Genomic DNA, 56728 nt, shown 5'->3' with positions numbered 1-56728 from the left:
GCACCGTGATGGCGAATCCCTTCTGGAAGGCGGTGCGCGCGGTGGAGTCCACGCAGACGTCGGCGAACAGGCCGGCGAGGACGAGCCGTTGGACGCCGCGTTCCCGCAGATGCGGCTCGAAGCCCTCGCTGAGGAAGGCGTCGAAGCAGGCCAACTTGGTGAAGACCCGTTCCCCCGGCGCCGGCGCCACCCGGTGGAACGTGGCTCCCCAGGTGCCGTCGAGACATTTCGGGCGCTTGCCCAGCTCCCGGTCCCGGCGGCGCCAGGCGGCGCCCTGGTGGACCGGGTCGCCCAGGAAGCGGACGAAGACCACCTCGATCCCGGCGGCCCTGGCCTGCTCGACCGCCACCGCCGCGTTGTCGACCACCGCCGTCAGCGTGGCGGCGTCATGCCCGTAGCGGGCGGTGGCCGACGGGCCGGCGCAGAAGTCGTTCTGGAGGTCCACCACCACCAGCGCCGTCCCGCCGCCCATCCGCTCAGGCCCCCACCCTCGGCGCGGTCGCCGTGCGGAGCGGGAGCGCGGCGAGCAGGGCGGCGACCACCTCGCCTGTGGTGTGGTGCCCGCCCAGGTCGGGGGTGGCCACCCCCTGGGCGGTCACCTCGTCCAGGGCCCGTTCCACCGCGCCCACCGCACCCGCGCAGCCGGCGTGCCGTTCGGCGATCGCGGCGGCGGCCCTGATCGTCGCGATCGGATTGACGGTGTCGGTGCCCTCGATGTCGTCGGCGGAGCCGTGCACGGTCTGGTACTCGACCAACCCCGCGACATCCGGGTGGAGATGGACGTTCTCCGTGCAGCGGTTCTCCTGCCGCTCGGCGCCGAACCGGTCCAGCAGCACCACATGCATGATGTCGGCCCACTCGTTGCCCGCGATGACCACCGTGCGTCCCGAGAGGCCGTGCGCGATCAGGTTGCGGTTGACCGTGTCCGGCTGGAACAGGTCGATGGCCACCCCGTGCCGCGCCGAGGCCTCGGCCACCCAGCGGTCCAGGGCCCCGTCCAGGAGGTGGAACTTGTAGGCCATGGTGAGGCGTTCCACCGGCGTGTCCGGCCACTCCTGGCCGGCCCGCCGCAGGGCGAAGGCGATGATCGCGTCGGTGGTCTCGTGCCGGAACGTGGTGGTCCGGTGCAACACCCCGGGCGCGTGCTGGTTCTCGCCGGTGTAGAAGCCCTGGGCCTCGTCCCTGACCAGCAGCAGCGAGGCGCCCCGCCAGGTGAGGGTGTCCACCTTGACCGCGCACAGCCGCTGGCGGACGAGGTACAGCGACTGGGCGTTGATGGCCGTTCGGAAGACGACCCCGTCGCCCCGGGCCGCCAGATCCCGGCAGAACCGCTCGTAGTGCGCGGCGTCCTCCCGGCTGAGGTCCCTGATCCGCTCGATGCCGCCCTCCCGCAGGAGGGAGGCATAGGAGTGGTAGGTCCTGGGCGAGCGCTCGATCCGCACCTCTCTCGCATGGAGGCGGGCGAGGTGTCCCAGCACCTGCTCGAAGACGGCGGCTACCTCCTGGCCGGTGCCTCGACCGACTGCGAGCCCGACGACCGTGGTCCCGGAATCCATCCTGTTGTTCCCCTGTTCTGCCTGTCGCTGTCCGGGTCGGGACCGCACGGGTGCCACGGTCGTCCGATGTTCAGGCCTTCGCGCCGACCACCAGGAGGTCGCCCGGGATGCCCGCCTGGTCCGGGGCGTAGTAGTCCCGGATGGCGGTCTCCCAGGTGGCGACGGGGATCCGGTCGTCGGCCGAGGGGTCGAACGCTTCGAAGAGCGCGTCGATCCCGCTCCGCTCGAAGCCGATCGCGGTCATCAGCGCCACGAACTCGCCGCGCCCGACCAGCCCTTGGCCCTCCGGATCGCCCAGCACGCTCAGCGCCCTGGCGAACTCGCCGACCGTCTCGTCGAACCGCTCGGGGGAGAGCACACAGGCGGTGTACTCGTCGAAGTCGATCCGCCCGTCGCCGTCGGCGTCCAGGGCGTCGACCAGCGTCGTCCAGTACTGCCCGAACGCGGAGCGGATCGCGTCCCGGTCGGCCTCGGGGGAACGCGGCGCCGCCGCCGCCACCCGGTCCGCCATCAGCGTGAAGTCCACCTGCTCCAGGACTCCGTTGCCGTCCGCGTCGAGCAGGGAGAAGACCGTCCTGACCCGGCTGACCGCCTCTTCGCGCATAACACCGTCACCCTTCTGTGGGCCATGCGGGAGGGCATGGCGGGAACGAACGAGGGAACGCGTCGCCCCGTGCCCGAAAGCCCGGTACCGCCGCCCGACAACTATCGGGCGGGGCGGGGGTGTTGGGCGCGGCAAAGCGGGAGCACTCATCCGAACGAGGGATGTCGAGCCGAACAGACCCGGGCAGGAGCGGCAGCCGGGAACATCTCGTCCCGCGGTGGATCAGCGACGGGGCGCTCAAGGCCGGTCCCCGTCCACCCCGGAAGCGTGTCCGCCGCCGGTCCGCCTCAGTCCGCCGCGCGTAGTTCCTCCGGGGGCGTCCGCTGGGCGTTGATGTGCTCGGTGCGCTCCAACTCGCCCCAGACGATGTAGCGGTGGCGTGAGGTGTACACCGGGGTACAGGTGGTCAACGTGATGTAACGGCCGGCCTCGGTGGCGCCGGACTCCTCCGGGATGGGGTCGAGCACCTCGATGTTGTACTTGGAGGTCTCCGGCAGCACGGCGTACACGCGGTACACGTACCAGGTGTTCTTGGTCTCGAAGACGATCGGGTCGCCCTCTTCCATCCGTTGGATGTTGTGGAACTTCGCGCCATGGCCGTCGCGGTGGGCGGCGATGGAGAAGTTGCCCTCCTCGTCCCAGGGCATCGCCGACTCGACCGGGTCGTTGTAGTAGCCGGCCACGCCGCCGTTGAGGGTGTCGGGCTGGGTGCCCTCCTTGACCAGGATCTCGCTGCCGGTCATGGTCGGCGCGTGCAGGAAGCCGACGCCGTCCTCCGGGTCGAACTCAGCGGGCGGGGTGGTGTCGTCCCCCTCCTCGTCCTCGGGCTGGGCGGCCCAGCTCTCCCGGACGGCGTCGCTGTCCCTGGCGGCCTCCTGGTTGGCTATGACGTTGGTCCACCACAGCGAGTAGGCGACGAAGAGTCCGAGCACCACGCCCGCGGTGATCAGCAGCTCCCCGAAGAGGGAGACGGCGAACGCGATCCGCCGCCTGGCCCGACTCACCGGCACCGGCGCCGCGGCCTTCACGTCGGGCTCCTCGGGCTCCTCGGGCTCGACGGGCTCCTCTGATCCACCCGCCTCGTCCGGCTCGTGGGCCTCGTCCGGCTTGCCCGGCTCCTCGGATGGGTCCGGCTCCTCGGATGGGCGGGCCTCCTCGGCGGTCGGGGGCGAAGGCGGGTCCTGGTCCTGGGAGTCGGGGCGGTCGTCCTGGGGGTCCTGGCTGTCGCGCGGGGTGGGGTCGGCGTCGGGGGCCGGCTGGGGCTCGCCCTTGGGCGTTGGGTTCTCGTTCTCCTCCGGCACCGCCGGTGTCCTCCGCTGTCGTTCCGTCATGGGTCAGTTGACGAGGGCGTCCGGCTTTCCCTCGGCGCGCGGCCGTTCCTCAGCCAGTTCTCCCCAGACGATCAAACGGTAGGTGGAGGTGAATTCCGGCGTGCACGTGGTGAGGGTGATGTAGCGGCCGGACTCGGTGAATCCGCCCTGCTCGGGGATGGGATCGAGCACCTCGATGTTGGACGGCGAGGTGGAGTCCAACCGGCTGCGCATCTCGTAGGTGTAGTAGGTGCTTTCGGTTTCGATCACGATCGGATCGCCCGGGTCCAGGTTATTGATGTAACGGAACGGTTCGCCATGGGTGTTGCGGTGCCCGGCCAGGCCGAAGTTCCCCTCCTCGTCCCAGGGCATCGCGGTGGGCAGCCCGTCCCCCTCCGTGTAGTGGCCCACCATCCCGTTGTCGAGCACGCTGCCGGGGTCGACGCTCTCGGCGACGGGCACGCGGACGTCCAGGGTGGGCAGATAGAGGATGGCGAACCCCTCGCCCGCGGAGAAGACGCCCGGGTCGCGGTTCTCCTCGTCCTCCTCGGCGCCCCCTTCCCCCGACTGGTCCCAGCGCTCCTGGAGCTCGTTCGCCTTGCCGTTGGCGTGGGCCCTGGCCTCGACGTTGGTCCACCACAGCTGGTAGACCACGAAGAGCAGGAGCACGACGCCGGTCGTGATGAACAGCTCTCCTATGACATTGCTTATGGCGGTGCCGGTCTGCTTGGCGGCCTTCGCCGCCGCCTTGGCCGCCTTTCGGCGGGCCGCCCGGCCGCCGCTGACCTCCGGCTCGTCCGCCTCATCGGGGGCGGCGGTGTCGCCCGCCTCCGCCATGGCGGCCGAACCCGCCCTGCGGCCACCGCCCTTGGCCGCCCTGCGGCGCGCCGCGCGCCCGCCGGGCGCGGGCGCCGGCGCGGCCTCGCGGCCCTCGGCGCGCTGCGCCGCGCGCCGGCGCGCGGCCCGGCCGCCCGCCGGCGGCGCGTCCTCGGCGGCCGGCCCGCGCCCCCCCGCCGGCCTGAGGTCGTCCGGGCGGCGCAGCCCGACCGTCTCCGGATCGTGCTCGCGCGAGCCGCGCCCGCCGCCCTGGCCGTGCCGGGAGGAGCGGAGGTCCAGCCCGACCGTCTCCGGGTCCCTGGCGGGTGCCGGCTCCCGGTATCCGCCGCCGTAGCCGTCGAAGTCGGCCGGGGGCGGGTACCCGTAGTCGGTGCCGCCGGACCGCTGGTCGGGCAGTGGGTCGTGGAGGGGGTCGTGCGGCGCGTCCATGGCGGAGTCGAGGCCGCCGTGGGCGGCCCGCTCGGGGTAGGGGGCGTGGTTCGCGTAGGGATCCTGGTCCGGATCCCAGGCCGCGCCCTCCCCCGGGCGCGACGCGTTCACGCCGCCGGCTCCTGCTGGCCGGCCCGGCCCACGATCGGGGCGAGGCCGTGGGAGCGCTCGACCGCCTCGGTGTCGCCACAGCGCGCCAGCCAGTTGGCGAGCATCCGGTGGCCGCCCTGGGTGAGCACCGACTCCGGGTGGAACTGCACGCCCTCGACGGGGAGTTCGCGGTGGCGCAGGCCCATGATCACCTGGCCGGCGCGCGCGGTGACCAGCAGTTCGGGCGGCAGCGTGGGCTCCTCGGCCGCCAGCGAGTGGTAGCGGGTGACCGTCAGCGGCGACGGCAGTCCGGCGAAGACCCCCGCGCCGTCGTGGCCGACCTCCGAGGTCTTGCCGTGCAGCAGCTCGGGAGCGCGGCCGACCACGCCGCCGTAGACCGCCGCCATCGCCTGCATCCCCAGGCAGACCCCGAAGACCGGGACGCCGGTGGCGGCGCAGTGCCGCACCATCTCCATGCTGACGCCGGCGCGTTCGGGGGTTCCGGGGCCGGGGGAGATCAGCACGCCGGAGAAGCCGCCCTCGGCCACCCGATCGGTACCGACCGCGTCGTTCCGCACCACTTCGCACTCGGCGCCGAGTTGGTAGAGGTACTGAACGAGGTTGTAGACAAAGCTGTCGTAGTTATCCACCACGAGGATGCGGGTGCCGCTCACCGGCCGGTCCCCCCTTGGGCGTCGTCCACGGTCACGTTGTTGAAGGGCAGCAACGGCTCGGCCCACGGGAAGACGTACTGGAACAACAGGTAGACCACGCCCAGCGCCAGGATCAGCGAGAGCACCGAACGCGCCAGTGTGTTACCCGGCAGGTGTCGCCAGATCCACCCGTACATGGCTTCCCGTCCCCATTTCGTGCGACGCCGCGTGCCCCAAGCGTACGACGCGGACGGACGGGGCGGCTGCGGTCGCGGTCATTCCCCGGGCTCGACGGGCCTGGCGTGCCGCAGGGCGACGCTGCCGTCGAAGCCGGGAAGGGTCACCGACGGGTGTTCCGCCACGTTCCAGCCGAGCCCGTAGGCGGCCACGTACTGCTGGTAGTTGGCCAGCGTGGGCGACTCGTCGAGGGCGGTGCGCAGGGCGTCCCGGTCACCGACCGCGGTGATCGTGTAGGGCGGGGAGTAGAGCTGGCCCTGGAGGATCAGGGTGTTGCCGACGCAGCGCACGGCGCTGGTGGAGATCAGCCGCTGGTCCATGATCCGCAGCCCCTCGGCGCCGCCGGCCCAGAGGGCGTTCACCACGGCCTGGAGGTCCTGCTGGTGGATCACCAGATCGTTGGGGGTCGGCTCCGGCACCCCGGGGAGCAGCGGTTCGGCGTCCGGCGGGGCGTCGGTGAGCGTGACGGTGAGCCCCGGCCCGGTCAGCTCGTCGAGGCCGGCGGCGGCCTCGGTCGCGTCCAGCCGCCTGGCCTGGTCGGGATCGTCCGGATGGTCGCGTTCGGTGAGGGCCTCCACATCGGCGCGCAACCGGGCGGCCGAGGACTCCAGGGTGTCGTTCTGCCGCTCCCGCTCGCGGATGAGATCGGACATTTGGAGCAAGGAGTCATCGGTGCGAATGTTGTTGCCACGGGAGACCGTGAAGCTGAGCCAGAAGAGCAGGCCGGCCAGGGCGAAGACGGCGACCGTACCGAGGCGGGCCGGGCGGAAGCGGAAATTCCTCACCGTACCCTGGTCTCCTTAAACAGCCGTGGAAGCACTACGCTAACGGACGATCCCCTAGCTACGCGCTCCGCAGCGCGATCAGGTAGCGCCACCGCAGCGCGATCGACAGGAGTCACTCTCGTGCCGAAGTCCCGGGTCCGGAAGAAGAAGGACGACAACTACGCGCCGTCGGAGAAGCGGTCGACGACGAAGCTCGACATGAGCTCGGGCCGCAGCTGGGTGGCGCCCCTGATGCTGGCGCTGTTCGTGATCGGCCTCGCCTGGATCGTCGTCTACTACGTCACGCAGGCGGATATGCCCATCGGGGCCTTGGGCGACTGGAACATCGTGGTCGGCTTCGGTTTCATCGCGCTGGGGTTCGTCGTCTCCACGCAGTGGAAGTGAGCCGACCGGCCCAGCGGCCGGCCGGGGAAGCCCGTGACGGGGTTATCCACAGGCTGCTCGAACATCACAAGATCTGTGGATAACTTCCTGGCCTCCGCCGCGTCCGCCCCCTGAGGGCGGACGGCTCGCACCCCTGTTCGCCTGCGGAAACGTGGGTTGCGACGGGATGGTCGCAGGTCGTCCACAGTGTGCACAAGATCCCGCACCTGCTGTGGATAAGTCCGACCGTCGGGTCAGCCCACCAGCTGGGCGGTGCGAATCAGGCAGGCCGTGACGATGACCAGCGCGACCGCCGCGCAGACCGCGATCTGCACCGCCGTCCGCCGCTCGCGCGGCGCGTGCACCATGCCGAAGGCGACCACCGCGCCCGCCACCAGGCCGCCTATGTGGGCCTGCCAGGCGATGCCGGACCAGGTGAAGGTGATCACCAGGTTGATCGCCAGCAGCACCAGGATCGGCCGCATGTCGTAGCGCAGCCGCCGGGCCAGCACCGCCGTCGCGCCGAACAGGCCGAAGATCGCGCCTGAGGCGCCGAGCGAGAGCTGGGTCTGGTCGGCGAGCACATAGGAGAGCGTGCTGCCGGCGAACGCGGAGAGCAGATAGAGCGCGATGAACCTGGACCGCCCGAGCGCGCTCTCCAGCGAAGGACCCAGGAACCAGAGCCCCAGCATGTTGAAGCCGATATGCCAGATCTCCTGGTGCAGGAACGCGGCGGTGAGCAGCCGGTAGACCTCGCCGTCGGCGACCCCGATCCAGTTGGGCACGAGCTGGAGCCCGTCCAGCGTGGCGCCGTCCGTGGCGTAGCCGAGCATGCCGAGATCGACCACCCACTGGTCGCCCCCGGCGAGCACCGCGATGAAGACCGCCACGTTGATGGCCAGCAGGATCTTCGTTATCAGGGCCGGATCGCCGGCGACCGTGCCGCCGGCCAGCGTCCTCGGCCTGGCCGCGCGGCTGGCCGCCGCGGAGCCGTGGACGCACTGCGGGCACTGGTAGCCGACGGAGGCGGACACCATGCAGTCCGGGCAGATGGGGCGGTCGCAGCGGGTGCAGCGGACGCCCGTCTCGCGCTCCTGATGGCGGTAGCAACGGGCGAGCCCTGGCGGTGGCTGCGGATGCTGCTGGGCCATGGCGTCCCTTCGCGAAGTGCGGTGCCCGGGGCAGGAAACCGGCCCCCTGATCCTACGGACAGGGGGCCGGAATCGTTCCCGGTTCGGGTCATCGGCCCGGTACCGGCCGACTGGGAGCCGTCAGCGGCTCTCGATGACGACCGACTCGATCACCACGTCCTGCACCGGCCGGTCGGTGCGGCCGTCGGTCGCGGTGGTGGCGATGGCGTCCACCACCTGCTGGCCGGCGGCGGAGGTGACCTCGCCGAAGATGGTGTGCTTGCCGGTCAGCCAGGTGGTCGGGGCCACCGTGACGAAGAACTGCGAACCGTTCGTCCCGGGACCGGCGTTGGCCATGGCCAGCAGGTAGGGGCGGTCGAACGAGAGATCCGGGTGGATCTCGTCCCCGAACTTGTACCCGGGGCCGCCGGTGCCGTTGCCCAGGGGGTCCCCGCCCTGGATCATGAAGCCGCTGATCACCCGGTGGAAGACCGTCCCGTCGTACAGCTTCTCGGTGGACTTCTGTCCGGTGGCCGGGTGGGTCCACTCGCGTTTGCCCTCGGCCAACTCGACAAAGTTCTTGACCGTCTTCGGCGCGTGGTTCGGGAAGAGCCGCACCTCGATGTCGCCGCGATTGGTCTTCAGGGTGGCGTAGAGCTGCTCAGCCACGATCTACCTTCCGTCTACGTTCAATGACGGTCACCGATCCTGCCACGGCCGCGCGACACGCCATGCCCCCGGATGGCCGTTTCGCGTGCTGGATCGCCAAGCACCCGGCATGATTTGCGCACGAGTGGACAAGAGGAAAAGTCAGTGAGAAAACATCCTCAAAGATCACAAGGAGGAGAAAACAGTGCCCCAGAACGGGAAGTCCGGTGTCCGGCAGGCAGGGGACGTGGTGCTCCCCTATGCGCTGAGCGCCAAGGAGAGCGCCACGCGGTGCGCCCAACAGGCCAGCACCTACCTCGGTCCGAAGGCTCGACTGGCCGCTACCCAGGCGCGGCTGCGGTATGACGCGGAACTGGTGCCGCGTCTGGAGCGGGCCAAGGTCGCCGCCGGTCCTGCCAAGGAACACGCGGCCAGGCGCTCGGCCGCCGCGATGGCCGCGCTGCGCGGCGACATCACCCCGAGCGAGATCCAGGCGGTGGTGCGGCGCAGGGAGCGCAGGGCCAGGGCCGGCCGGCTGGCCAGGCGTCTTGGGATGCTGGGGCTGCTCGCCGGCGGGGCGGTCGCGGCGTGGAAGTGGTGGAGCGCCCAGACCGACCCCGACTGGCTGGTCGAGCCCTCCCCCGCCACCGAGGTGCCGACCGAGCCGGAGGAGCAGGCGCTGGGCTGACCGGGCCGCCCCCGCGGCCCCTGGACGCGGCGGGGGCGGGGCCGCACCCGCCGCGAGGCCCTCAGGGCCCCACCACGGCGCGCCCCGCCCCTGGGCGGGCTGCCGGGTCGGTCAGCCGCCCATGCCGAGGATGGGGTTGTTGTCGCCGCCCCCCGGGTCACCGCCGCCAGGACCGCCAGGATCGCCACCCGGGCCGCCCGGGTCACCGCCGGGATCGACGGTGCGCAGCGTGATCGGGGTGTCGGGCGCGACCCGCGAGCCGGCGATCGGCTCGCTCAGCAGCACCAGGGCCGACGGCGTGTCAGGACCGTCGACGCTGACCTGGTTGAAGCCGGCCCCCGACAGCGTGGCCATCGCCTCCTCCACGGTCTGGCCGCTGACGTTGGGGACCTCGACATCCTCGGGCGGCGGGGGAGCCACGGCGACCGTCAGCGTCACCAGACCACCGGGCGCGTGCTGGACGGCGGCTCCCGGGTCCTGGGCGATGACCTGGTTCTCCGGCCTGCTGTCGTCCTGCTGCTCCTGCCGGGACACCTGGAACCCGGCGCCCGAGAGTATCGCCGAGGCCTCGTCGAACTGGCGGCCCACCACATCGGGCACGGCCTCCGTGTCCGGAGCGGTGGCGACGATCAGCGTGACCTCGCTCCCCGCCTCCACCTCCTCGCCGGCGCCCGGGTTCTGTTCGAGGACGGTGCCAGGCTCGGCCTCCGCGTCCTCCCGGGGCTCCTGCCGCACCGAGAGGCCCAGCTCGTCGAGCTCGGCCTCGGCGTCCTCGTAGCTGCTGCCGACGACATCGGGCAGCTCGACGGCCTCGGGGCCCTCGGAGATGATCAGGGTGACGCTGTCGCCCTCCTCCACCTCGCTGCCGGCGGCCGGGTCCGTCTCGCAGACCAGGCCCTCCTCCTGGTCACAGGCCTGGCTGTCGCCGGTGGACACCCGTAGACCGAGGTCGTCGAGCCGCTGCTCCGCCGTCTCGACGGTCTCACCCGCCATGTCGGGCACTTGCAGCGTGCTGGGCGGCGGATCGTTGTCGAACATCACCCGGCCGATCAGGACGGCGCCGACCAGCACCAGGATGCCGGCCAGCACCAGGAGGATGGTCGAGGTGTGCTTGTTGCCCTGCCGCCGGTCGCCCCTGCCGTGGTAGTCGTCGTAGTCGTCCGGATCGTTGGTCGGCGGCAGCATGGTGGTCGCCGGATCGGTCGGACGCAGCATGGTGGTGGGGCGGTCGTCGTAGCCGTAGGCCCCGGCGCCCATCGCCGCGAGGGCGCCCACCGGGCGGCCGTCCAGCGCGGCCTCGATGTCCGCCCGCATCTCGTCGGCCGACTGATAGCGGTAGTCCGGGTCCTTGACCAGCGCCTTGAGGACGATGGCGTCCGTCTCCTGGCTGATCTCCGGGTCGAAGACGCTGGGGTGCTGTGGCTCCTCCCGCACATGCTGGTAGGCCACGGCGACCGGCGAGTCCCCGATGAACGGGGGGCGCACGGTGAGCAGTTCGTAGAGCAGACAGCCGGTGGAGTAGAGGTCGGAGCGGGCGTCGACCGTCTCGCCCTTGGCCTGCTCGGGCGAGAGGTACTGCGCGGTGCCGATCACGGCGGACGTCTGCGTCATCGTCATGCCGGAGTCGCCCATGGCGCGGGCGATGCCGAAGTCCATCACCTTCACCTGGCCGTTGCGGGTGAGCATGATGTTCGCCGGCTTGATGTCCCGGTGCACGATGCCGTTGCGGTGCGAGTACTCCAGCGCCTGGAGGATGCCGATGCACATCTCCAGCGCCCGCTCGGGCAGCAGCTTGCGCCCGGAGTGCAACAGCTCGCGGAGGGTGGAACCCTCCACGTACTCCATGACGATGTACGGGATGGAGATGCCGTCCACGTAGTCTTCGCCGGTGTCGTAGACCGCGACGATGGCCGGGTGGTTCAGCGACGCGGCCGACTGTGCCTCGCGGCGGAACCTGGCCTGGAACGTGGGGTCGCGGGCGAGGTCGGCACGGAGCGTCTTGACGGCCACGGTGCGGCCCAGGCGGGTGTCGTGAGCCAGGTAGACCTCGGCCATCCCGCCACGGCCCAACACCTGGCCCAGCTCGTACCGCCCGCCGAGGCGACGCGGCTCATCCATGTTTCCAGCCCTCTCCGTGTGATCCCGGGCCGCGCCCCCCTCGGCACCCGTGGGCGGAAGGGGAGTCAGACCCTGGCTTACGGTACCCGGCGAGCGTGAACCCTCCGGGTGGCGGTGTGCGGCCGATATCCAACCGGTATGGCCGTGCACCACAACCGGTCACCGACGGCCGGTCCCAGATATGACGTGTGCGGGGTGGTCCGCGGTTGCCCGCCGGGCGGGGGACGGCCGCCGCCCGGCGGGCCCACCGGTCAGTTCTGCTCGTCCGCGAGCACGGCCGCCATCACGTCCATCGCGATCGGGGCGGCCAGACCGCTGCCGGAGATCTCGTTCCGGTCGACGCCGCCGTCCTCGATCACGACGGCCACCGCGACCGGGGAGCCCTCGTCGGTGATCGCGTAGGAGATGAACCAGGCATAGGGCGGCTCGGAGTTGTTCTCGCCGCGCTGCGCGGTGCCGGTCTTGCCGCCGATCCGGATGTCGTCGCTGATCTGGCTGCGGTCGATGCCGCTGTTCTCCTCGACCACGGTCTCCATGGTCTCCTGGACCTGCCGGGCGGTGTCGGCCGAGACCGCCTCGTTCAGCTCGCTGGGATCGTGCTGCTCGATCACGTTGAGGTTCGGCGTCACCAGCTGGTCCACCATGTACGGCTCCATCAGCGAGCCGTTGTTGGCGATGGCGGCGGCCACCATCGCCATCTGGAGCGGGGTGGCGCGGTTGGACGCCTGGCCGATGCCGGCCATCGCGTTCTGCGGCCGGTTGTCCTCGGGGTAGACGCTGGCGTCGGCCCGGACCGGGACGAAGTGCTCCTCGTTGAAGCCGAACGCCTCGGCCGTCTCGATCATGCCCTCGTTGCCGACGTCGTTGCTGAGCCCGGCGAAGACGCTGTTGCAGGAGTACCGCATGGCGTCCCTGACGGTGGCTTCCTCGCAGACGCCAGGCACCTGGTTGGTCAGCGGGACGTCCTGGGTGTCCGGGAGGATGTACGGGTCCTCGTACTCGGTGGGGTCGTCGACATTGTCGATCTCCCCGTGTTCGAGCGCGGCGGCGGCGGTGAGCACCTTGAACGTGGACCCGGGCGGGTAGGTCTCGCGCAGCGCGCGGTTGAGCATCGGCTTGTCCTCGTGGCCCTCCAGGGCGGTCCACGCCTCGGCGTCGCTGTCGGCGTAGCCGGCGAAGCTGGACGGGTCGTAGGAGGGTGTGGAGGCCAGCGCGAGAATGGCGCCCCGGCGCGGATCGAGGGCGACCACGGCGCCCTTGCGGTCCCCGAGGCCCTCGAAGGCGGCGAGCTGCGCGTCGCCGTTGAGGGTGGTGATGACATCGCCACCGCGCTGGTCCTTGCCGGTGATCATGTCGATGGTGTTGTTGAAGAACATCCGGTCGTCGTCGCCGGTGAGGATGGAGTCGTTGACGTACTCCAGCTGGGTGGTGCCGAACGCCTGCGAGGAGTAGCCGGTGACGGGGGCCCACATCTCGCCGTCGACCCAGGTGCGCTTGTACGTGAAGTCGTCGTCGTTGGTCTCCTCGGAGCCGGTGATCGGCTGCCCGTCGACGATGATGTCGCCCCGCGGGTTGGCGTACCGCTCGATCCGGACCCGACGGTTGTCCTCATGGCTCTGCAACTCGTCGGCCTGGACGAACTGCACGTAGTTGACCCGCACCAACAGGGCCAGGATCAGCACGCCGCAGAAGACCGCGACCCGGCGCATCGGCTTGTTCATGGACGGACCACCTGCGTCTGTTCGGCGTCGAGGGAGGGGGCGGGGGCGGGAGCCGGCCGTCTGGCAGTGTCGCTGATGCGCAGTAGGAGGGCGATAAGCGCCCAGTTGGCGATGACGGACGAGCCGCCCTGGGCCAGGAAGGGCATCGTCATGCCGGTCAGCGGGATCAGCCCGGTGACGCCGCCGGCGACCACGAACACCTGGATCGCGAAGACCCCGGCGAGGCCGATGGCCAGCAGCTTGCCGAACGGGTCCCTGGCGGCCAGCGCGGTCCGCATCCCGCGCTCGATCAGCAGGGCGTAGAGCATGATGATGGCCATCAGCCCCGCCAGGCCGAGCTCCTCGCCCACCGTGGCGAGGATGTAGTCGCTCTTGGCCGCGATGCCGCCGATCAGCCGGGAGTAGCCCTGGCCGAGCCCCGAGCCGAAGAGGCCGCCCGAGCCGAACGAGAACATCGCCTGGGCGGTCTCCGTGACCCCGTCGTTGACGCGGTCCAGCGGGTTGAGCCAGTTGTTCACCCGCTCACCGACGTGGCTGTTGACGCTGGCGACGAAGACCGCGCCGCTGGCCGACAGCAGCAGACCGAAGATGATCCAACTCGTCCGCTCCGTCGCCACATAGAGCATGACCACGAAGATCCCGAAGAAGAGCAGCGAGGTACCGAGGTCGGTCTCGAAGATCAGGATCATCAGGCTGATCGCCCAGATCACCAGGATCGGCCCCAGGTCCCGGCCGCGCGGCAGATAGATGCCCATCACCCGGCGGCTGGCCAGCGCCAGCGCGTCCCGTTTGACCATCAGGTAGCCGGCGAAGAACACGGCGATGATGATCTTGGCGAACTCGCCCGGCTGGAGGCTGCCGACGCCGGGGATCTGCACCCAGATCCTGGCGCCGTTGACCTCCTGGCCGACGAAGATCGGCGAGACCAGCAGCAGCAGCGCCACCACCATGGAGATATAGGTGTAGCGCTGGAGCAGCCGGTGGTCCTTGAGGAAGACCAGCACGCCGATGAAGAGCGCGATGCCCGTCGTGGACCACATCAGCTGCCCTGGCGCCAACGCGCCGCCGAGCGACGGGGTGGTGATCTTGGGCTCCTGGTCGAGACGCCAGATCAGCACCAGGCCCAGGCCGTTCAACAGGGTCGCGATCGGCAGCATCAGCGGGTCCGCGTAGGGCGCCCAGCGGCGCACCACCAGATGCGCGATGCCGGCCAGCAGACCGAGGCCGAGCCCGTAGCCGAGCATTCCGGCGGGCAGCGACTCCTCCTTGGCCAGGCCCACGTTGGCGTAGGCGAAGACCGGGATCACCACCGCGAAGACGAGCATCAACAGCTCGGTGTTCCGGCGACTCGGCAGACCGCCGGTGGAGACGGTGGTGTTGTTGCTGCTACTGCTCATGCCTTCAGGTCTCTCGGTCCCGCTATGTCCCGCACTGCTTGGCCAGTTCCTGTTGTTCCTCGGACAGTGACGGGCCCTGCTGGCCGCCCCCGGGCTGCTCGGGCTCCTTGCCGTTCTCCTCGGCCTGCTCGCCGCCCTCGGGCTCCTCGGTGCCCTCGTCGGACTCGCGCTGCTCCGCGATGGACTCGCAGACCGCGGCCTGCTCGCCGAGCGCGGTCAGCTGTTGCCTGGCGTCGTCGAGACCCTTGGCGGAGATGACGTTCTCCTCCAGGCTGCGCTGGTAGGTCGGCGGCAGATGCTCCAGCTTGATCTCCGGGTGGTCCTCCTTGACGCTGCTCAGGTCGAGCGGGCCGAGGCTCTGGTTCAGGCCCTGGTAGAGCGCGAGGTGGTCCCCGTTGACCCCCACGTAGTACTGCGTCTGGGTCCAGCGGTAGCCGGTGTAGAGGCCACCGCCCACCACGGCGAGCGCCAGCCCCGCCAGCAGCCAGTTGCGCAGCGGGCGGCGGCGCGGCGACTGCCGCACGTACTCGTCGTCGGTGAACGAGCCGAAGACGCCCGTCGCCGGGCCTTGGGCGCCCGGCGCCTGCGGCGGGGCGGCGGGGCGGCCCAGCTCGGCGGCCCTGGCCGCCGGCGTCCTCGGATCGCCGGCGGAGCGCTGCGCCTGTGTCTCGGCCACCGCGCCCACGATCTGGGGGGCGTCGTAGAGCTGCCTGGCGAGTGTGTCGCTCTCCTGGGTGTCGACATCCACCACGTCGGCGATGATGCAGGTGATGTTGTCCGGGCCGCCGCCGCGCAGCGCCAGCTCGATCAGCTCGCTCACCGTGTCCTGCGGCGCCGACTGGGTGTTGAGCGTGTCCCGCAGCGTCTCGGCGCTGACCACCCCGGAGAGCCCGTCCGAGCAGAGCAGGTAGCGGTCGCCCGGGCGGACCTCGCGGATGGAGAGATCGGCCTCGACCCGGTCCGCGCTGCCCAACGCGCGCATCAGCAGGGAGCGTTGCGGGTGGGTGGTGGCCTCCTCCTCGGTGATCCGGCCCTCGTCCACCAGCCGCTGCACCCAGGTGTGGTCCTGGGTGATCTGGGTCAGCTGGCCGTCGCGCAGCAGATAGGCGCGGGAGTCGCCCACGTGCACCACGCCAAGCCGCTGGCCCGTCCACAGCAGGGCGGTGAGCGTGGTGCCCATCCCGTCCAGCCTGGCGTCGTCGGCCACCATGCCGCGCAGTTGTTCGTTGGCGCGCTGCACGGAGGCGTCCAACGAGGTCAGCAGGTCGGAACCGGGGATGTCGTCGTCCAGCGGCACAAGCGTGGAGATGACCTCGGAGCTGGCGACCTCGCCCGCCGCCTGACCGCCCATGCCGTCGGCGATGGCCAGCAGGCGGGGCCCGGCGTAGCCCGAGTCCTCGTTGTGCCCCCGGATCATCCCGACATGGGAGCCGGCGGCGAATCTCAGTGACAAACTCATGCGCGCCTCGCCCACCCTCCGGTCGTCATTGTGGTCGGACCTACTTCCGAAGCTCGATGACCGTCTTGCCGATGCGGATCGGCGCGCCGGGCGGAATGGGGACCGGGGTGGTCAGTCGGCCTCGGTCGAGGTAGGTCCCGTTCGTCGAACCGAGGTCCTCGACGATCCACTGGCCGTTCTGGTCCGGGTAGATCCGGGCGTGCCGGCCGGAGGCGTAGTCGTCGTCGAGCACGATGGTCGAGTCGTGTGCCCGGCCGAGCGTAATGGTCTGCCCCTGGAGGGCGACAGTGGTTCCGGCGAGGGAACCTTCGGTGATGACGAGTTTGGTGGGGGCGCCCCGCCGCTGCCGGCCCTTGCCGGCCGCCTTCGGCGGGGGCTGCTGCTGCCGCCGCTGCCCGCCGGCCTGGTCGGGGCGGCGGACCGCGGCGCGCTGGGTGACCCGGGTGCCGAACAGATCGCTGCGGATCACCTGGACCGCCACGATGACAAACAGCCACAGGACGGCCAGGAAACCCAACCTCATGACCGTCAGGGTCAGCTCTGACATTGCCCCCCGCTTACCCTTCGGCTTGCCGGTAGATGACTGTGGTGCTGCCCACGACGATCCGTGAGCCGTCGCGGAGCGTAGCGCGTTTGGTGTGCTGCCCGTCCACCACGATGCCGTTGGTGGACCCCAGATCGCGCACCGTGGGGGGCTGGGTGGCCTGGATCTCGCAGTGCCGGCGGGAGACACCGGGGTCGTCGATGCGCACATCGGCCTCGGTGCTGCGGCCGAGGACCAGCGAGCCCCGGGAGATCTGGTGCCGGGCGCCGTTGATCTCGACCCAGCGGCGGACCCGGCTGGGCGCCGGCTGGCTGAAGGGCGCCGCCGACGGGCGTGGGGGGGAGCCGGGGGGAGCGGCCGGCGGCCGGGACGGCGGGCTGTGCGGCGGCTGGGGCGGCGGGTACCCGGGGGTGCCGGGGAACGGCTGCTGCCCCGCTCCGCCGTGCGGCGGCGAGGCGGGTGCGGTGGTGGGCGCCCCGGCGCCATGGCCGGAGGCCGAGGCGGCGAGAGTGCGGCTGCGCACCCGGTAGAGGCCCGTGTCCAGCGACTCCACCTGCTCCAGGTTCACCCGGATCTCGCCCATGAACGTGTACCGCTGCTGCTTGGCGTACTCCTTGACCATGCTGGCCAGTTCGTCGCCGAGCTGGCCGGCGTACGGGCTCAGCCGCTGGTAGTCGCCCGAGCTCAGCTCGACGATGAAGTCGTTGGGGACGACGGTGCGTTCGCGGTTCCAGATGGTGGCGTTGTTGTCACACTCACGCTGGAGCGCGCCGGCGATCTCCACCGGCTGCACCTCGGACTTGAAGACCTTGGCGAAGGTGCCGTTGACGAGCCCTTCAAGCCGCTGCTCAAAGCGCTTCAGTACTCCCATGTGCACCTCCTTCTCCGTTGTCCCGACACGCGGCTGAAGTGGTAGGGCTTACTGATCGTATCCACGCGCGAGACGGCCAGGTGGTTCCCACCTGGCCACCGGACTCCCCCCGGATCGTAGGGGGGAGCTTGCAACAGTGTCGCGCATGTCTGGAGGGAATGCGGAAGGACCCGTGAGCGGTCGGCCGGCCGGGGGTCACCGCGGCGGTGGCCGGGGGCCGGAAGGCGGGTGAGGGCACCCCGTTGGGCGTGTTAGCCTTTTTGACGTCAGCGGCGCTCCGGCCGGTGGATTCGCGGAGTGCGGTGGACAGAGTTCTAGACAGAGTTCTAGGCAGTACAACGCAGTGCAAGGTGCTCGCGCGGGTGGCGGAATAGGCAGACGCGCTGGATTCAGGTTCCAGTGCCCGAAAGGGCGTGGGGGTTCAACTCCCCCCTCGCGCACCAGAGGTACATCAGGAAGGCCCCAGTTGATCTGGGGCTTTTCGCGTTTTGGGCGCTGTCCTCGGGTGCCGCGGCGCGTCCGCCGGCGTGCGATCGGGCCGCCGCGCGCCCCCTGTCCCGGGTGCCGTATCCGCTCCGCCTGTTTGTCTGGTTATCGCAGAGTGGCCTTTTGTGTTTGTTTTCTGCGCGTTCTCATGATTTCTCCTGAGCTTTCTGCGAGGGTGCTCTCCGCCCTGCCGGTAACTGGGCGTGGAGGAAGCGTCATGGAGTGTGCAGCCCCGACCGTGCTGAGGGTGGTGCATCTCGTGCAGCCCGTGGACGGTTCGATCGCCTCGGCCGTGGCCGATCTGGTGCGCGCGCAGACCGAGGCCGGGCTACGGGTGGTCGTGCTCTGCCCGTCGGGCGGGCGGCTGGAACGGGAGGCGGCCAGGGCCGGCGCCCGGGTTCGGCTCTGGCTGGCCGAACGTGCCGCCGGCGGCAACCTGCCCTGGGAGGTGCTCTGCGCCACCCGCGCCATCCGGAGGGCGGACCCGGATGTGGTCCATCTCCACGGCGACAAGGCCGGGTTGGCCGGCCGACTGGCGCTGCGGGGCCGACTGCCCACCGTCTTCCAGCCACACCTCTGGTCGTTCCAGGCGGCGCGCGGGCCGTCGGCCCGGCTGGCCCGCCACTGGGAGCGGCGGGCGACGGCCTGGACCGACCAGGTGCTCTGCGTCGGCGAGGACCAGCGCGGGGCCGCCGCCCTGGCCGGACTCGACGTGCCGACGACCGTGCTGCGCGCGGCGGTCGACCTCGCCAGGCTGCCGCCCGCGGGGCAGGTGGCGCGGCGCCAGGCGCGGGCGGCGCTGGCCTCGGTGCACGGGCTGCCGCAGCGGGCGCCGCTGGTGGTGTGCGTGGGCCGGCTGGACGAGCGGCACGGCCAGGACGTGCTGCTGCGGGCCTGGCCACGGGTGGTGGCCAGGGTGCCCGGCGCACGGCTGGCGCTGGTGGGGGACGGGCCCGCCCTGGCGTCGCTGCGCCGGGCCGCACGGCAGGATGTGCTGTTCACCGGCAGGACCGAGGACACCCTGCCCTGGTTCGCCGCCGCCGATGTGGTGGCGGCGCCCGCCAGGTGGGGCGGGATCGGTATGGCGCCGCTGGAGGCCATGGCGGTGGGGCGTCCCGTGGTGCTCGGCGATGTGGGCGGCGCCGGCGAGAGCCTGCCGGCCGGCGCGGACCGGCACTGCCTGGTGCCGCCCGGCGATCCGGTGGCGCTGGCCCGCTCCCTGGAGGCGCTGCTGGTCGGCCAGGAGCTGCGGGCCACGCTCGGCGAGCGGGCCAGGGCCCACATGGCGGCCGTCGGTGATATCCGCCACACCGCCGCGACCTGCGCCCGGGTCTACCGCGAGGTGCTCGCCCGGCGGGCCCAGGGGCCGGCGGTGCCCGAGGTCAACGACCGCGTTCCGCACCGCCGTTGACCTGGACCACCTGGGCGGTGACATGGCCGGCGGCATGTGAGGCCAGCCAGTGGATGGTCTCCGCCACATCACCGGGTGTGCCGGCGCGGCCGTTGAGCGTCTCGTCGACCCGCGCCCGGTGTCGCTCGGGCGTCATGGCGCCGCCGAAGAACTCCGTGTCGTCGATCAGCCCCGGCGCCACCACGTTGACCGTGACGCCGCGTGGGCCAAGGGCGCGGGCCAGATCGAAGGCGTAGGGGTGCAGCGCCGCCTTGCTGGCCGCGTAGGAGCCGGAGCCCGACCCCCGGTAGGCGGCGATCGAGCTGAGGAAGAGCACCCGGCCGCCCGGCGCGGCCAGCCGGTCGCGGAGCGCCTCGGTCAGCAGCACGGCGGTGAGCGTGTTGATGCGGAAGTTCACCGTCCAGTCGTGCTGGGCGCGGGCCAACGGGTCGTCACTCGCCGCCGCCGGCTCAAGACCGCCGTTGCCCCCGGCGCAGTGCGCCAGCACATCGACGGTGCCGAACCGTTCGGCGACCAGCGCGGCCACCTTGGCCGCCCCCTCGGGCTCGGTGAGATCGGCCGGGCAGGCCACCGCGCCCTCGATGGCCTTCGCCGCGTGCGTCAGCACCTCGGCTCTGCGGCCCACCAGCACCGGGATGTCGCCGTCCCGGGCGAAGGCCAACGCCGTCGCGAAGCCGATACCGGTGCCTCCACCGCTGACCACCACCGTGCGATTCGCCATGGCGGGGACGTTATCCGGTCAACGTGGCGTCTGCCAGGTCAACATGGTGCCCGAGCCGCCGATGCCGGGGCCGACCTCGGCCGTTCCGCCCAGCGACTCGGCTCTTTTGACCAGGTTGCGCAGCCCGCTGCGGCGGGTCCGCCCGGACGGGATGCCGGTGCCGTTGTCGGCGACGGTGAGCCGCACCGCGTCCGTGCCGTCCGGCTGGTGGGTGCCGGCGTCCACCAGCACCTCGACCCGGGAGGCCCCCGCGTGCCGCGCCGCGTTGGAGAGGCCCTCGCGGAGCGCGGCCAGCAGATTGCGCGCGGCGCCCTCGCCGACCACCGAGTCCACGGGGCCCTTGAACGAGACGGCGGGCCGGAAGCCGAGCAGCTGGGCCGCCGCTCCGATCTCCCGCAGCACCCGGGTGCGCAGCCCGGTGGGGGCCTCGTCCGGGTGCTGTTGCAGGGCGAAGATCGCGGTGCGGATCTCCTGGACCGTCGCGTCCAGCTCGCCGGTGGCCTGGTCGACGCGCTCCCTGACGTCCTCGGACGAGGTCAGCCGCCGGGCGCCCGTCATGATCAGGCCGACGGCGAACAGCCGCTGGATGACCAGATCGTGCAGATCGCGGGCGATCCGGTCCCGGTCCTCCAGCACGGCGAGCTGTTCGCGGTCGCGCCTGGCCCTGGTCAACAGCAACGCCAGTGCGGCCTGTTGGGCGAACTGGGTGGCGTTGGCCCGCTCCGGCACCGAGTACGGCGGGGCGTCGGGGGCGCGGGCCAGCGAGAGCGCGCCCAGGGTGGTGTCGTCGCTGGTCAGCGGCAGCAGCATGCTCGGGCCGTAGCGTCCGGCCAGGCCGAGGGCGCGGGAGGGGGCCCCGGCGGGCCGGTCGTCGAAGACGGGCTCGCCGGTGAGCACCTGCCGCACGGTGGCCGAGTCGGCGGGCACGGTGGAGCCGAGCAGCCCGCTCGGATCGTCGGCGCGGACGGCGACCACCGTCAGGCCGCCGTCCTCGTTCGGTTCGAGCACCGCGGCCATGGCGGCCTCGGCCAGCCGTTTGGCCTGCTCGGCGACCACGGCCAGCGCGTTGTCCTCGGGATCGGCCGAGAGCAGTGAGGTGGACAGCTCCAGACTGCCGTCCAACCAACGGGCCTGGGCGCGGACCGCCTCGTGCAGCCGGGCGTGGCCGATCGCAAGACCGGCCTGGGCGGCGAGAATGGTGACCAGCTCGCGGTCGGCCTCGGTGAAGGCGCCCCTGCGCGGGTCGGAGAGCCAGAGCGCCCCCGAGCGCGCGCCATGGACGCGGATCGGTGCCCACAGCACCCCGTCGAGCCGCGGCCTGGCGGCCGAGCCGGCCAGCAGGGCGCCCAGCAGCGGCTCGGGGCTGGGGCCCGGCGCCGGGCCCGCGGTGAGCAGCCGGTCGATCCGGTCCCCGTCGTCGCTCAGCACCGCCAGCGCGGCGTGGCCGGCGCCGGTCAGCTCCACGGCGGCGCGGACGGCCCGGTCGGGCACGGCGTCCGGCTCGATGTCCCCGCCGAGGGACGCCAGGGTCCTCAGCGGTTCCGCCGTCTGCCGCGCCGCGCCCGTCTGCCGCATGAGAAAAGCGTAGTTAGTCCCTTCTGGTGGCGAAAGTCGGGATCAGGCGGGTGTGGGCGCCCCCTGCCGCTCCCGTGCCGGGTCCTCGCGTGCCAACAGGGTGCGGAACGGGCCGTCGACGGCGGCCAGTGCCGCGTGGTCGCCGCGTTGCACCACCCGTCCCGCGTCCAGCACCAGCACCTCGTCGACGGCCTCAAGACCCGTCAGCCGGTGGGTGATCAGCACGGCCGCGCGGTCCTCGGTGGCCGCCAGCAGATCCCGGGTGAGGGCGTCGGCCGTGGGCAGATCCAGATGCTCGGCCGGCTCGTCCAGGATCAGCACGGGGAAGTCCGCCAGCAGCGCCCTGGCCAGTGCCAGCCGTTGGCGCTGCCCGCCGGAGAGCTGGGCGCCGCGTTCGCCCACCGGGGTGTCGAGGCCGAGCGGCAGGGTGTTCACCCAGTCCAGCAGCCTGGCCCGGGCGAGGGCCAGGCGGAGCGTCTCCTCGTCGGCCGACGGGGCGGCCAGCAGCAGGTTCTCGCGCAGCGTGCTGTCGAAGAGATGCGCGTCCTGCGCGCACAGCCCCACCCAGCGGCGCACCGCGTCCCCGGCCAGCTCGGTCGCGTCCACGCCGCCCACCGTGTAGCGGCCGGTCGCGGGGTCGAGAAAGCGCAGCAGGCAGTGGGCCAGGGTGGTCTTGCCGGCGCCCGAGGCGCCCACCACGGCGATCCGCCGGCCGGCGGTCAGCTCCAGGTCCACCCCGGCCAACGCGGCCGTGGCGCTCCCCGGATGCCAGGCGCCGAGCCCGCGCAGCCGCAGCGGGAAAGGTCCGGACGGGGGCGCGGCCGGCCGCTCGGGCTCTTGTACCGGCGTCGGTGCGGCCAGCACCTCGCGCACCCGTTCGGCGGCGCGCCGTGCGTGCTGGCGGTGCTGGACGGCGAGCGGGAGCCCGGCGACCGCCTCGAAGGCGGCCAACGGGACCAGCAGTACGGTGGCCAGCCAGACGCCGGCCAACTCGCCGCCGGCCACCGCCGGCACGCCGACCCAGCCGGCCGCCAGCACCGTCCAGCCGGTCACCAGCGCGGTGAGCCCGCCGGCCAGCGCCGTCACTCCGGCTGATCCGGCCGCGAGCCGGGTGAGCCGCCGGTCGGCGGCGCGCACCGCTTCCCGCCGCCCCGGCAGCGCCCCGGCCACCCACAGCTCGTCGGTGCCGGTGAGCAACGCCAGGGTGCGCTCGGCGAGTTCGCCCCGGGCGGGGGCCAGCCGCCGCTCGGTGCGGCGGGCCAGCGCGCCGGCGAGGGCGGGCACGGCGAGGCCGGCGACCAGCAGTCCGATGGCCAGCGCGAGACCGGCGGCGGGCAGCAGCCAGCCGGTGAAGGCGACCGCCGCCACCCCGACCGTGCCGGCCACGGCGGCCGGGAGCAGCCAGCGCAGGAAGTAGTCCTGGAGGGCGTCCACGTCGGCCACCATCCGGGAGAGCAGATCCCCCCGCCCGGTGCGCCCGAGACCGGCCGGCGCCAGCCGTTCAAGCCGCTGGTAGACGGAGACCCGCAGGGTGGCCAACAGCCGGAGCACGGTGTCGTGGCTCAGCAGCCGCTCCGCGTAGCGGAACACGGCGCGGCCAAGACCGAAGGCCCTGGTCGCGGTGACCGCGATCATCAGATAGAGCACCGGGGGCTGCTCCCAGGCCCGGGAGATCAGCCAGCCGGAGGTGGCCATCAGCCCCACCGCGCTGCCCAGCGCGAGGGCGCCCAGGGCGGTGGCCAGCACCAGCCGTGGCCGCCGCCCCCCGGCCAGCCGCCGCACCCAGCCGAGCGCGGAGCCCTCGGCCCTGGCGACGGGCTCGGCCTCGGCTCCGGCCGCCGGCGCCGGCCGGTCGGCCGCGCCGCCGTGCCCGGTGGCAACGGGGCGGTCCTGGGCGGGGGCGGCGGCGATCGGGTGATGTTTCACGTGGAACATCCGGTCGGCGAGCGTCGACAGCGCGGTGCGGTGGGTGACCAACAGCACGGTGCGCCCCCGCGTCAGCCGACGGATGGCGGCGACCACCGCCGCCTCCGTGTCGCCGTCCAGCGCGGCGGTGGGCTCGTCCAGCAGCAGGATCGGGCGGTCCGCCAGGAACGCCCTGGCCAGCGCGACCCGTTGGCGTTGGCCGGCGGAGAGGCCGGCGCCCCCCTCGCCCAGCCGCCGCTCGGGGTCCAGCTCGCCGGCCGCCGCGTCCCGAAGCGCGGCCAGCACCGCGGCGTCGGAGGCGTCCGGCCGGGCGAGCCGCACGTTCTCGCCGATCGTGCCGGCGAAGAGCAGCGGCTGCTGCGGCACCCAGGCGATCCGCGCGTGCCACTGCTCGGGGTCAAGCGTGCGCAGGTCGACCCCGTCCACCAGCACCCGTCCGGCGTCCGGTGCGGCCAGGCCCAGCACCGCCCGCAGCAGCGTCGACTTGCCGCTTCCCGACGGGCCGGTCACGGCCAGCGTCTCGCCGGGGCGCAGGGTGAGGCTGGTCTCCGGCAGGGCGTCGCCCGGACGGCCCGGATAGCGGACCACCACCCGGTCGAGCCGGATCTCGCCGCTCGCCGGGACGGGCGCCTCGCCCCGGGGCGGCGCCGGGGTCTCCATCACGGCGAACACCTCCTCGGCCGCCGAGAGGCCCTCCTGCGCCGCGTGGAACTGGCTGCCCACCTGCCGCAGCGGCAGATAGACCTCGGGCGCCAGGATCAGCACCACCAGCGCGGTGTACAGATCCAGATCCCCGTGCACCAGCCGCATGCCGATGCTCACCGCCACCAGCGCGACCGACAGGGTCGACAGCAGCTCCAGCGCGAACGAGGAGAGGAAGGCCACCCGCAGCGTGCGCAGCGTGCCACGGCGGTAGGCGTCGGTGATGGACCTGATGTTCTCCGCCTGGGCCTTGGCCCGGCCGAACACCTTGAGGGTGCCCAACCCCGCGACCACGTCCAGGAAATGACCGGAGAGCTGGCCGAGTCGCCGCCACTGGCGGTCCATCTGGCTCTGGGTGGCCCAGCCGATCAGGGCCATGAACAGCGGGATCAGCGGCAGGGTCACCACGATGATCCCGGTGGCCACCAGATCGTCCGTAGCCAGCCGCGCGAGCACCGCCACCGGCACCACCACCGCCAGGCCCAACTGCGGGAGATAGCGGCCGAAGTAGTCGTCCAGCGCGTCGATCCCCCGGGTGGCCAGATTGGTCAGCTCGCCGGTGGAACGGTCGCCGAGACCGTGCGGGCCCAGCCGCGCGGCATGGTCCAGCAGCCGCAGCCGCAGCTCCGACTTGACCAGGGCCCCCGTCCGGTGCGCGACCCACTCGGTGCCGTAGGCGACCAGCCCGCGTCCCAGCGCGGTCGCGCCCAGCAGCAACAGCGGGCCGGTCAGCTCGTCGAGGTCCGCCCCGGCGGTGACCGCATCGGCGATCACCTGGGCGATCAACAGGGCCTGGGCGATCAGCAGCCCCGCGCCCAGCAGCCCGAGGCCCAGCGAGCCGGCCAGCAGCCACCGGGTGGCGCGGGCGTGCCGCAGCAGCCGGGGGTCGATGGGCTTCATCGCTCCGCCCCGTGCGCGGCGGGCGCCAGATGCCTGGTGCCGATCCGCTTGCGGAACACCCAGTAGGTCCAGCCCTGGTAGAGCATCACCAGGGGGGTGGCCAGCACGGCGCACCAGGTCATGATGCGCAGGGTGTACGGAGTGGAGGCGGTGCCCTCGACGGTGAGGTTCCAGTCGGGGTTCAACGAGGACGGCATCACGTTCGGGAACAGCACCAGGAAGAGGGTGCAGACCACCGCGAGCACCGTCACCCCGGACCAGAGGAAGGCCCAGCCCTCCCGCCCCCTGCCGTTGGCGGCCAGCGCCGCCAGCAGGGCCAGCGCGGCGACGGAGACGGCCACCAGGCTGGCCCCGGTGCCGAGATCCGCCTGCGTCCAGACCAGGAAGGCCACCGCCAGCAGCCCGCCGCCCAGGCCCAGCCGCCTGGCCGCTCGACGGGCCCTGATCCGGATGTCGCCCTCGGTCTTGAGCGCGGCGAAGAGCGCACCGTGCAGGGTGAACAGCGCCAGGGTGGTGGCGCCGCCCAGCAGGGCGTACGGCGACAGCAGATCCGCCACATCGCCGACGAACTCGCCCTCGGCGTCGATCGGCACCCCGCGCACGATGTTGGCGAAGGCCACGCCCCAGAGCACCGAGACCACCAGCGAGCACCAGAAGATCGCGTGCTCCCAGTTGCGCTGCCAGCGCTCCTCGGGGCGCTTGGCGCGGTACTCGAAGGCCACCCCGCGCACGATCAGACAGACCAGGATCAGCAGCAGCGGGAGGTAGAAGCCGGAGAAGAGGGTGGCGTACCAGTCGGGGAAGGCGGCGAAGGTGGCGCCGCCGGCGGCCAGCAGCCAGACCTCGTTGCCGTCCCAGACCGGGCCGATGGTGTTGATCAACACCCGCCGCTCGGCGCGGTCCCTGGCCAGCGTGCCGCTCAGCACGCCGATGCCGAAGTCGAAGCCCTCCAGGAAGAAGTAGCCCACCCACAGCACGGCGATGACGACAAACCAGAGGGTGTGGAGTTCCATCTCGATACGCTCCTTTCGCGGTCCGTGGGGGAGGTCAGTAGGAGAAGGCCATGGGACGGTCCTCGGCGTCGGCGTCCTCCGTCGTCCGGGCGCCCGGGATCGACGGCGGCCCGCCGATCCGGGTCGGGGGGTGCAGATCGGCCTCGGTCAACTCCGGTGGGCCCGCCTTGACATAGCGGATCATCAGCCGCACCTCGATCACCGCCAGCGCTCCGTAGAGTGCGGTGAAGACGATCAGCGAGGTGATCACCTCGCCCTGCGAGACGCCGGGGGAGACCGCGTCCGAGGTCTTCAGCACCCCGTAGACGACCCAGGGCTGGCGGCCCGTCTCGGTGAAGATCCAGCCCCAGGCGTTGGCGATCAGCGGGAAGAGCATGGTGAGCGTGGCGATCCGCCAGTAACAGCGGGCCAGTGTCCCGCTCAGCGGCAGACGCCGGGTCAACGCCAGCCGGGGCACCTCGTTCTCGCCGGTGCGCAGCGCGGGATCGAGCAGGAACCGTCTGCGGGTGAGCCACAGCCCGATGGCGCCGATCGCGGCCGAGGCCATGCCGAAGCCGATCATCCAGCGGAAGCTCCAGTAGGCGAGCGGGATGTTCGGCCGGTAGTCGCCGGGGCCGTACTGCTCCTGCATGGCCTCGTTGATGTCGTTGATGCCCGGGACCGGATCGGAGAAGTTGTCATGGGCGAGGAAGGAGAGCAGGCCCGGCACCTCAAGGCTGACCTTGTTGTGGCCCGCGTCCACGTCGCCGACCGCGAAGAGGGAGAACGGGGCGGGCGCCTCGGTGTCCCAGAGCGCCTCGGCGGCGGCCATCTTCATCGGCTGCTGCTCGTACATGATCTTGCCGAGGCGGTCCCCCGAGACGGCCGTGAGCAGCCCGGCGGCGACCATGGTGACCAGGCCGAGCCGCAGCGAGGTGCGCATCACCGCGATATGCCTGCGGCGCAGCAGGTGAAAGGCGGCGATGCCGACCAGGAAGGCGCCGCCGACCAGGAAGGCCGCCGTGATGGTGTGGGCGAACTGGGCGACGGCGGTGTTCTGCGTCAGCACGGCCACGAAGTCGGTGAGTTCGGCCCGGCCGTTCTCCTCGTTGATCCGGTAGCCGACGGGGTGCTGCATCCAGGAGTTGGCGGCCAGGATGAAGTAGGCGGAGAGGATGGTGCCGACGGCGACCGTCCAGATGGTGGCCAGGTGCAGCTTGGGCGGCAGCTTGTCCCAACCGAAGATCCACAGCCCGATGAAGGTGGACTCGAAGAAGAAGGCGATCAGCGCCTCGAAGGCGAGCGGCGCCCCGAAGACGTCGCCGACGAATCGCGAGTAGTCCGACCAGTTCATGCCGAACTGGAACTCCTGCACGATGCCGGTGACCACGCCCATGGCGATCTTGATCAGAAAGAGCTTGCCCCAGAACTTGGTGGCTCTGAGGTACTTCTCCTTGCCGGTACGCACCCAGGCCGTCTGCAAGCCAGCCGTCAGGCTGGCCAGCGAGATGGTCAGGGGGACGAAGAGGAAGTGGTAGACGGTGGTGATACCGAACTGCCAACGGGCCAGGGTCTCCGGCGCGAGCGCGACGTCCACGGTTCTGCTCCTCCGCTTGTGAACGTATTCACATTCACAAGCCATTATGCGCGGGGCGCTGCGCGGCTTCGCACGGGGGGCCCTCCGGGCAGGTTGGCGACGAGATCGGCTGCCAGGTTGGTGGGTGGGAACCACTGCCCTCCCGGGCGGGGTGCCCTCCCGGGCGGGTTGGCGGCGAGGCGGCGCGTGGCCCGACCGGCGGTCGGTGGCCGGCGGCCGGTTGGACGTCCGCGTGTGGGGGGGCTTGTGGTTCGGCGGCGGGTTGGGGGTGTCGCCCGGCGCTGGGTGCTTCAACGGCTGGGGCTGGCCCCAGCGAAACCGGCGGCCATTCGCCCCGGGCCGACTCGGCGACCGGCAGCCGGGACTCCGGGACTCCGGGACTCCGGGACTCCGGGACTCCGGGACTCCGGGACTCCGGGGATCGGCGATCAGTGGCTCGGCGGGGCATCCGCCTCGGCGGTTCGGTGATAAGGCCCGGCGGTCGGCGGTAACGGTCGGCGCGGTCCACTGACCGGGCCCAGCGGTCACCGGCTCAGTGGCCGGGTCCAGTGGTCAGCGGTCGTGCCCAGCGCGCAGCGCGCAGTGGCTCAGCGGTTCTGGGGCAGCGGTCGGCGGCTCAGCGGCCAGGCTCAGCACGCGGCGCGCAGTGGTTCTGCGGTCGGGCTCAGCGGTCAGCAGTCGGCACGCAGCGACTCATTGGCCGGGCTCAGCGGTCGGCGCACAGTGGCTTAGTGGTTGGGCTCAGCGTGCAACCGTCAGTGGCTCAGTGGCTCAGTGGCCGGGTCCAGCGGTCAGCACGCAGCGGCTTAGTGGCCGGGTCCAGTGGTCAGCGGTCGTGCCCATCGTCCAGCGCGCAGTGGTTCTGCGGTTCTGGGGCAGCGGGCAGTGGCTCACTGGCCAGGTCCAGCGGTCGGCGTGCAGCGGCTCAATGGTCGGGCTCGGCGGTCAGCGGTCGGCGCACCGTGGCTCAGTGGCCGGGTCCAGTGGTCAGCGCGCAGCGGCTTAGTGGCCGGGTCCAGTGGTCAGCGGTCGTGCCCATCGTCCAGCGCGCAGTGGTTCTGCGGTTCTGGGGCAGCGGTCGGCGGCTCGGTGGCCGGTCCAGCAGTCAGCGCGCAGCGGCGCGCACGGGCCCAGCGCCCAGCGGTTCAGCGGCTGGTCCCAGCGCGCCCCGCCCAGCCGCCCAGCGGCTCGGCCCAGTGGCCGGTCCAGCGCGCCCAGCGCGCCGCCCAGCCGCCCAGCGGCTGGGCCCAGCGCCCAGCGGCGCAGTGGCAAGGCCCAGCGCCCAGCGCCCAGCGCCCCGCAGTGGGTCGGTGGCTGGGCCCAGCGCCCAGCGGCGCAGTGGCCAGGCACAGCGCCCAGCGCGCAGCGGCTTAGTGGTCGGGCTCAGCGGTCAGTGGGCAGCGGGGGGACGGGGGCGAAGGTTTGGGCTGTGCGGAGTAGCTCGTCGTTGCCCTCTGGTTCGCCGATGGAGATGCGGACGCCCTCGCCCGGGAACGGGCGTACCGTCACGCCGTTCGTCTCGCAGGCGGCGGCGAAGTCGGCGGTGGCGTCGCCGAGGCGGAGCCAGACGAAGTTCGCCTGGGACTCGGGGACCGTCCAGCCCTGGGCGCGCAGCTCGTCCGTCACCCTGGTCCGCTCGTCGACCAGCGAGGCGACCCGCTCCAGCAGCGCCTCCTCGGCGCGCAACGAGGCGACGGCCGCGTCCTGGGCGATCTGGCTGACGCCGAACGGCACCGCCGTCTTCCGCAGCGCGGCGGCCACCGGCTCGTGCGCCACCGCGAAGCCGACGCGCAGCCCGGCCAGGCCATACGCCTTGGAGAAGGTGCGCAACACGCAGACCTGGGGCCGGTCCCGGTAGATCTCCACGCCGTCCGGCACCTCGGGGTCGCGGATGAACTCCCGGTACGCCTCGTCCAGCACCACCAGCACATCGGCCGGCACCCGGTCGAGGAAGCGCAGCAACTCGGCGCGCCGGATGGGCGTTCCGGTCGGGTTGTTGGGGTTGCACAGGAAGATCAGCCGGGTGCGGTCACTGATGGCGTCGGCCATCGCGTCGAGATCGTGCCCCTCCCCCGGGGTCAGCGGCACCTGGACGGAACGGGCGCCGGAGACCTGCACGATGATCGGATACGCCTCGAAGGACCGCCAGGGGTAGAGGACCTCGTCGCCCGGGCCCGCCGTGGCCTGCACCAGCTGCTGGGCCACGCCGACCGATCCGGTGCCGACGGCGAGATGGCTCACCGGGACCCGCAGGCGCTCGGCCAACTCCGCGAGCAACTCGCCGCTGAACATGTCCGGGTAGCGGTTGAGCCGCCCGGCGGCGGCGACCGCCGTCTCCAGCACCCCGGGCAGCGGGGGATAGGGGTTCTCGTTGGACGACAGCTTGAACGTCCTGCCGGTCGTCGCCCTGGCGCGGCCGGGGACATAGGCGGGCAGCCCGTCGAGCGCGGCGCGCAGCCGGGGGCTCGCGCCGGGGACGGAGCCGGTGGCGGAGTGCTGAGAGGATGCGGTCACCCGTTCACCCTAAGGGCGGGAAGTCCCGCTGACAGTAGGGCGCTCAACGCTTGTTACGCGCCCCCGGCGAACTCCCTTGCGCGCTCCCCCCATACGGGTGAGCCGGCGCACGTTGAAAGCCCAGGCGACACCGTGCAACTAGGGGCGCTACCACGGTGAGTGCGGGTTGTCTGACCTCGTTGATCTTGTGATCCCAGGTGCCAAACCCCCGTTGATCATGCAGAAACGTGTGCTCAGGGGGGAGTTCCGAGTCGCACGACACGGGCTGTCACCGGGCCTACCATCAGGTCGCCATGACAGCAGCGAAGCATCCGACGCCTCGGTCCAACGGTCGCCGGGCGAGTGGCCGGGCGGGCATTCGCGAAGTGGCGGCTGCCGCCGGAGTCTCGATCACCACTGTCTCCGACGCGCTGAACGGTAAGGGACGGTTGCCGGACACCACCCGCCGGCATGTGCGGGCGATCGCCGACCGCCTCGGCTATCGTCCGTCGGCCGCCGCCCGCACCCTGCGCACCGGCAAGTCGGGGTTGATCGGACTCACCGTCACCACCTATGGCGAAGAACCGTTCACCTTCACCGAGTTCGCCTATTTCGCGGAGATGGCCAGAGCCGCGACCTCGGCCGCCCTGGCCCGTGGCTACGCTCTGGTGATCCTGCCCGCCGCCTCCCAGCACCGGGACTTCGACGTCTGGTCCAATGTGGCGCTCGACGGCACCGTCGTGGTCGATCCGGCGGACCACGACCCCATGGTCACCGAGCTGGTCCGCCAGGGCATCCCGGTGGTCTCGGACGGCCAGCCGGGCGGCGACCTCCCCGTGACCGCCTGGGTGGACAACGACCACCACGCGGCCGTGGTGGGGCTGCTCGACCACCTCGCCGCGGCCGGCGCCCGCCGTATCGGCCTGCTCACCGGAACGAGCACCGACACCTACACCCGACTCTCCACCACCGCCTACCTCAACTGGTGCGAACGCAACGGCCAGCAGCCCGTCTACGAGGCGTACCCGGCGCACGATCCCTGCGCCGGGGCGATGGCCGCGGACCGGCTGCTGGCCAGGCCCGACCGGCCCGACGCGGTCTACGGCCTCTTCGACCCCAACGGCACCGACCTGCTGGCCGCCGCGCGCCGCTACGGCCTGCGGGTGCCCGAGGATCTGCTGTTGGTGTGCTGTAGCGAATCCACCGTCTACGCGGCGACCGAGCCGCCGGTCACCACCCTGTCCCTGCAACCAGGCCGTATCGGCACGGCCGTGATCGAGCTGCTCATCGACGCCATCGAGGGCGGCGAAGGCCGAAGTTACGGCCACCAGTTGATGCCAACCGAACTGCTGGTTCGTGCGTCCTCCCTGCCGGGTGGCCGCCGCACGGACCGTGCCACAGTGGCAGCCCCCCGCAAGCCCCCTGCCGTCGAACGGTAGTTTCGGGTAAACAGTTAGCGGCCTGCCAACGGTCTTCCCCAGGTGTGTCACAACCGACCGCCGGGATTCCTATGATGGGCGAACGGCATGGGGATCCGGCACGATCGGCCGGGTCCCGCAGGTGGAGGCGGCGCGCAGTGGTGGAGGGGTCGATGACTCAGGGGGCCGACCAGGGGCCGACGGCAGGGCGAGGCACGCTCCCGGGCGAGGCCGAGACGCCTCCCGACCTCTACACGCCGACGTTGCCCGACATCCCCGTGATGGACGGCGGCGTCGGCCCCCTCTATGTGGTCGGCGACGTGCACGGCTATCTGGACGAGTTGAGCGCCGCGCTGCGCGAGGCGGGGCTCACCGACGCCGAGGACCGCTGGGCCGCCGGCAACGCCCGGCTGTGGTTTCTGGGCGACTTCACCGACCGGGGCCCCGACGGCGTCGGGGTCCTTGATCTGGTGATGCGGCTCTCCGCCGAGGCGGCGGCGGCCGGCGGGTACTGCAAGGCGCTGCTCGGCAACCACGAGCTGCTGCTGATCGGCGCCAGCAGGTTCGCCGACACCCCCGTCGACTCCGCGGCCGGCACCGCGTCCTTCCAGGCCGCCTGGCTGCTCAACGGCGGTCAGCGCACCGACATGGAGCGGCTGCGGGACCACCACATCCAGTGGATGTCCCGGCTGGACTCGATGGCGGTGGCCGACGGCCATCTGCTGGTGCACTCGGACACCACGGCCTATCTCGACTACGGCACGACCGTCGACGACGTCAACGACGCCATCTGGCAGGCGTTGCAGCGCAACGACGTCTCGGAGACCTGGGAGCTGTTCCGCAAGTTCACCAAGCGGTTCGCCTTCCGCGACGAGGGCGGCCCGGAGAACGCGCAGGAGCTGCTCGACACCTTCGGCGGTGAGCGCGTGGTCCACGGGCACAGCCCCATTCCGTATCTGACCGGCGAGAACGGCGCGACGGAGACCGATCCGGACGGCAACGAGGGGCCGGCGGCGCCCCGCGTCGAAGGTCCCTATGTCTACGCCGACGCGCTGGCGATCGCGATGGACGGCGGTGTGACGATGGCTGGAAAGCTGCTGGTCGCGCGGCTCCCGTTGGCCGCCTGACCCGCCCCTGACCCGCCCCTGGCGCCTCGCGGGAAGGGGCGCGGGATGGGGCGAAAGTCGGGTGGAGGGGTGCGAACTCCGGGTATGTCCTGTCCGGAAACGTGTGTCGCCCTTTACCATCGTGGTCCTTGTTCTCCAGCTCTCTGGCTGAGTGCATCTGGGGGCGCCTATGAACAACCCAGCCGAACTGCCGTCCACGGACCGTGCCGAGGTCGAGCGGGTGCTCGACGAGGCGCTGCGCGCTGCCCGGACGGCCACGGGGGCCGGTCCCGAGCGGATGACCCGGCTGCGCGAGTTGGTCGTCGACGCGCTGCCCGACATCCTGCGGACCGCCGAGCCGCAGTACCTGCGGTTCGCGACACTCCGCGACGAGCTGCGCGAGGTCCAGCTGCGGGAGGGAGCCACCGGCGCGCAGCCGGCGGGGCGCGCCGGGCGCGCGGGTTCGGGCACGCTCCTTGTGGCCTTCGCCCTGATCCCGGTGCTGGCCGGAGTCAGCGGTTTGGTCTTCCTGTTGCTCGGCTACGCGCTGCGGCTGGCCAGCCCGGAGCCCTCGCTGGCCGCACCGATGCGCACGGTGGGCTGGGCCTTCGCGCTGGTGGCCGCCGGGGGCGCGCTGGTCGCCGCCGGCGCCCTGGTGGTGGCCGCGGTGCGCAACGGAGCCACCTCGATCCGGGCGTCGGGGGCCGGCGGGTCCTTGCTCTTCGAGCGGGTGGCCAGGGCCCGCGCCGACTGGCGCAGGGCGCTGTTGGACGAGGGCATCAATCCGTTCCTGCGCGGCGAGTTGGCCGACACCTGGCCGGCCGACGGGCGGGCGTCCCAACCCCGGTACTCCAGCCCGCAGTTCAGCAGCCCCGAGTTCTCCAGCCCGGCCAACGAGCGCAAGCGCGCCGGGGGCGGACCAGCGGTGGGGCATCCGGACTTCGCCAGCCCGGACTTCACCGGGCCGTCCGAGGGCGGCGCCGACCGGGGCTGAGCCGGGTCAACCCTGCCGCGCCAGCAGGCGTTCGATGACCAGCGCGACCCCGTCGTCCTCGTTGCTCGCGGTATGCCGTTCGGTGGCGGCCAGCACCGCCGGGTGCGCGTTGGCCATGGCGTAGCCGGTGCCCGCCCAGGACAGCATCTCCAGGTCGTTGGGCATGTCGCCGAAGGCCACCACCCTGTCGCGGTCGATGCCGGCGCGTTGGCAACGGAGGGCCAGCGTGCTGGCCTTGCTCACGCCAGGGGCGCTGATCTCCAGCAGGGCGTCGGGGCTCGACCTGGTGGTGCTGGCCCACTGGTCGGTGTGTTCCCTGGCGAGGGCGAGGAAGACGTCGGGGTCCAGGGTGTCGTGGTGGGCGAGGAGCTTGAGCACGGGGGCGCCCCGGTAGGCCGCGCCCTCGGCCAGCAGCTTCTCCACGGGGGCCACCTCGATCGCCGGGTCCATGGTCAGCGGCGGGTAGCCGGGCTCCTGGTGGATGCCGACGGTGCGTTCCACGGCGAACGCGACGCCGGGGGCGGCGGCGCGCAGCGCGTGCACGACGGCCAGCGCGTTCTCCCTGGGCAACGGGCGTACCTCGATGAGCTGTCCGCCGTTCCTGAGGTCCACCACCGCGGCGCCGTTGCCGCAGACGGCCAGGCCCTGGCCGTGCAGGTGGTCGCTGACCACGCCCATCCAGCGGGCCGGGCGCCCGGTCGCGAACACCACCTCGATTCCGGCCGCGTGGGCGGCGGCCAGCGCGGCCGAGGTGCGGGGCGAGACGGTGTGGTCGTGACGCAGGAGAGTGCCGTCGAGATCGGAGACGATCAACTGGGGAAGGGGCGGGGGCGTGGAATGTTCTGGCACAGTCACCCAGCATATGCGCGCACATTCGCGCGGTGACCCGCACGCCCGTGCGCCCCTCGCCCTTGCGGGGAAGCGGCACAAGGCCGCCCACCGAGGGCCTACCCTGCTGCCCATGGCTGTTTCCCCCGAGCCTCCGCTGCGGCTTTCCACCGTGATCCTCCCCGTCCACCGCTGGTCCCAGGGCGGGCGCCAAAGCTGGCAGCGGGCCGAGGAGTTGGGCTTCCACACCGCCTACACCTATGACCACCTCTCCTGGCGCGGCTTCCGCGACAGGACCTGGTTCAGCGCGCTGCCCACCCTCACGGCGGCGGCCACCGCCACCGAGCGGCTGCGGCTCGGCACCCTGGTCACCTCCCCCAACTTCCGCCATCCGGTGCCGCTGGCCAAGGAACTGCTCAGCCTCGACGACATCTCGGGCGGCCGGCTCACGCTGGGCATCGGCGCGGGCGGCAGCGGCTTCGACGCCACCGTGCTGGGGAACGACGCCTGGACCCCGAGGGAGCGCGCCGACCGGTTCGCCGAGTTCCTCCGGCTGCTGGACCGGCTGCTGAGCCAGGGTGGCTCGGACGGCGATCCGGCGGCCGGCGCCCCCGGCGTCTCCTACCGTGGCGACTTCTACTCCGCGCACGAGGTGCGCGCCCACCCGGGCTGTACGCAGCGGCCCAGGCTGCCCTTCACGGTGGCGGCGACGGGGCCGCGCGGGATGCGGCTGGCCGCCCAGCACGGCCAGGGCTGGGTGACCACGGGCGAGCCCAAGTCCCTCGGCGTCGACGCGGGTGCCGCCGGCTACCGGGCCGGTCTCGCCCGCCAGCTGGAGCAGCTGGACAGCGTCTGCGAGGAGAACGGGCGCGAACCGGGCAGCCTGCACCGGGTGTTGTTGGACTCCGTCGACACCCCCGCCGGCATCGGCACGCTGGACTCGGTCGACGCGTTCGTCGAGCACGCCGGCAACCTGGTCGATCTCGGCTTCGACGAACTGGTGGTGCACTGGCCGGCCGAGGACACGGTCTTCGCGAGGGACCCTGAGACCTTCGAGCGCATCGCCCTGGAGGGGTTGTCCCAGCTCAAGGGGTGAGCCCCCGCCCCTGGGAGCGGCGCCACCCCCTTCCGTGGCCTGGCCGGGCCCCTAAGGGCTGGCCCACAGAATGTCGACGGAAGGCTGACGCGCGCGACCTTCGTCGCCGTTAGTGTCCTTCGGGTGAGCGTGATACAGACCAACGGCTTGACCAAGCGGTATCCACGGGTGACCGCCTTGGACAGCCTGACCATCGATATCCAGCCGGGCGTCACCGGCCTGGTCGGGGCCAATGGCGCGGGCAAGTCCACCCTGATCAAGATCCTGTTGGGCCTCGCGCCGGCCTCCGACGGCACCGCGCGTGTCCTCGGGCGGGATTCGGCGCGGGAGGGGCCGGCGATCCGGGCGCAGGTGGGCTACATGCCCGAGCACGACTGCCTGCCACCCGACGTCAGCGCCACCGAGTTCGTGGTGCACATGGCCGGAATGTCCGGCTTGCCGCGCACCGCGGCCCGGGAGCGCACCGCCGACACCCTGCGTCACGTCGGGCTCTACGAGGAGCGCTACCGCCCCATGGGCGGCTACTCCACGGGCATGAAGCAGCGGGTCAAGCTGGCCCAGGCGCTGGTGCACGACCCCAAGCTGGTGCTGCTCGACGAGCCGACCAACGGCCTCGACCCGGCGGGACGGGACGAGATGCTCGGGCTGATCCGGCGCATCCACAGCGACTTCGGGATCTCCGTGCTCGTCACCTCCCACCTGTTGGGCGAGCTGGAGCGCACCAGCGACCACATTGTGGTGATCGACGGCGGGCAGCTGCTCCGTTCGCAGACCACCGCCAGCTTCATCGAGGCGACGGCCTCCCTCACCGTCGAGGTCACCGACACGGACGCCCACCCGGACGGGGCCGCCGCGCTCCGCTCCGCGCTGGCCGACATCGGCCTCACCGCCGCGCCGGCCCCCGGCCACCAGCTCCTCCTGGAGATCACGGACGAGCAGGTCTACGACACCGTCCGGGACACCGTCGCCGAGCTCGGCCTCGGCCTGGTCCGGATGGAACAGGGCCGGCACGAGATCGCCGAGGTCTTCCGTCCGAACACCGCCGACAGCGCCACGCCCCACGCCGGCGCCGGCGCGGAGGTCACGCCATGAGCAGCGGCACCGACGCCCGCATCCACAACATCGGCTACCGCAACTACGAGGGCGAACGCCAGGGCGTCGGCTACGCCCGGCGGGTCCTGTTCACCCACTCGTTGCGCGGCGCCTTCGGGCTCGGCCGCTCGGCGCGCTCCAAGGTGCTGCCGATGGGCCTGTTCGCCATCATGGCGATGCCCGCGATCGTGATAGTCGCGGTCGCCGCCTTCGCCGGGCTCGACGAACTGCCCATCGAGTACACGCAGTACGCGCTCTTCATGCAGCCCATCGTGGGCCTCTACATCGCGCTGGCCGCACCGCAGATGGTCTCGCTCGACCTGCGGTTCAAGGTCACCCCGCTGTACTTCTCCCGCCCCATCGAGCGCTCCGACTACGTGCTGGCCAAGTTCGTCGCGCTCAGCGCCGCGCTCCTCATCTTCACCGCGCTGCCGCTGGTGGTGGCCTACATCGGCGGGCTGCTGGCCGAGCTGGGCTTCGGGGAGCAGACCAAGGGCTTCGGCCAGGGCCTGCTCATCTCCCTGATCTTCTCGCTGCTGCACGCCGCGCTCGGGCTGCTGATCGCCAGCCTCACGCCGCGCCGGGGCTTCGGCGTGGCCGCCGTGATCGGGGTGCTGACCGTTCCCTACTTCGCCGCCACCGCGCTCCAGGCGGTCGCCTGGGAGTCGGACAACCCGGACCCCATCGGCTGGTTGGGCCTGCTCTCGCCCGGCACGATGATCGACGGCATCCAGTCCGCCTTCCTCGGCGGCTCGTCGACCTTCCCCGGTGAGCAGCCGCCGAGCGACGCCGCGGGGGTGGCCCTCCTGCTGGCGGCCGTCGCCGTCACCGTCATCTGCTACCTGCTGCTGGGGCGCCGCTACCGAAAGGCCGGACTGTGACCACCCTCCACATCACCAACGCCTCCCGCTGGTTCGGGAACGTGGTCGCCGTCAACGACATCAGCATGGCCATCGGCCCGGGGGTCACCGGCCTGCTCGGGCCCAACGGCGCCGGCAAGTCCACGCTGATCAACATGATGAGCGGCTTCCTGGCCCCGTCGGCCGGCACGGTCACCCTGGACGACCGGCAGATCTGGCGCAACGCCGACGTCTACCGGCAGATCGGCCTGGTCCCGGAGCGCGAGGGGATGTACGACTACCTCACCGGTGGCGAGTTCGTGCTGGCCAACGCCGAGCTGCACGGCCTGCCCGACCCCTCGGCCGCCGCCCAGGAGGCCCTGGAGACGGTCGAGATGACGCATGCCGCCGACCGCCGCATCGACACCTACAGCAAGGGGATGCGGCAGCGCGTCAAGATGGCGTCCGCGCTGGTGCACCACCCGTCGGTGCTGCTGCTGGACGAGCCGTTCAACGGCATGGACCCGCGCCAGCGGATGCAGTTGATGGATCTCCTGGCCAAGATGGGCGAAGAGGGCCGCACGGTGCTGTTCTCCTCGCACATCCTGGAGGAGGTCGAGCAACTCGCCAGCCATATCGAGGTGATCGTCGCCGGCCGGCACGCCGCCTCCGGGGACTTCCGCAAGATCAGGCGGCTGATGACGGACCGCCCGCACCGCTATCTGATCCGCTCAAGCGACAACCGGGCGCTGGCCGCCGGGCTGATCGCGGACGCCTCCACCACCAGCGTCGAGGTGGACGAGGCCGAGGGCGCGCTGCGGGTCGAGGCGGTGGACTTCCTCCGCTTCACCGAGCGGCTGCCCCGGCTCGCCAGGGAGCGCGAGGTCCGGCTGCTGACCGTCGCCCCCTCGGACGAGTCCCTCGAAAGCGTCTTCTCCTACCTGGTCGGCGCGTAGCCATGAGTCGGCACACAGCCGTTGATCGGCGCACAGCCGTTAAGGAGCCCCACCGCGATGTATAACCACACCGTCGCCCGGCTCACCTACCGAGCCCTGCTCGGTCGCCGCCGGGTGTTGATCCTGATCGCCCTGCCCGCGCTGCTGCTGGCCATCGCCGGCGCCGTCCGCGGGTTCGGCGGGGCCGACGACAGCGCGACCGTCGAGGTGCTGGGGGGCTTCGCCCTGGCCTCGATGGTCCCCCTGATCGGCGTGGTCGCCGGCACCGGAGCCATCGCTCCCGAGATCGACGACGGCTCGATCGTCTACCTGCTCGCCAAGCCGCTGCCCAGGCGCACCATCATCTTCACCAAGCTGGTGGTCGCCATCGCCGTCACGGTGGCCTTCACCACCGCGCCGATCCTGCTGGCCGGGCTGATCCTCAACGGCAACAGCCAGCAGATCGCCTCCGCCTACACGGTGGCCGCGGCCGTCGCCGCCGTCGCCTACAGCGCGATCTTCCTGCTGCTCGGCACCATCTCGCGGAACGCCGTGGTGTTCGGCCTGATCTACGCGCTGGTCTGGGAGGCCCTGCTCGGCAACACCCTGCCGGGGGTGCGGGTGCTCAGCGTCCAGCAGTGGTCGCTGGCCCTGGCCGAGGGCATCGCCGCGGGCGGCGCCGACGTCACATCCGATGTGGCGCTCCCCCTCGCCGTGGTGCTGCTGCTCGCCGCCACGGGGCTCGGCACCTGGTACGCCACCCGCCGGCTCTCCGCCCTGACGGTCACCGGCGACGCGTAGGGCCTGCCTCTCGGGCCGTCGCGAGCCCGCGAAGGTCCGAGGGACGGCGCTGGCGGCGTCTCGGAGGCGGGCCGCCGGGTGGGGGCGGGCGGCCCGCCCCGATCAGGGGCTCGGCTCGTCGCTGACGGTCAACGCCAGGTCGTGGTCGGCCGTATAGCGCACCCGCACCCGGACGGGCCCGCGCTCCGGGTGCGTCAGCTCGATCGCCGGGAAGTGGTCCGAGGCCCGGCGGTCGAACGCGTCGCCGCCGATGCGGGCGACCAGCGCCGAGGCGCCGTCCGGCGAGCGCAGCGCCAGCCGCCAGTCCGTCCGGGGCGCGGTGTGCGCCTTCAGCGCCTCGGCCAGCGGGATGGTCAACCGCACCCGGCCCCCCTCGCCTTCGGGCCGGCAGCCGAGGGTCAGCTCCGCGCCGCCCCGCTCGCCGACCCCCTCGGCATGCGCCGTGTACGGGGCGGCGTCCGGGGCGCGCCCGCCCATCAGCCGCGTCGACACCGTCACCTCCGACTCCCCCAGCAGCACCTCGTCGACCTCCGCGTGCACCGGGCGCAGCCAGCAGCGCAGCGTGAGGTTCCCGTCCTTGGTGCGGTACGGGACCCACGCCGAGACGCCGCCGGCCACCGACCGGGGCGGGGCGCCGAGCAGCCGCGCCGACCGCGCCTGTTCGCCGACCATCCGCAGCCGCCGCCCGCCGGACCGCCGCCGGACGAAGAAGTCCCAACGTCCCTCGGCCAGTTCGAGTTCGTCCGGGCTGAGCGTGGCCTCGACGGACTGCCGGCCGCGTGCCCTCGGCAGCGGCAGGGTGACCTCCCGCTCCAGCGGGTCGTGCCGCAGCCGCAGCACCAGCTCCGCCGCGCCGTTCGGCAGCGACGCCGGCTCCAGCGCGACCCGCAGCCCACCGTCCGCCTCGCTCTCCCCGTACCCGCGGGGCCGGCCCTCCGGCGGCGGGGAAGGACGCAGGGCCCGCAGCAGCCCGCCGAGACGCCCGGCCCGCTCCCCGGGCGGCGGCACGGCGCCCGCGGTCGAGGCGTTCGGCGCCAACTCCCGGAACAGCTCCTCGTAGCGGCGGGCGATCGCCGGCGGCTCGTAGGCGGCCGTCGACTGCCGGCCGCGAGCGGCCAGCCCGCGTCGCGTCCTCTCGTCGGACAGCAGCGGGCGCAGCGCGTCGGCCAGCGCCTTGCTGCCGCCGTCCACGGGGGAGAGCACCCCGTTCTCCCCGTGGGTGATGATCTCGCCGGGACCGTGCGGGCAGTCGGTCGCCACCACGGGGACACCGCACTGCATGGCCTCCACGATGGTCAGCCCGAAGGACTCGGCGTCCGAGGAGACCGCCGCCACCGCGCCCTTGGCCCACTCCGTCTCGATCGGCGACGCCGCGCCCATCAACCGCGCCCGGTTGTGGAGCCCGTGGCCCGCGATGCGCTCCCGCAGCCGGTCGCGCTCCGTGCCCCGCCCGTAGATGCGCAGCTCCCAGTCGGGGAACTCGGGGGCCAGCTCGGCGAACGCGTCGATCAGCCGGTCGTAGCGCTTCACCCGGGCCAGCCGGCCGGCCGCCACGATCATGCGGGAGTCGCCCGTCGACGGCGGCACCGTCGGCGGCGGCGAACAGTTCGGCACGCACCGCACCTTGGCGCCGTGCTCCCCCAACACGGACGCGTACCTCGCGGTGTCGGCGGCCGAGACACAGACCAGCGCGTCCAGCTCCCGCACCGCCGCCAGCTGCACCTTCCTGGCCGCCGGCAGCCGGGTGTCGTAGGTCATGTGCTCCTGCGCCACCCGGAGGTAGCGCGACTGGCCGAGCCGCGCCAGATAGGCGTTCAACACCGGCCGCGTCGCGACCACCACGTCCGCGTCCACCCGCGCCAGGAAGTCCCCCAACCGCTCGTCGCTGAGCAACGAGGGCGCCACCTTGCCGTAGTTCATCGGCAGATCGGCGAACACCTCGCTCGGCTTCTCAGCGACCGGCCCCTGCCCCTCGGCATCACGCGCCCCCTCGCGCATGTCGATCAGCGGGGTGATCCGCACCCGAGGGTCGAACCGCAGACTCGGCGTCTTGCGCGAGCGGTAGAGGCTGGCGATCCGCACGGTGTGCCGATCGGCCAGCGACGCCGTGAGATTGGCGACGGACCGAATGGTCCCGCCGATCCCATAGGCGTTGTTGAGCAGGAAAACAACCTTCACAAGCCCCCCCAGGGGTGAACACGGCTCCGCTACTGCGCGTTCGACGGCGCGTGTCACCTGCCGGTTCCCCGGCCGGCGCTGGCCCGGCCGGGGCGCCGGGGCTACGGTGTGGGGCGGAGGAGGCGTTCCAGGACGAGGGCGACGCCTTCGGCGTCGTTGCCCGCGGTCACCTCGTCGGCGATCTCCTTGACGGCAGGGTGCGCGTTGGCCATGGCCACGCCGTGCGCGGCCCAGTTCAGCATGGCGACGTCGTTGGGCATGTCGCCGAAGGCGATGGTCTCGGCGGCGCGGGTGCCAAGGCGTCGGGCGGCGAGGGAGAGCCCCCTGGCCTTGGTGAGCCCGTGGGGCAGCACCTCGACCAGGTCCTCGCCGGAGACCGTCAGGCTCACCAGGTCGCCGACCTCCGCCAGCGCCGCCGCCGCCAACGCGTCGTCGCCCAGCGTGGGATGGCGCAGGTACAGCTTGATGAGGGGCTCGGCGAAGAGGACGGCGCGGTCGTCGACCTGCCAGGGGGCGCCGTCGGGGTCCTCGCGGAAGCCGCGGCCCGGCTTGTCGTGGAAGCGTTCGTCCAGCACCACGTCGCCGGTCATGCCGTCCCGGTTGGCCGCGACGCCGAGCGGGCCGAGGGCCGCCTCCAGCTTGGCCACCACCGTCTGTGCCAGGGCGCGGTCGAGGGTGACCGAGGTCAGCAGCCGCTGCTCGCCCGCGTGGTAGAGCTGGGCGCCCTGGCCGCAGACGGCCAGCCCCCGGTAGCCGAGATCCGTCAGGATGTCCCTCGTCCAGGCGACGCTGCGGCCGGTCGCCACCACATGGTGGGCGCCGGCCGCCTGCGCGGTGCGCAGGGCGTCCCTGGTGCGTGGCGAGACGGTCTTGTCGCGGCGCAGCAGCGTGCCGTCGAGATCGGTGGCTATCAGACGGTAGGGAAAGACGCCCGCCGCCTCGGGCTGTGTCATGCCGCGACCGGCTCAAGCACCTCGCGACCGCCGAGGAACGGCCGCAGCGCCGCCGGCACCCGCACCGAACCGTCCGCCAGCTGGTGGTTCTCCAGCAGGGCCACGATGGTCCTGGACACCGCGCACAGCGTGCCGTTGAGGGTGGCCAGCGGGCGGGTCCTGCCGTTCTCGCGCATCCGCACCTGGAGCCGTCGCGCCTGGAACTCCGTGCAGTTGGAGGTGGAGGTCAGCTCGCGGTAGCGGCCCTGGGTGGGCAGCCACGCCTCGCAGTCGTACTTGCGGCTGGCGGAGGCGCCGAGATCGCCACTGGCCACGTCGATCACCCGGAACGGCAGCTCCAGGGAGGTCAGCCACTGCTTCTCCCAGCCCAGCAGCCGCTCCAGCTCGGCCTCCGCCTCCTCGGGGGCGACGAAGGAGAACATCTCGACCTTGGTGAACTGGTGGACCCGGAAGATGCCCCGGGTGTCCTTGCCGTACGAGCCGGCCTCGCGCCGGAAGCAGGGCGAGATGCCGGCGTAGCGCAGCGGCAGCTGGTCCGCCTCGATGATCTCGTCCAGGTGGTAGGCGGCCAGCGGGACCTCGGACGTGCCGACCAGGTAGTAGTCGTCATCGGCGAGGTGGTAGACGCCGTCGGCGGCCTGGCCGAGGAAGCCGGTGCCCTCCATGGCGCGGGGCCGGACCAGCGCCGGCGTCACCATGGGGACGAGCCCCGCCGCCGTGGCCTGCGCGACGGCCGCGTTCACCAGGGCCAGCTCCAACAGCGCGCCCACGCCGGTCAGATAGGCGAAGCGCGCGCCGGAGACCTTGGCGGCCCGCTCGGTGTCGATGGCGCCCAGCGCCTGCCCCAGCTCCAGGTGGTCCCTGGGGGTGAAGCCCTCGGCCTCGAAGTCCCTGATCTCGCCGTGGGTCTCGCGGACCGTGAAGTCGTCCTCGCCGCCCACCGGGACGGCCGGGTGCACGACGTTGGAGAGCTGGAGCAGCAGCTCGCCCGCCTCGGCGTTCGCCGCGTCCCGCTCGGCGTCGGCCGCCTTGACCGCCTGGGACAACTCGCCGGTGCGCGCGAGCAGTTCGGCCTTCTCCTCGCCCTGTGCGCGGGGGATAAGCTTGCCCAGCCGCTTCTGCTCGGCGCGCAGCTCGTCGAACCGGGTGCCGGAGGACCTTCGCCGCTCGTCGGCGGACAGCAGACTGTCCACCAGGCCGACGTCTTCGCCACGGGAGCGCTGGGAGGCGCGCAGGAGGTCGGGGTTCTCTCGGAGCAGTCGAAGGTCAATCACGCAGACAGGCTACCGGGACGGTCCCCCCGCCGTGGAAACGAAAAAAGGCGGCGGCGCCGGCCGCACGGAGTGGGCGGGCCATTTAGCCCGGTTTGCGGAGAAAGTCGAGAATGCCGAACCGGCATCGGACGGCCGGTCGCCGGCGCTGTTCCGCCGGTCATCCACGGAAACCGATCAAGTTATCCACAGGCTGACCGGCCCGCCTGTGGATGACCTGGGGACGACCGGCCACCCCGGTAGGTGCGCGGCGGAGAATTCCCCAGGCAAACGTCGCGCATACGCACTTCCGGGGGAATCTACGAGAATCTGTGGGAAACTTACTCGCCCTCAGGAGTTATTCGGCGCGATTCGGGTGACGAAATTCGGTCCATCACCCGTTGGGGGAAGTAGCCACCAAGATCCGCATATGTGGCTAATGCCCGATTCTTCGGGCGGGGCTTCGTATCGACTTATACACAGCCACGGCGGGTGGCCTGTGGATAACCCGGTGCACAGTCCACAGGCCAGCGGCACCCTCGCGGCGGCCCCCGACGCCTAGACAGGCCCCGGGCGCCCGTCCAGGCAGCGGGTCAGCCAGTCGGCCGCGTTCAGGAAGTCCTCGTCCGAGGTGCCGACCGAGGTGCTCGGCCGCACCTGGTCCGCCCGGGGATAGGACCCCAGATAGCGCACATCCGAGCAGAGCCGCCGCAGCCCCATCAGCGCCGAACCCACCCTGCGGTCCCCGATATGGCCCTCGCAGTCAACCGAGAAGCAGTACTGACCGATGCCCTTGCCCGTCGGACGCGACTCGATGCGGGTCAAGTTGACCCCGCAGGTCGCGAACTCCTGGAGCACGCCGAGCAGCGCGCCCGGATGGTCCTCGCGCAGCCAGAGGACCACGGACGTCTTGTCCGCACCCGTCGGCGCCGCGGGCCGGGCCGGCCGGCCGACCAGGACGAAACGGGTGGTCGCGTTGTCCGCGTCGTGGATGTCGGTGACCAGCGGGGTCAACCCGTACGTCGCGGCGGCGAACTCGCCGGCGAACGCCGCGTCGTAGCGCTCCTCGCGCACCAGCCGCGCCCCGTCCGCGTTGGACGCCGCGGACTCCCAGACGGCGTTCGGCAGCTGCCCCGCGAGCCAGTTCCGCACCTGCGGCTGGGCCACCGGGTGGCCGGTGACCGTCTTCACGTCGTCGAGCGAGGTGCCGGGACGGACCAGCAGCGCGAAGGCGATGGGCAGCAGCACCTCGCGGTAGATCATCAGCGGCCGGCCGTTGGCCAGCTCGTCCACCGTCGCCGAGACGCCGCCCTCCACCGAGTTCTCGATCGGCACCAGCGAACCCGCGGCCTCGCCACCGCGCACCGCGTCCAGGGCGGCGGGCACCGAGATCATCGGCACCAGCGACCTGGTCGCCGCCTCGGGCAGGGTGCGCAGGGCGGCTTCGGTGAACGTGCCCTCGGGGCCGAGGTAGGTGTAGCGGCTCGCAGATGTCATGGCGTTCACGTTAATGCGACCCGAGGGCCGGCGATCGCCCGTTCTCACCCTTCGAGAAGGTGCTGGCCCACATACTCCCCCTCGGCCGCGCCGCCCGGCACCGCGAAGAGCCCGCTCGCCTCGTGCCGGATGAACGCGCCGAGCGCGTCGCCCCGATCCAGCTTGCGCTGCACCGTGACGAACGAGCGCGCCGGGTCGGCCTGCCAGCAGACGAACAACAGCCCCGCGTCCGGGGCGCCGTCCTCGCGCGTCCCGTCGTGATAGGAGAACGGCCGGCGCAGCATGGTGGCGCCACCGTTGGTCTCCGGCGCGCTCACCCGGACATGCGCGTTGGCCGCGATCACGGGGGAGCCGTCGGGGCCGGTCGCCGCCAGGTCGACCGGCGTTCCCTCCTCGCCGCCGGTGAGCGGCGCGCCGTCCGAGGTACGGCGGCCCAGCACGCGTTCCCGCTCGTCGGCCGGCCGCGTCTCCCAGTCGTCCAGCAGCATCCGGATGCGCCGCACCACCACATAGGAGCCACGCGCCATCCACGCCGGCTCGCCCGTGTCGGGCACGAACAGATGCCGGTCGGCCTCGGCGTCCTCGGGGTCCGGGTTGTTGGTGCCGTCGATCTGGCCCATGAGGTTGCGCGTGGTCACCTCTCGCGCGCTCGCCCCCAGGCCGCGGTTGAAGCCCGCCATCTGCCAGCGGACCGTCGCCGTCCCCTCGGCGGCGCGCTGGAGCTGCCGCAGCGCGTGGAAGGCGACCAGCGGATCGTCGGCGCCGATCCCCACCCACAGATCGCCGTCCGAACGCGCCGGATCCAGCTCGTCGTTCGAGAACGTGGGCAGCGGGTCGAGCGCCGCCGGCCGCTGGGCCTCCAGCCCGGTGGCGTCGAAGAAGCTGTGCCCGAAGCCGAAGGTGCAGGTCAACGAGGAGGGGCCGGCGTCGGCGGCCACGCCGGTCGAGGCGTCCGGCAGCTCGCCCGCCATCAGTTCGGCGGCCAGTGCCGACCAGCGCCGCAGCAGCCCGGCCGCGCCCCCGCGACCGGCGTCCGGCGCCAGATCGAAGGCGACCAGATGTCCCCTGGACTGCGCGCGCGTGGTGATGCCCGGCTGCCGGGCGCCGTGGAACGGCACCGCGGTGCTGCCCACGGTGCTCAGCGCCGGCCCGCTGGGCTCCGTCGCGGCGGCATGGCCGATGGCCCCGCCGGCCGTGCCGGCCACGAGCCCGGCGGCTCCGGCGGCACCGGCGGTGCCCAACAGCCGACGTCGGGAGGGATGAGGATGGTTCATGGCTGATCGGTTTCTGTTCCGCTCGGGTCAGGGGATGGTGACGGTGGTGGTCTCGGTGGTCTGGTCGATCTCGGAGGTGCGGATGGTCAGCGCCAGCTCCCACTCTCCGGGACGAGGCAGCGACACGTCGGTCGCGGTCCAGTGCCCGACGGTGACCTGAGCCGGCTCGTGGCGCAGCGGGCCCAACCCCTCCGACGGCAGGGTGAGGCTGACCCGGACCTCGGCCGCCTCGGCCGCCCGGCCCTCGGGGTCGGCGAGCAGGATGTGCAGCACGTTGTCGCCGACGGCCGAGGGCGTCAGCTCCAGCGTCGCCGTGCCGGAGCCGGCCGGGCCGCCGGTGTCGTAGGGCACCGGGACCGGTGCCGGCTCGACGGCCTCCTCGCCGGCCGGCGTGGCCGCCTCGGTGCGCGCCGGCGTGGTGGCGGTGAGCGCCGTGGTGACCGCGAGCAGCACGGCGGCGATGCCCGCCTCCAGCAGCACCGAGCGCCGCAGGCCGGCCCGCGCCGGATCGGCGTCCCTGCGCCGGGCGCTTGCCGCGCGATCCACGGCGGCCCGCTGCCGCGCCAACTGCCGCGCCCGCGTGACGCTGACCGCTGTGGCGCCGCCGTCCGCCGCCCCCGCTGGCCGACCGGCGGCCCCTCCAGAAACGCCACCGCCCGCTTGGCCGACGGGTTCGTCGGTGGGGTTGTCGACCGGTTCGTCCGATGGTCCGTTGGCCGGCTCGTCGGCGGGTTCGGTGGGTGTTTCAGCCGCCAGCTGGTCAGGCGTCTTCGGCGGTCGACCGGCTGATTGGTCAGAGCCGCCATCGCCCGGCTCGTCGGCGGGGTTGTCGGTTGGTTCGTCGGTGGGGTTGTCGACCGGTTCGTCCGATGGTCCGTTGGCCGGCTCGTCGGTTGGTTCGGTGGGTGTTTCAGCCGCCAGCCGGTTAGGCGTCTTCGGCGGTCGACCGGCTGATTCGTCGGAGCCGCCACCGCCCGGCTTGTCGGCGGGTTCGTCGGTGGGGTTGTCGGCGGGTTCGAGGGGTGTTTCAGCCGCCAGCTGGTCAGGCGTCTTCGGCGGTCGACCGGCTGATTCGTCAGAGCCGCCACCGTCCGGCTCGTCGGCGGGTTCGAGGGGTGTTCCAGCCGACAGCTGGTCCGTCGTTCCCATGGTCGGCCCGGCTGCCGACGGTCCTCCCGGCTCGCCGTCGCCGGCCTCCGCCCCGTTTGGCAGCTGTCCGTGGCTCGCCGGCCTGACCGCAGGCCCTTCGGTCAGCTCGCCGTCGGCTGTTGCCCTGCTTGCCGGACGGCCCTTCAACGTGCCCTCGCCCGCCGCCTGGTGGGTGCCCGTCTCGGCGTCGGCCGCAGGCCCGTCCGGCTCGCCCTCGGCGGCCGAGCCGTTCGCCACGGGCCCGTCAGCAGACCGGTTGGCCAACTCGCCGTCGGGGGCCGCTGTCTCGCCGGCGGAGCTGCCCGTCAGGGCGGTCCAGCGGCGGGAGGTCCAGGCGACGGCCAGCAGGACCGCGACCAGTGCCACCTTGGCGATCAGCAGCCGGCCGTAGTCCGTCCCGAAGAGCGCCGAGGCGGTGCCCACCTGGCGCCAGCTCTGGTAGAGCCCGGTGACCGCCAGAGCCGTCACGCTGCCGAGGGCGAGCGCCGAGAAGCGGCGCACCGCCCGTGCCGGTGGCGGCACGTCGCCGCGCAGCAGCACCAGCAGCGTCACCAGCCCGCCCAACCAGCAGCCGACCGCCAGCAGATGGACGATGTCCGCCGGAATGGCCAGCTCCGTCTGGCGCCCGGTGGCGGCGTGCTCCGCCATCGCCCAGGTGGCGGCCAGCCCCACGGCCAGCGCCCCGCCGCCGACGCCAAGGCCGAACCGCAGGTCCCTGGCCGTGGTGACGTCCCCGTCCGCGTGCGCCCGCGCGAAGCGGCCGTGCAGCAGGGCCACGAACAGCGCGGCGGCCGAGATCAGCACCAGCCGTGTCAACAGCGCCGTGCCGGCCCGGGAGTCGACGACCTCGGCGAGGCCGTCCAGATCGAACACGTCCGCCAGTTCGCCGGTCGTGGTGTAGGGGATCCGCAGCAGCAACAGCACGGCCGTGGCGACGCCCAACGTCAGCCAGCCGGTCAGCGTGATCCGTTGCACGGCGCGCGATCCGGCGGCCCCCGGCCAGCAGAGCAGGGCGAAGGCGCCGGGGCCGACCAGCAGCAGGAAGCCCGTGTAGGCGGCGTAGCGGAAGATGTCGTAGAGCAGTCCCACCAGACCCTCCCCCGGGTTGCCCTGGGGGAGCGCGACGCTGGTCTCGGACGGCGCGCCGACGGAGAACGTGAAGGCGCCGGCGATCGGATGGCTGTCGTTGGAGACGGCCTGCCAGGCCACCGTGTAGGTGCCGTCGGCGAGTTCGGCCTTGAGCGCGACGGCGTAGGCGCCGGCGCCGTCGCGTCGGAGGAGGCCCCCCGTGTCCACCCGTTCGCCCTCGGGGTCGAGCACCCGGATGCCGTCGTCGTCCGACAGCGAGACCTGTTCGGAGAAGGTGAGGCCGACCTCGGTGGGGGCCATGGCCACCACCTCGCCGTCCGCTGGCGTGCTGCCGGTCAGGGTGGCGTGCGCGGCGGCCGGGCCCGCGCCCAGCAGCAGCGCGGCGAGCGTGCCCGCGACCAGCAGAAACGCGGCCAGCGGACGGGCGATGGCGGTGGTCATGGCGGTGGGCTCACTCCCCGGTGTGGGTGGCGGCTTCGACGGGGACCTCGACGGCGATCGGCGCCGAGGTGGCGAAGCGCAGTTCGATGGAGACGGTGTCGCCCTCGGTGAGCGCCTCCGGGAGATCGAGGAACATCAGGTGATCGCCGCCCCGTTCCAGCGCCAGCGTGCCGCCGGCCGGCACGGGCAGGCCCTCCACCTGCCGCATGGCGTTGTCCACGGTCTGGTGGATCTCGACCGTCTCGGTCAGCTCGCTGGTGACCCCGACCAGTTCGTCGTCGGCGTCACCCTCGTTGCGCAGGGTGAGGAACCCGCCCGCCACCTCGGCGTTGACCGGCTCGGGGATATAGGCGTCGCTGACGGTGAGCCGCGGCCCGACGCCCGGCTCCGTCGCGGCGGAGTCCGCGCTGTCGTCGTCGGCGCAGCCGGTGGCGAGGGCCCCGGCGAGCAGCAGCGCGGCGAGCGGCTTCGCGCCCCTCATGGCAGCTCCCCCTCGGCCAGGCTCGGCAGGTCCCGTTCGAAGGTCTGGAGGGTGACGCCCTCGGTGTAGATGACGTGCGCCATGTCGTCCTCGGGCAGGAAGGCCAGCACCTGGGTGCCGTGGGTCGAGACGATGTCGCCGTTCTCCTCCTCGTAGGAGGGCTCGATGGCGACGCCGACGCTTCTGGCGGCCTCCGCGATCTGCTCGAAGTCGCCGGTCAGCCCGATGAACTCGGGGTCGACGCCGTTCAGCCAGGCGCCGAGCGACTCGGGGGTGTCCCGCTCCGGGTCGGTGGTGACGAACACCACCCGCAGCTCCTCGCGCTGTTCGGGCGTGAGGCTGCTGGAGGCGGCCACCGCGATGTTGCTCATGGTCAGCGGGCAGATGTCCGGGCAGTTGGTGTAGCCGAAGTAGAGCAGCGTGGGATGGCCCGCCGTCTCCTCGACCAGGTCGAAGGGTTGGCCCTCGGTGTCGGTGAGGACCACTTCGGGCTTGGCGAACGGGGTGTCGAGGACGGTTCCCTCGTCCTCGGCCGGCCCGCCGGAGATCGAGGCGGCTGACGACTCCTCGCTGTTGTCGGCTGAGTCGCCGTCCGAGCCACAGGCCGTCAGGGCGGCGGCGATCGCCAGCGTGAGCAGGCCGTTTCGCAGGGTGCGTGTGCGCATGTCTGTTCTGTGTTCCAGAGTTCGGGAGGAACGTGGGGCGAGGCGGGATGGCCCCGCCCCACGTGCGGAAGGACGGGCGGGGTCAGTCCGTGGCGCGGCGGCGGCCGGCCAGCACGCCGAAGGCGACGCCGGCGACGCCGACCGCGATGCCGACGCCGGCCAGGACGCGGGCCGTGGTGTCGGCCTTGCCCCCGTCGTCATCGGCGGCTGCCCGCTCGCCAGGGGCGTCGTCGGTCTCGGTGGCGGCCTGCTCGCCCTCGGCCGTATCGCCGGCGCCGTGGCCGTCCCCGGCCGCCGGGGTGAGCCGGAGGACGGCGGCCGGGCTCTCCGGCTCCGAACCGTCGTCCGTCGGCTCGTCGATCCAGCGCACGACCTCGTCGTTGTCGTAGGTCTGGATCGCCTTCAGCACCAACTGGTCGGTGGTGTCCGGGAGCCGGCCGATGGAGAGCGGGAACTGCTGGAAGGTGCCGGGGGCGATCTCGCCGCCGGACCAGGTGATCACGCTGGGCACCTCGGTGATCTGGTTGCCGTGCGACTCCAGCGGCTCGTCCAGCTCCGTGGTCTCGACCTCCACGTCCCACCCGGGCACCGGCTGCGGCATCACCGAGGTCAGCGGGTAGTCCGGGTCCAGATGCAGCTCGACCTCCACGGTGGAGGCGTTGTCCCGCTCGTTGGGCACCTTGACGTTGACCACGGTGTAGCCGCCCTGCTCGACCTCGCTCGGGTCGATCCCCACATGGGCCTGCGCGGGAAGGGCGAGGGCGAACAGGCCGGCGGTGCCGGCCAGCAGGACGGCGGCACGAGCGCCGCTCCGGATGTGATTCATCTGATGAACCCTCCTTGATGGGGGCGTCTGAGACGTGGTCGCTCGCCGACTCGGGCGACGACCACGAAGAAGACCGAAGAAAGCCGAAAGGGATGGAAGGGAAGCAGGGGGAACCGGACCGGGGCCCCTCGGGGGTCCGGATCGGTTCGGGTCGGGTGCGCGCGGCGAGGCCCGCACTCCCGCCCCGGCCTCTGACCGGCTGTCCCGGTTCCTTCCGGCGTTCTCCGGTGCGTTCCAGCGCTTTCCGGAGGGTGGCGAGTGCGTGCTCAGGCCGCGAGGGCGAAGGAGGAGACCGGCGGCCCGCGCCGGATCACCGCGTCGGGCAGCACGGTGCCGCGCGTCGCCGGGGTGGGATGGTCCCGTTCCGCCAGGGCCTGCCGGGGCACGGCAGGGGGGCGCGCGCCGACCAGCGTGGTCGGTCGCAACGAGAGCCCGAGCGCGGCGAACAGCGCGCGCGCCCAAGCCGGCGCGACGGGGCGGGCATCGGCCAGCCGCACGCCCTGCCAGAGCGCGGCCTCGCTCTGCCGCAGCAGCCAGCCGGCGGCCAGCGCGGCCAGCAGATGGCCGAGCAGCATCGGCCAGGAGGCCAACGAGGCCAACCCGGCGAGCAGCGCGTCCCCCACGCCGCCAGCGGCGTGGCCGGCGAGATGTCCGGCCGGATGGTCGGGGCTCAACCCGCTGTCGCTGAGCAGCTGGCGGGCGTCCCCCTCGGTGAGGGAGGCCGCGTGGTCGCCGCAGACCAGCCGGCCGGCCAGCGCGAGGACATCGCCGTGCCCACCGCCGGCCTGAGACCCGGCGGCGAGATGCTGACCGAGGCAGTAGAGCAGGTGGAGCAGGAGTTGGGCGGCGGCCAGCGTGACCGCGATGGCCGGCCAGGAACGGCGCTCCCGCCCGGCGAAACAGGCGGCGAACGCCCAGACCGCGAGCCAGCCGACGGCCAGCGACCACAGCGGAACCCCGGGCCCACCGCCGGAGAGATGCCCGGCGGCGGCCAACGTCGCGGAGGCCGCGGCGAACACCGCGGCCCTCAGCAGACGCAGATCAGCTCCCGCACGCATGGCCAGCCCATCATCGCACTGCGGGCTGAGCGCCGACCCCGAGGGGACACGACTCGTACATCTGCGCGGCGCCTCATCCCCAGCGGGGACTTCCCATATCGACCAATGTCTCCCGTGCCATCCGCCGAATGGGGTGTGTTGGGTCAATCACACGCTTACGGGACGGGTGGGTAGGCAATACCTAAGGATATGTCGAGCCGCGGCCAGGAGGCTGAGCATGAGCATCTGGTGGTCTCTGCAACTCCGCCGTGAGGCGGCCAGCGTCCCGCTGGCCCGACGGCTGCTGCTCGGTGCGATGGAGACGGCGGGGGTGGATGGCGACATCTCCCACGAGCTGTCCGTCGCGCTGTCGGAAGCCTGCGCCAACGCCGTCCAGCACGGCGGCGGCGTCTCCGAGGTCTATCGGGTCACCGCCTCGATCTACGGCGACATGTGCCGCATCGAGGTGACGGACTGCGGCCCCGGCTTCCCGCACGGCCGCCAGGCGCGGCCGGCCGCGCCCGAGTCGCCCGAGCTGCTGCCCGGCGGGCGCGGGCTGCTGCTGATCGAGGCGCTCGCCGACCGCGTCCGATTCGGGAACCAACCGGGCAGCGGCGGCGCCGTCGTCACCTTTGACAAGATTCTCAAGTGGCGTGCGGACGCAGCCTTGTTGAAAGCCTCGTAAGGTCTTGGTCAAGGTTCCCAAAAAGGGGCCGACGCCTCCTCGGTGATCGTCGAGCTGCTACGTTCTCCCGAGGCGTAGAAATAACCCTTTGGAGTGGCTATGGCACTGTGGGACCGAATCAAGGAATCCGCCTCCTCGATGCAGACGCAGCTCAACGCCAAGAAGAACGACCTCAAGAGCGGTGCGTTCCGTGACGCGAGCATGGCGATCTGCGCGCTGGTCTCGGCCGCCGACGGTCAGGTCGATCCGGCCGAGCGACGCCGGGTCTCCCAGCTGATCACCAGCAACGAGGTCCTCCAGAACTTCGAGGCCAACGATCTTCAGCGTCGGTTCGACGGCTATCTCGACCAGCTGATCGCCGACTTCGAGCTGGGCAAGGTCGGTGTGCTCCAGGAGATCGGCAAGGCGAAGAAGAAGCCGGCCGAGGCGCGGGCGGTCATCCAGATCGGCATCGTGATCGGCGGCGCCGACGGCGACTTCGACGCCGCCGAGCGCGACCTGGTCAGGCAGGCCTGCCACACCCTCGGCCTGCCGCCGGCCGAGTTCGACCTCTGACGGATCGGCCCCCGGGCGTCCCAGGGCCCCTCTCCCGGACCGTCGCGAGCCCGCGAGGGTCCGAGGGACGGGGCCCGGCCCGGGGGCCTTCGTCGTCCGCCCCCCTCAGAGGGAGGTCGCCGCCTTGAGGACCAGGAAGAGGGCCACGGCGGCGTTGAGGGCCGAGAGGGCCGAGGCCGCGGTGCCCGCGGTCGCTATCAGGGCGGCGAGGCCGGCCCTGGTGTTGGGCGGTGGCCAGCGGTGCGCCGGTGGGTCGGGGCGCAGCAGCGCCGCCACCCGGCGGGGCACCGGGCCGGCGGCGAACGCCGGCCCGCCGAGCCCCGCGGGCGGGCGCCCGACCAGCGCGGCATGGCCGACCGCCCGCGCGGTCAGCCCCCGGTCGCCCACCGCCCGCGCCGCCTCCTCGTCCGCCCACCGCTCCGTCGCGTAGGCGGCGGCGCCGCGCAGCGGCGTGAGCAACGGGTGGGCGCGGGCGGCCAGTTCGCCGGCGAGCAGATAGCGGTGGTGGCGGCCGGCCAGATGGGCCCGTTCGTGGGCCAGCAGCGCCTGGTACTCGTCGGCGCTGAGACCGGCCCGCATCCCGCTGGAGACCACGATCCGCCCCGGCAGGCGTCGACCCCCCGGCAGGGCGTAGGCGTACGGGTGTTGGTCCGGCAGCACGGCCGGGTCCGCCGTCGCCGGCAGCCCGGCCAGGGCGCGGCGCGCCCGGCTTCGCGTCCGTGCCTGCCGCAGCAGCGCGGCGCCGGTGGTGGCGAGGATCCCCGTCAACAGCACGATGGCCGCGATGCCCAGGGTGGCGTCATAGGGGACGGCCGCCCTGACCTCCGGGTCCGACCAGCTGTCCGGCAGCGGGTTGCCGGGGAGTTGGGCGGTGCCCACCACGGCGAGCAGCACCAGCGAGAGCGTGCTGCACGAGGCCAGCACCACGGAGACGGACGTCAACAGCCGGACGGCCGCGCGCGGATGGGACTGCTGCTCGGCCAACTTCCCGATCGGCAGCGCCGTCAGAGGCGCCACCAGCGGAAGCAGCACCATCCATCCCACGCCGCCTCACTCCCCGTCCGGCGCCTGGCCGGGGTTGAGCAGCCGGCGCAACAGCCGCTCGTCGTCCGGGGTGAGCGCGGTGACAAAGCTCGCCAGCACGGCGTCCCTGTCCTCCTGGCCCTCCAGCACCCGGCGCATCCGCAGCGCGGCCAGGCCGGCCTCGTCCGCCGCCGGCGTCCACAGGAACGAACGGCCGGCGCGCTCCCGGCAGACCGCGTGCTTCTCGTGCAGCCTGGTCAGGATGGTGATCACGGTGCTGTAGGCGAGGCCGTCCAACTGCTCCCTGACCCAACCGGCCGTCACGGGCCCGGGCGCCAGTCGTAGGGTGGCCAGCACCTGGGCCTCCAACTCCCCGCGGCCTCGTTTGCGCGGGCCAGGCCCCCGGTCCGCCGTCGCGTCCACCACCACTCCAAACTGCCGCCGCCGTGGGTCATCGTAACGAGGCGGGGTATGCGGAGGTCAGGCCCGTCGGCTTGCTTCTACAGTGTTGTAGATTTTCGGCAGCGCTCCTGGTGCGCCAGGAGCGAGAGCACGAGCAGCGAGTTCAGGAGGAGAACGTGGGAGTTTCGCTTTCCAAGGGAGGCAATGTCTCACTGACCAAGGAGGCACCGGGGCTGACCGCCGTGGTGGTCGGCCTGGGGTGGGACGTACGCACGACCACTGGCACGGACTATGACCTGGACGCCAGTGCCCTGGTGTGTGACGACTCGGGGAAGGTCATCTCCGACGGGCACTTCGTCTTCTACAACAACCTGACCAGCCCGGACGGTTCGGTGGAGCACACCGGGGACAACCTCACCGGCGAGGGCGACGGGGACGACGAGTCGATCAAGATCAACCTGGCCACGGTGCCGCCGGAGGTCTCCAAGATCGTCTTCCCGGTGTCCATCCACGACGCCCATGCCAGGCAGCAGAGCTTCGGCCAGGTGCAGAACGCGTTCATCCGCGTGGTCAACCAGGCCGGCGGCGCCGAGATCGCCCGCTACGACCTGAGCGAGGACGCGGCCACCGAAACCGCCATGATCTTCGGCGAGTTGTATCGGCGCGGTAGCGAGTGGAAGTTCCGCGCGGTCGGCCAGGGGTACGCCTCCGGGCTGGCGGGGATCGCGAGCGACTTCGGAGTGAACATCTGAGGTTCCCCGGGTTCCAAGGGTCCTGCCCGCCGCCGCGTCGTGGTCATCTCCCGGCCCCGGTGCGGCGGACCGGAACGGATATGGCCCCTGGGCTTCTGTCTTCTCGGCCGCCGGCGCGCTACCGTGGCCGAAGGTGCGGAACATGCTGATACATCGCCGGAGGTTGGATCATGGGTCAGATCGGAATCAGGGAAATCCTGCTGCTCCTCGTCGTCGCGCTGCTGGTCTTCGGCGCGAAGCGGCTGCCTGACCTGGCCAGATCGCTGGGCAAGAGCGCGCGCATCCTGAAGAGCGAGACAAGCGCGATGAGGTCCGAGTCGAAGACGAGCACCACCGCGGCCAACGCCGAGGAGGAGCCGGCGCCGGCCCCCGCGCCCCGGACGATCCAGGCCGCGCCCGGCGATGTGACCAGCGCCCGCCCGGTGGACGAGGTCAAGCCCACCACCCCGCAGAGCTGAGCCCACGCCTCCGCGCCCGGACGCGCCGCCCGGCCTCCGGCCCGCCCGCCCTAGACGGGTTGGCCCTGACCGGGATCGGCCGGGGGCGCCTCGGGCTGGCCCCCCGCCGCCGGTGACGCCGACGGCGCCCGTCCCGCACCCCTGCGCGCCCGCAGCAGTTCCACCGCGATCGGCAGCACCGAGAGCAGCACGATCCCGATCAGCATCGCCTCGATGTTCTCGTGGACGAACGCCACTTCGCCGAGCGAGGCGCCGAGCAACGTCACTCCGGCCCCCCAGAGCAGTCCGCCGAGCAGGTTGAAGATCACGAACGGCCGGTAGGCCATCGCGCTCACCCCGGCGACGATCGGGGTGAAGGTCCGCACCACCGGCACAAAACGGGCCATGACCAGCGACTTGGGGCCGTGCTTGGCGAAGAAGGCGTGTGCCCTCGCCGCGTTCTCCTGCTTGAAGAGCCGCGAGTTCGGCCGCCTGAACAGCGCCGGGCCCGCCTTCCGGCCGCAGAGATAGCCGACCTGGTCGCCCACCACGGCCGCGATCACGATCAACAGGCAGACCAGCCACAGCGGGTGGTGGAGATAGCGGCCACTGGCGACCAGCAGGCCCGTGGTGAACAGCAGCGAATCGCCTGGCAGGAAGAAGCCGATCAGAAGGCCGGACT

General features: G+C 72.2%; 51 protein-coding genes and 1 tRNA gene (2 of these 52 only partly in view). 16 read left to right on the top strand and 36 right to left on the bottom strand.

Annotation, left to right across the window (positions count from 1 at the left end; translation table 11 throughout):
* The 8 genes from K4G22_RS14760 to K4G22_RS14725 form a co-directional block, all read right to left on the bottom strand.
* Positions 1 to 472, bottom strand: the 5' portion of a protein-coding gene (locus K4G22_RS14760; protein WP_228080696.1) for a cysteine hydrolase family protein. The gene continues 170 nt to the left of window position 1, outside the view; only the first 472 of its 642 coding nucleotides appear in the window; its start codon is at positions 470 to 472; its stop codon lies beyond the left edge, outside the window.
* A gap of 4 nt (positions 473 to 476) precedes the next feature.
* Entirely contained in the window at positions 477 to 1556 is a 1080-nt protein-coding gene (locus K4G22_RS14755; protein WP_228080695.1) for an isocitrate/isopropylmalate family dehydrogenase, read from the bottom strand.
* Between the two features lie 70 nt (positions 1557 to 1626).
* The gene (locus K4G22_RS14750) at positions 1627 to 2160 is read right to left on the bottom strand and encodes an EF-hand domain-containing protein (protein WP_228080694.1); all 534 of its coding nucleotides are present in this window, start codon (positions 2158 to 2160) and stop codon (positions 1627 to 1629) included.
* A gap of 287 nt (positions 2161 to 2447) precedes the next feature.
* Complete coding sequence (locus K4G22_RS14745; protein WP_228084087.1) at positions 2448 to 3188, bottom strand: class E sortase; 741 nt, start codon at positions 3186 to 3188, stop codon at positions 2448 to 2450.
* A 306-nt stretch (positions 3189 to 3494) separates the two neighbouring features.
* Positions 3495 to 4847: a class E sortase gene (locus tag K4G22_RS14740; protein ID WP_228080693.1), complete on the bottom strand. Its 1353-nt coding sequence runs from the start codon at positions 4845 to 4847 to the stop codon at positions 3495 to 3497.
* Positions 4844 to 5500 (bottom strand): aminodeoxychorismate/anthranilate synthase component II, encoded by a 657-nt coding sequence (locus K4G22_RS14735; RefSeq protein WP_228080692.1) that lies wholly within the window; start codon positions 5498 to 5500, stop codon positions 4844 to 4846. The genes K4G22_RS14740 and K4G22_RS14735 overlap by 4 nt, the downstream gene beginning before the upstream one ends.
* Positions 5497 to 5676 carry a hypothetical protein gene (locus K4G22_RS14730; RefSeq protein ID WP_228080691.1) on the bottom strand — a complete coding sequence of 60 codons (180 nt, stop codon included), beginning with the start codon at positions 5674 to 5676 and terminating at the stop codon, positions 5497 to 5499. The genes K4G22_RS14735 and K4G22_RS14730 overlap by 4 nt, the downstream gene beginning before the upstream one ends.
* 78 nt (positions 5677 to 5754) lie before the next feature.
* Positions 5755 to 6501, bottom strand: a complete 747-nt coding sequence (locus K4G22_RS14725) for a DUF881 domain-containing protein (protein WP_228080690.1) — start codon at positions 6499 to 6501, stop codon at positions 5755 to 5757.
* A 120-nt stretch (positions 6502 to 6621) separates the two neighbouring features.
* Here K4G22_RS14725 and crgA point away from each other — a divergent pair, with 120 nt between their 5' ends.
* Entirely contained in the window at positions 6622 to 6885 is a 264-nt protein-coding gene (gene crgA, locus K4G22_RS14720) for a cell division protein CrgA (protein ID WP_062209661.1), read from the top strand.
* A 233-nt stretch (positions 6886 to 7118) separates the two neighbouring features.
* On the opposite strand, the gene K4G22_RS14715 is transcribed toward crgA, so the two are convergent.
* Both K4G22_RS14715 and K4G22_RS14710 read right to left on the bottom strand, forming a co-directional pair.
* The gene (locus K4G22_RS14715) at positions 7119 to 8015 is read right to left on the bottom strand and encodes a rhomboid family intramembrane serine protease (RefSeq protein WP_228080689.1); all 897 of its coding nucleotides are present in this window, start codon (positions 8013 to 8015) and stop codon (positions 7119 to 7121) included.
* Positions 8016 to 8135: 120 nt separating this feature from the next.
* Positions 8136 to 8663: a peptidylprolyl isomerase gene (locus tag K4G22_RS14710; RefSeq protein WP_228080688.1), complete on the bottom strand. Its 528-nt coding sequence runs from the start codon at positions 8661 to 8663 to the stop codon at positions 8136 to 8138.
* A 184-nt stretch (positions 8664 to 8847) separates the two neighbouring features.
* Between K4G22_RS14710 and K4G22_RS14705 the strand changes: the two genes are divergently transcribed.
* A complete protein-coding gene (locus tag K4G22_RS14705; protein WP_228080687.1) occupies positions 8848 to 9330 on the top strand; it encodes a DUF5324 family protein in 483 nt (160 codons plus the stop codon).
* A 111-nt stretch (positions 9331 to 9441) separates the two neighbouring features.
* On the opposite strand, the gene pknB is transcribed toward K4G22_RS14705, so the two are convergent.
* The 6 genes from pknB to K4G22_RS14675 form a co-directional block, all read right to left on the bottom strand.
* Complete coding sequence (pknB, locus tag K4G22_RS14700) at positions 9442 to 11448, bottom strand: Stk1 family PASTA domain-containing Ser/Thr kinase (protein ID WP_228080686.1); 2007 nt, start codon at positions 11446 to 11448, stop codon at positions 9442 to 9444.
* A 251-nt stretch (positions 11449 to 11699) separates the two neighbouring features.
* The gene (locus K4G22_RS14695; RefSeq protein ID WP_228080685.1) at positions 11700 to 13169 is read right to left on the bottom strand and encodes a peptidoglycan D,D-transpeptidase FtsI family protein; all 1470 of its coding nucleotides are present in this window, start codon (positions 13167 to 13169) and stop codon (positions 11700 to 11702) included.
* Entirely contained in the window at positions 13166 to 14566 is a 1401-nt protein-coding gene (locus K4G22_RS14690; protein ID WP_228080684.1) for an FtsW/RodA/SpoVE family cell cycle protein, read from the bottom strand. The genes K4G22_RS14695 and K4G22_RS14690 overlap by 4 nt, the downstream gene beginning before the upstream one ends.
* A 22-nt stretch (positions 14567 to 14588) precedes the next feature.
* The gene (locus tag K4G22_RS14685) at positions 14589 to 16025 is read right to left on the bottom strand and encodes a PP2C family protein-serine/threonine phosphatase (RefSeq protein ID WP_228080683.1); all 1437 of its coding nucleotides are present in this window, start codon (positions 16023 to 16025) and stop codon (positions 14589 to 14591) included.
* 40 nt (positions 16026 to 16065) lie between these two features.
* Positions 16066 to 16572: an FHA domain-containing protein FhaB/FipA gene (locus K4G22_RS14680; RefSeq protein ID WP_228080682.1), complete on the bottom strand. Its 507-nt coding sequence runs from the start codon at positions 16570 to 16572 to the stop codon at positions 16066 to 16068.
* A gap of 10 nt (positions 16573 to 16582) precedes the next feature.
* Positions 16583 to 17440 carry an FHA domain-containing protein gene (locus K4G22_RS14675; RefSeq protein WP_228080681.1) on the bottom strand — a complete coding sequence of 286 codons (858 nt, stop codon included), beginning with the start codon at positions 17438 to 17440 and terminating at the stop codon, positions 16583 to 16585.
* Between the two features lie 356 nt (positions 17441 to 17796).
* On the opposite strand from K4G22_RS14675, the gene K4G22_RS14670 reads away from it, so the two are divergent.
* Positions 17797 to 17883: transfer RNA gene (locus tag K4G22_RS14670), tRNA-Leu, on the top strand.
* 260 nt (positions 17884 to 18143) lie between these two features.
* Positions 18144 to 19337 carry a glycosyltransferase gene (locus K4G22_RS31655; RefSeq protein ID WP_265590232.1) on the top strand — a complete coding sequence of 398 codons (1194 nt, stop codon included), beginning with the start codon at positions 18144 to 18146 and terminating at the stop codon, positions 19335 to 19337.
* Here the strand turns inward: K4G22_RS31655 and K4G22_RS14655 are convergent.
* The 6 genes from K4G22_RS14655 to hisC form a co-directional block, all read right to left on the bottom strand.
* Entirely contained in the window at positions 19309 to 20058 is a 750-nt protein-coding gene (locus K4G22_RS14655; RefSeq protein WP_228080680.1) for an SDR family NAD(P)-dependent oxidoreductase, read from the bottom strand. The two genes, K4G22_RS31655 and K4G22_RS14655, sit on opposite strands and share 29 nt — an antisense overlap.
* A gap of 18 nt (positions 20059 to 20076) precedes the next feature.
* Positions 20077 to 21633: a sensor histidine kinase gene (locus tag K4G22_RS14650; protein ID WP_228080679.1), complete on the bottom strand. Its 1557-nt coding sequence runs from the start codon at positions 21631 to 21633 to the stop codon at positions 20077 to 20079.
* A 42-nt stretch (positions 21634 to 21675) separates the two neighbouring features.
* Positions 21676 to 25161 carry a thiol reductant ABC exporter subunit CydD gene (gene cydD / locus K4G22_RS14645; protein WP_228080678.1) on the bottom strand — a complete coding sequence of 1162 codons (3486 nt, stop codon included), beginning with the start codon at positions 25159 to 25161 and terminating at the stop codon, positions 21676 to 21678.
* Positions 25158 to 26174 carry a cytochrome d ubiquinol oxidase subunit II gene (cydB, locus tag K4G22_RS14640; RefSeq protein ID WP_228080677.1) on the bottom strand — a complete coding sequence of 339 codons (1017 nt, stop codon included), beginning with the start codon at positions 26172 to 26174 and terminating at the stop codon, positions 25158 to 25160. Before cydB ends, cydD begins: the two co-directional genes overlap by 4 nt.
* 34 nt (positions 26175 to 26208) lie before the next feature.
* Positions 26209 to 27750, bottom strand: a complete 1542-nt coding sequence (locus K4G22_RS14635; RefSeq protein ID WP_228080676.1) for a cytochrome ubiquinol oxidase subunit I — start codon at positions 27748 to 27750, stop codon at positions 26209 to 26211.
* Between the two features lie 1383 nt (positions 27751 to 29133).
* On the bottom strand, positions 29134 to 30264 hold the full coding sequence (gene hisC / locus K4G22_RS14630) for a histidinol-phosphate transaminase (protein WP_228080675.1): 1131 nt from the start codon (positions 30262 to 30264) through the stop codon (positions 29134 to 29136).
* A gap of 293 nt (positions 30265 to 30557) precedes the next feature.
* On the opposite strand from hisC, the gene K4G22_RS14625 reads away from it, so the two are divergent.
* The 3 genes from K4G22_RS14625 (at position 30558) to K4G22_RS14615 (ending at position 33761) form a co-directional block, all read left to right on the top strand.
* On the top strand, positions 30558 to 31682 hold the full coding sequence (locus K4G22_RS14625; protein WP_228080674.1) for a LacI family DNA-binding transcriptional regulator: 1125 nt from the start codon (positions 30558 to 30560) through the stop codon (positions 31680 to 31682).
* A 152-nt stretch (positions 31683 to 31834) separates the two neighbouring features.
* The gene (locus tag K4G22_RS14620; RefSeq protein ID WP_228080673.1) at positions 31835 to 32788 is read left to right on the top strand and encodes a metallophosphoesterase; all 954 of its coding nucleotides are present in this window, start codon (positions 31835 to 31837) and stop codon (positions 32786 to 32788) included.
* A gap of 169 nt (positions 32789 to 32957) precedes the next feature.
* A complete protein-coding gene (locus K4G22_RS14615) occupies positions 32958 to 33761 on the top strand; it encodes a hypothetical protein (protein ID WP_228080672.1) in 804 nt (267 codons plus the stop codon).
* A gap of 6 nt (positions 33762 to 33767) precedes the next feature.
* Here K4G22_RS14615 and K4G22_RS14610 read toward each other — a convergent pair whose 3' ends face one another.
* Positions 33768 to 34616, bottom strand: a complete 849-nt coding sequence (locus K4G22_RS14610; RefSeq protein WP_425336686.1) for an HAD family hydrolase — start codon at positions 34614 to 34616, stop codon at positions 33768 to 33770.
* Positions 34617 to 34722: 106 nt separating this feature from the next.
* Between K4G22_RS14610 and K4G22_RS14605 the strand changes: the two genes are divergently transcribed.
* From K4G22_RS14605 to K4G22_RS14585, 5 genes are all read left to right on the top strand, one after another.
* Entirely contained in the window at positions 34723 to 35685 is a 963-nt protein-coding gene (locus K4G22_RS14605) for an LLM class flavin-dependent oxidoreductase (protein ID WP_228080670.1), read from the top strand.
* A 129-nt stretch (positions 35686 to 35814) separates the two neighbouring features.
* The gene (locus tag K4G22_RS14600) at positions 35815 to 36777 is read left to right on the top strand and encodes an ABC transporter ATP-binding protein (RefSeq protein ID WP_228084085.1); all 963 of its coding nucleotides are present in this window, start codon (positions 35815 to 35817) and stop codon (positions 36775 to 36777) included.
* A complete protein-coding gene (locus K4G22_RS14595) occupies positions 36774 to 37658 on the top strand; it encodes an ABC transporter permease (protein WP_228080669.1) in 885 nt (294 codons plus the stop codon). Before K4G22_RS14600 ends, K4G22_RS14595 begins: the two co-directional genes overlap by 4 nt.
* Positions 37655 to 38572 (top strand): ABC transporter ATP-binding protein, encoded by a 918-nt coding sequence (locus K4G22_RS14590; protein ID WP_228080668.1) that lies wholly within the window; start codon positions 37655 to 37657, stop codon positions 38570 to 38572. The genes K4G22_RS14595 and K4G22_RS14590 overlap by 4 nt, the downstream gene beginning before the upstream one ends.
* Positions 38573 to 38629: 57 nt before the next feature.
* The gene (locus K4G22_RS14585; RefSeq protein ID WP_228080667.1) at positions 38630 to 39352 is read left to right on the top strand and encodes an ABC transporter permease subunit; all 723 of its coding nucleotides are present in this window, start codon (positions 38630 to 38632) and stop codon (positions 39350 to 39352) included.
* Positions 39353 to 39454: 102 nt separating this feature from the next.
* Here K4G22_RS14585 and K4G22_RS14580 read toward each other — a convergent pair whose 3' ends face one another.
* From K4G22_RS14580 to K4G22_RS14535, 10 genes are all read right to left on the bottom strand, one after another.
* The gene (locus tag K4G22_RS14580; RefSeq protein ID WP_228080666.1) at positions 39455 to 41530 is read right to left on the bottom strand and encodes a glycosyltransferase; all 2076 of its coding nucleotides are present in this window, start codon (positions 41528 to 41530) and stop codon (positions 39455 to 39457) included.
* Between the two features lie 101 nt (positions 41531 to 41631).
* Positions 41632 to 42483: an HAD family hydrolase gene (locus tag K4G22_RS14575; protein WP_228080665.1), complete on the bottom strand. Its 852-nt coding sequence runs from the start codon at positions 42481 to 42483 to the stop codon at positions 41632 to 41634.
* On the bottom strand, positions 42480 to 43757 hold the full coding sequence (serS, locus tag K4G22_RS14570; RefSeq protein ID WP_228080664.1) for a serine--tRNA ligase: 1278 nt from the start codon (positions 43755 to 43757) through the stop codon (positions 42480 to 42482). The genes K4G22_RS14575 and serS overlap by 4 nt, the downstream gene beginning before the upstream one ends.
* A 534-nt stretch (positions 43758 to 44291) precedes the next feature.
* A complete protein-coding gene (gene pheA, locus K4G22_RS14565) occupies positions 44292 to 45230 on the bottom strand; it encodes a prephenate dehydratase (protein WP_228080663.1) in 939 nt (312 codons plus the stop codon).
* A gap of 44 nt (positions 45231 to 45274) precedes the next feature.
* A complete protein-coding gene (gene efeB / locus K4G22_RS14560; RefSeq protein ID WP_228080662.1) occupies positions 45275 to 46504 on the bottom strand; it encodes an iron uptake transporter deferrochelatase/peroxidase subunit in 1230 nt (409 codons plus the stop codon).
* Positions 46505 to 46531: 27 nt separating this feature from the next.
* Positions 46532 to 49183 (bottom strand): copper resistance protein CopC, encoded by a 2652-nt coding sequence (locus K4G22_RS31985; protein ID WP_425336685.1) that lies wholly within the window; start codon positions 49181 to 49183, stop codon positions 46532 to 46534.
* Between the two features lie 10 nt (positions 49184 to 49193).
* Entirely contained in the window at positions 49194 to 49664 is a 471-nt protein-coding gene (locus K4G22_RS14550; protein ID WP_228080661.1) for a copper chaperone PCu(A)C, read from the bottom strand.
* On the bottom strand, positions 49661 to 50329 hold the full coding sequence (locus K4G22_RS14545; protein ID WP_228080660.1) for an SCO family protein: 669 nt from the start codon (positions 50327 to 50329) through the stop codon (positions 49661 to 49663). Before K4G22_RS14545 ends, K4G22_RS14550 begins: the two co-directional genes overlap by 4 nt.
* Positions 50330 to 50411: 82 nt before the next feature.
* Positions 50412 to 51155, bottom strand: coding sequence for a YcnI family copper-binding membrane protein (locus tag K4G22_RS14540; protein WP_228080659.1), 744 nt, complete (start codon positions 51153 to 51155; stop codon positions 50412 to 50414).
* Positions 51156 to 51421: 266 nt separating this feature from the next.
* Entirely contained in the window at positions 51422 to 52213 is a 792-nt protein-coding gene (locus K4G22_RS14535; protein ID WP_228080658.1) for a hypothetical protein, read from the bottom strand.
* 217 nt (positions 52214 to 52430) lie between these two features.
* On the opposite strand from K4G22_RS14535, the gene K4G22_RS14530 reads away from it, so the two are divergent.
* A complete protein-coding gene (locus tag K4G22_RS14530; RefSeq protein ID WP_228080657.1) occupies positions 52431 to 52877 on the top strand; it encodes an ATP-binding protein in 447 nt (148 codons plus the stop codon).
* A 99-nt stretch (positions 52878 to 52976) separates the two neighbouring features.
* Positions 52977 to 53432 carry a tellurite resistance TerB family protein gene (locus K4G22_RS14525; RefSeq protein ID WP_228080656.1) on the top strand — a complete coding sequence of 152 codons (456 nt, stop codon included), beginning with the start codon at positions 52977 to 52979 and terminating at the stop codon, positions 53430 to 53432.
* Positions 53433 to 53537: 105 nt separating this feature from the next.
* On the opposite strand, the gene K4G22_RS14520 is transcribed toward K4G22_RS14525, so the two are convergent.
* Positions 53538 to 54476, bottom strand: coding sequence for a M56 family metallopeptidase (locus K4G22_RS14520; protein WP_228080655.1), 939 nt, complete (start codon positions 54474 to 54476; stop codon positions 53538 to 53540).
* A gap of 6 nt (positions 54477 to 54482) precedes the next feature.
* Entirely contained in the window at positions 54483 to 54878 is a 396-nt protein-coding gene (locus K4G22_RS14515) for a BlaI/MecI/CopY family transcriptional regulator (RefSeq protein ID WP_228080654.1), read from the bottom strand.
* Between the two features lie 155 nt (positions 54879 to 55033).
* Between K4G22_RS14515 and K4G22_RS14510 the strand changes: the two genes are divergently transcribed.
* Positions 55034 to 55609 carry a TerD family protein gene (locus tag K4G22_RS14510; protein WP_228080653.1) on the top strand — a complete coding sequence of 192 codons (576 nt, stop codon included), beginning with the start codon at positions 55034 to 55036 and terminating at the stop codon, positions 55607 to 55609.
* A 167-nt stretch (positions 55610 to 55776) separates the two neighbouring features.
* Positions 55777 to 56067: a Sec-independent protein translocase subunit TatA gene (gene tatA, locus K4G22_RS14505; protein WP_228084084.1), complete on the top strand. Its 291-nt coding sequence runs from the start codon at positions 55777 to 55779 to the stop codon at positions 56065 to 56067.
* Between the two features lie 50 nt (positions 56068 to 56117).
* Here tatA and K4G22_RS14500 read toward each other — a convergent pair whose 3' ends face one another.
* A protein-coding gene (locus tag K4G22_RS14500) for a DedA family protein (RefSeq protein ID WP_228080652.1) crosses the window boundary here: on the bottom strand, positions 56118 to 56728 show its 3' portion. 94 nt of this gene lie beyond the right edge of the window; only the last 611 of its 705 coding nucleotides appear in the window; the start codon falls outside the window, past its right edge; it ends in the stop codon at positions 56118 to 56120.

This window comes from Streptomyces profundus, from assembly GCF_020740535.1.
GTDB lineage: Bacteria > Actinomycetota > Actinomycetes > Streptomycetales > Streptomycetaceae > Streptomyces > Streptomyces profundus.
This window is presented reverse-complemented; position numbering and strand designations above follow the sequence as displayed.

Excerpts from the sequence above, each read along its gene's own strand:
- K4G22_RS14545 (WP_228080660.1), bottom strand. The coding sequence starts at position 50,329 with ATGCGCACACGCACCCTGCGAAACGGCCTGCTCACGCTGGCGATCGCC.
- K4G22_RS14730 (WP_228080691.1), bottom strand. The coding sequence starts at position 5,676 with ATGTACGGGTGGATCTGGCGACACCTGCCGGGTAACACACTGGCGCGT.
- K4G22_RS14530 (WP_228080657.1), top strand. The coding sequence starts at position 52,431 with ATGAGCATCTGGTGGTCTCTGCAACTCCGCCGTGAGGCGGCCAGCGTC.
- K4G22_RS14695 (WP_228080685.1), bottom strand. The coding sequence starts at position 13,169 with ATGAACAAGCCGATGCGCCGGGTCGCGGTCTTCTGCGGCGTGCTGATC.
- K4G22_RS14655 (WP_228080680.1), bottom strand. The coding sequence starts at position 20,058 with ATGGCGAATCGCACGGTGGTGGTCAGCGGTGGAGGCACCGGTATCGGC.
- K4G22_RS31985 (WP_425336685.1), bottom strand. The coding sequence starts at position 49,183 with ATGACCACCGCCATCGCCCGTCCGCTGGCCGCGTTTCTGCTGGTCGCG.
- K4G22_RS14615 (WP_228080672.1), top strand. The coding sequence starts at position 32,958 with ATGAACAACCCAGCCGAACTGCCGTCCACGGACCGTGCCGAGGTCGAG.
- K4G22_RS14525 (WP_228080656.1), top strand. The coding sequence starts at position 52,977 with ATGGCACTGTGGGACCGAATCAAGGAATCCGCCTCCTCGATGCAGACG.
- K4G22_RS14620 (WP_228080673.1), top strand. The coding sequence starts at position 31,835 with ATGACTCAGGGGGCCGACCAGGGGCCGACGGCAGGGCGAGGCACGCTC.
- K4G22_RS14595 (WP_228080669.1), top strand. The coding sequence starts at position 36,774 with ATGAGCAGCGGCACCGACGCCCGCATCCACAACATCGGCTACCGCAAC.
- K4G22_RS14550 (WP_228080661.1), bottom strand. The coding sequence starts at position 49,664 with ATGAGGGGCGCGAAGCCGCTCGCCGCGCTGCTGCTCGCCGGGGCCCTC.
- K4G22_RS14605 (WP_228080670.1), top strand. The coding sequence starts at position 34,723 with ATGGCTGTTTCCCCCGAGCCTCCGCTGCGGCTTTCCACCGTGATCCTC.
- K4G22_RS14675 (WP_228080681.1), bottom strand. The coding sequence starts at position 17,440 with ATGGGAGTACTGAAGCGCTTTGAGCAGCGGCTTGAAGGGCTCGTCAAC.
- K4G22_RS14540 (WP_228080659.1), bottom strand. The coding sequence starts at position 51,155 with ATGAATCACATCCGGAGCGGCGCTCGTGCCGCCGTCCTGCTGGCCGGC.
- K4G22_RS14650 (WP_228080679.1), bottom strand. The coding sequence starts at position 21,633 with ATGCGGCAGACGGGCGCGGCGCGGCAGACGGCGGAACCGCTGAGGACC.
- pknB (WP_228080686.1), bottom strand. The coding sequence starts at position 11,448 with ATGGATGAGCCGCGTCGCCTCGGCGGGCGGTACGAGCTGGGCCAGGTG.
- cydD (WP_228080678.1), bottom strand. The coding sequence starts at position 25,161 with ATGAAGCCCATCGACCCCCGGCTGCTGCGGCACGCCCGCGCCACCCGG.
- K4G22_RS14535 (WP_228080658.1), bottom strand. The coding sequence starts at position 52,213 with ATGCGTGCGGGAGCTGATCTGCGTCTGCTGAGGGCCGCGGTGTTCGCC.
- efeB (WP_228080662.1), bottom strand. The coding sequence starts at position 46,504 with ATGAACCATCCTCATCCCTCCCGACGTCGGCTGTTGGGCACCGCCGGT.
- K4G22_RS14680 (WP_228080682.1), bottom strand. The coding sequence starts at position 16,572 with ATGTCAGAGCTGACCCTGACGGTCATGAGGTTGGGTTTCCTGGCCGTC.
- K4G22_RS14750 (WP_228080694.1), bottom strand. The coding sequence starts at position 2,160 with ATGCGCGAAGAGGCGGTCAGCCGGGTCAGGACGGTCTTCTCCCTGCTC.
- K4G22_RS14690 (WP_228080684.1), bottom strand. The coding sequence starts at position 14,566 with ATGAGCAGTAGCAGCAACAACACCACCGTCTCCACCGGCGGTCTGCCG.
- K4G22_RS14625 (WP_228080674.1), top strand. The coding sequence starts at position 30,558 with ATGACAGCAGCGAAGCATCCGACGCCTCGGTCCAACGGTCGCCGGGCG.
- K4G22_RS14575 (WP_228080665.1), bottom strand. The coding sequence starts at position 42,483 with ATGACACAGCCCGAGGCGGCGGGCGTCTTTCCCTACCGTCTGATAGCC.
- cydB (WP_228080677.1), bottom strand. The coding sequence starts at position 26,174 with ATGGAACTCCACACCCTCTGGTTTGTCGTCATCGCCGTGCTGTGGGTG.
- pheA (WP_228080663.1), bottom strand. The coding sequence starts at position 45,230 with ATGACATCTGCGAGCCGCTACACCTACCTCGGCCCCGAGGGCACGTTC.
- K4G22_RS14755 (WP_228080695.1), bottom strand. The coding sequence starts at position 1,556 with ATGGATTCCGGGACCACGGTCGTCGGGCTCGCAGTCGGTCGAGGCACC.
- K4G22_RS31655 (WP_265590232.1), top strand. The coding sequence starts at position 18,144 with ATGGAGTGTGCAGCCCCGACCGTGCTGAGGGTGGTGCATCTCGTGCAG.
- K4G22_RS14715 (WP_228080689.1), bottom strand. The coding sequence starts at position 8,015 with ATGGCCCAGCAGCATCCGCAGCCACCGCCAGGGCTCGCCCGTTGCTAC.
- K4G22_RS14585 (WP_228080667.1), top strand. The coding sequence starts at position 38,630 with ATGTATAACCACACCGTCGCCCGGCTCACCTACCGAGCCCTGCTCGGT.
- K4G22_RS14685 (WP_228080683.1), bottom strand. The coding sequence starts at position 16,025 with ATGAGTTTGTCACTGAGATTCGCCGCCGGCTCCCATGTCGGGATGATC.